The 55,105-nt window shown below is 61.3% G+C and carries 56 protein-coding genes and 1 pseudogene (1 of these 57 cut by a window edge); 37 read left to right on the plus strand and 20 right to left on the minus strand.

Features of this window, described 5'->3' with window-relative positions:
• Window positions 1–514: 514 nt before the first annotated feature.
• Complete coding sequence (locus tag MRBLMC3_RS09500; protein WP_363827947.1) at window positions 515–3,196, plus strand: DUF3857 domain-containing protein; 2,682 nt, start codon at window positions 515–517, stop codon at window positions 3,194–3,196.
• A 656-nt stretch (window positions 3,197–3,852) separates the two neighbouring features.
• On the opposite strand, the gene MRBLMC3_RS09505 is transcribed toward MRBLMC3_RS09500, so the two are convergent.
• Window positions 3,853–4,332 carry a methyltransferase family protein gene (locus tag MRBLMC3_RS09505; RefSeq protein WP_363827949.1) on the minus strand — a complete coding sequence of 160 codons (480 nt, stop codon included), beginning with the start codon at window positions 4,330–4,332 and terminating at the stop codon, window positions 3,853–3,855.
• Between the two features lie 44 nt (window positions 4,333–4,376).
• Here MRBLMC3_RS09505 and MRBLMC3_RS09510 point away from each other — a divergent pair, with 44 nt between their 5' ends.
• Window positions 4,377–4,667, plus strand: a complete 291-nt coding sequence (locus MRBLMC3_RS09510; RefSeq protein ID WP_363827952.1) for a recombinase family protein — start codon at window positions 4,377–4,379, stop codon at window positions 4,665–4,667.
• 19 nt (window positions 4,668–4,686) lie between these two features.
• On the opposite strand, the gene MRBLMC3_RS09515 is transcribed toward MRBLMC3_RS09510, so the two are convergent.
• Window positions 4,687–5,814 (minus strand): MFS transporter, encoded by a 1,128-nt coding sequence (locus tag MRBLMC3_RS09515; RefSeq protein WP_363828082.1) that lies wholly within the window; start codon window positions 5,812–5,814, stop codon window positions 4,687–4,689.
• Window positions 5,815–5,854: 40 nt separating this feature from the next.
• Window positions 5,855–6,828, minus strand: a pseudogene (locus MRBLMC3_RS09520) (aldo/keto reductase).
• Window positions 6,829–6,875: 47 nt separating this feature from the next.
• Here MRBLMC3_RS09520 and MRBLMC3_RS09525 point away from each other — a divergent pair.
• The 3 genes from MRBLMC3_RS09525 (at window position 6,876) to MRBLMC3_RS09535 (ending at window position 9,821) form a co-directional block, all read left to right on the plus strand.
• Entirely contained in the window at window positions 6,876–7,376 is a 501-nt protein-coding gene (locus tag MRBLMC3_RS09525; protein WP_363827955.1) for a LysR family transcriptional regulator, read from the plus strand.
• 772 nt (window positions 7,377–8,148) lie between these two features.
• Entirely contained in the window at window positions 8,149–8,682 is a 534-nt protein-coding gene (locus tag MRBLMC3_RS09530; RefSeq protein ID WP_363827957.1) for a carboxymuconolactone decarboxylase family protein, read from the plus strand.
• Between the two features lie 341 nt (window positions 8,683–9,023).
• Complete coding sequence (locus MRBLMC3_RS09535) at window positions 9,024–9,821, plus strand: SDR family NAD(P)-dependent oxidoreductase (protein WP_363827960.1); 798 nt, start codon at window positions 9,024–9,026, stop codon at window positions 9,819–9,821.
• 675 nt (window positions 9,822–10,496) lie between these two features.
• On the opposite strand, the gene MRBLMC3_RS09540 is transcribed toward MRBLMC3_RS09535, so the two are convergent.
• Window positions 10,497–11,264 (minus strand): AraC family transcriptional regulator, encoded by a 768-nt coding sequence (locus MRBLMC3_RS09540; protein ID WP_363827963.1) that lies wholly within the window; start codon window positions 11,262–11,264, stop codon window positions 10,497–10,499.
• Between the two features lie 171 nt (window positions 11,265–11,435).
• On the opposite strand from MRBLMC3_RS09540, the gene MRBLMC3_RS09545 reads away from it, so the two are divergent.
• From MRBLMC3_RS09545 to MRBLMC3_RS09560, 4 genes are all read left to right on the plus strand, one after another.
• Complete coding sequence (locus MRBLMC3_RS09545) at window positions 11,436–11,807, plus strand: VOC family protein (protein WP_363827966.1); 372 nt, start codon at window positions 11,436–11,438, stop codon at window positions 11,805–11,807.
• Window positions 11,807–12,193: an SRPBCC family protein gene (locus MRBLMC3_RS09550; RefSeq protein WP_133654625.1), complete on the plus strand. Its 387-nt coding sequence runs from the start codon at window positions 11,807–11,809 to the stop codon at window positions 12,191–12,193. The genes MRBLMC3_RS09545 and MRBLMC3_RS09550 overlap by 1 nt, the downstream gene beginning before the upstream one ends.
• A 144-nt stretch (window positions 12,194–12,337) precedes the next feature.
• Complete coding sequence (locus tag MRBLMC3_RS09555; protein ID WP_363827969.1) at window positions 12,338–12,856, plus strand: GFA family protein; 519 nt, start codon at window positions 12,338–12,340, stop codon at window positions 12,854–12,856.
• A gap of 482 nt (window positions 12,857–13,338) precedes the next feature.
• Window positions 13,339–14,099, plus strand: a protein-coding gene (locus MRBLMC3_RS09560; RefSeq protein ID WP_363827972.1) for an IS5 family transposase whose coding sequence is annotated in 2 segments (ribosomal slippage) — window positions 13,339–13,663 and window positions 13,663–14,099 — 762 coding nt in all. Because the reading frame shifts where the segments join, the coding sequence is not laid out codon by codon here.
• Window positions 14,100–14,342: 243 nt separating this feature from the next.
• Here the strand turns inward: MRBLMC3_RS09560 and MRBLMC3_RS09565 are convergent.
• Window positions 14,343–16,961 (minus strand): TonB-dependent receptor plug domain-containing protein, encoded by a 2,619-nt coding sequence (locus MRBLMC3_RS09565; protein ID WP_363827975.1) that lies wholly within the window; start codon window positions 16,959–16,961, stop codon window positions 14,343–14,345.
• A 178-nt stretch (window positions 16,962–17,139) separates the two neighbouring features.
• Here MRBLMC3_RS09565 and MRBLMC3_RS09570 point away from each other — a divergent pair, with 178 nt between their 5' ends.
• From MRBLMC3_RS09570 to MRBLMC3_RS09595, 6 genes are all read left to right on the plus strand, one after another.
• Complete coding sequence (locus MRBLMC3_RS09570; RefSeq protein WP_363827978.1) at window positions 17,140–18,042, plus strand: LysR substrate-binding domain-containing protein; 903 nt, start codon at window positions 17,140–17,142, stop codon at window positions 18,040–18,042.
• A gap of 93 nt (window positions 18,043–18,135) precedes the next feature.
• A complete protein-coding gene (metC, locus tag MRBLMC3_RS09575; protein WP_363827981.1) occupies window positions 18,136–19,326 on the plus strand; it encodes a cystathionine beta-lyase in 1,191 nt (396 codons plus the stop codon).
• 24 nt (window positions 19,327–19,350) lie between these two features.
• A complete protein-coding gene (locus MRBLMC3_RS09580) occupies window positions 19,351–20,385 on the plus strand; it encodes an amino acid ABC transporter substrate-binding protein (RefSeq protein WP_363827983.1) in 1,035 nt (344 codons plus the stop codon).
• Between the two features lie 11 nt (window positions 20,386–20,396).
• The gene (locus MRBLMC3_RS09585) at window positions 20,397–21,380 is read left to right on the plus strand and encodes an amino acid ABC transporter permease (RefSeq protein WP_363827986.1); all 984 of its coding nucleotides are present in this window, start codon (window positions 20,397–20,399) and stop codon (window positions 21,378–21,380) included.
• Window positions 21,381–21,457: 77 nt separating this feature from the next.
• Window positions 21,458–22,489 carry an amino acid ABC transporter permease gene (locus MRBLMC3_RS09590; RefSeq protein WP_363827989.1) on the plus strand — a complete coding sequence of 344 codons (1,032 nt, stop codon included), beginning with the start codon at window positions 21,458–21,460 and terminating at the stop codon, window positions 22,487–22,489.
• 20 nt (window positions 22,490–22,509) lie between these two features.
• The gene (locus MRBLMC3_RS09595) at window positions 22,510–23,235 is read left to right on the plus strand and encodes an amino acid ABC transporter ATP-binding protein (protein ID WP_414714640.1); all 726 of its coding nucleotides are present in this window, start codon (window positions 22,510–22,512) and stop codon (window positions 23,233–23,235) included.
• 324 nt (window positions 23,236–23,559) lie between these two features.
• Here MRBLMC3_RS09595 and MRBLMC3_RS09600 read toward each other — a convergent pair whose 3' ends face one another.
• Complete coding sequence (locus MRBLMC3_RS09600; protein WP_363827996.1) at window positions 23,560–24,351, minus strand: slipin family protein; 792 nt, start codon at window positions 24,349–24,351, stop codon at window positions 23,560–23,562.
• Window positions 24,352–25,737 carry an NfeD family protein gene (locus MRBLMC3_RS09605; protein ID WP_363827999.1) on the minus strand — a complete coding sequence of 462 codons (1,386 nt, stop codon included), beginning with the start codon at window positions 25,735–25,737 and terminating at the stop codon, window positions 24,352–24,354. It abuts the gene before it with no gap.
• 200 nt (window positions 25,738–25,937) lie between these two features.
• Between MRBLMC3_RS09605 and MRBLMC3_RS09610 the strand changes: the two genes are divergently transcribed.
• Complete coding sequence (locus tag MRBLMC3_RS09610) at window positions 25,938–27,119, plus strand: indoleamine 2,3-dioxygenase (RefSeq protein WP_363828002.1); 1,182 nt, start codon at window positions 25,938–25,940, stop codon at window positions 27,117–27,119.
• 387 nt (window positions 27,120–27,506) lie between these two features.
• Here the strand turns inward: MRBLMC3_RS09610 and MRBLMC3_RS09615 are convergent, their stop codons facing one another.
• Together MRBLMC3_RS09615 and MRBLMC3_RS09620 are read right to left on the minus strand one after the other, a co-directional pair.
• The gene (locus tag MRBLMC3_RS09615) at window positions 27,507–28,040 is read right to left on the minus strand and encodes a hypothetical protein (protein ID WP_363828005.1); all 534 of its coding nucleotides are present in this window, start codon (window positions 28,038–28,040) and stop codon (window positions 27,507–27,509) included.
• A gap of 127 nt (window positions 28,041–28,167) precedes the next feature.
• A complete protein-coding gene (locus MRBLMC3_RS09620; protein ID WP_363828007.1) occupies window positions 28,168–28,707 on the minus strand; it encodes a hypothetical protein in 540 nt (179 codons plus the stop codon).
• 552 nt (window positions 28,708–29,259) lie between these two features.
• Here MRBLMC3_RS09620 and MRBLMC3_RS09625 point away from each other — a divergent pair.
• Window positions 29,260–29,820, plus strand: coding sequence for an FCD domain-containing protein (locus tag MRBLMC3_RS09625; RefSeq protein WP_363828010.1), 561 nt, complete (start codon window positions 29,260–29,262; stop codon window positions 29,818–29,820).
• Window positions 29,821–29,925: 105 nt separating this feature from the next.
• Here the strand turns inward: MRBLMC3_RS09625 and MRBLMC3_RS09630 are convergent, their stop codons facing one another.
• Both MRBLMC3_RS09630 and hemN read right to left on the minus strand, forming a co-directional pair.
• Window positions 29,926–30,159: a hypothetical protein gene (locus MRBLMC3_RS09630; protein WP_363828013.1), complete on the minus strand. Its 234-nt coding sequence runs from the start codon at window positions 30,157–30,159 to the stop codon at window positions 29,926–29,928.
• Complete coding sequence (hemN, locus tag MRBLMC3_RS09635; protein WP_363828016.1) at window positions 30,149–31,456, minus strand: oxygen-independent coproporphyrinogen III oxidase; 1,308 nt, start codon at window positions 31,454–31,456, stop codon at window positions 30,149–30,151. The genes MRBLMC3_RS09630 and hemN overlap by 11 nt, the downstream gene beginning before the upstream one ends.
• A 132-nt stretch (window positions 31,457–31,588) precedes the next feature.
• Between hemN and MRBLMC3_RS09640 the strand changes: the two genes are divergently transcribed.
• Window positions 31,589–32,251: an OmpW/AlkL family protein gene (locus MRBLMC3_RS09640; RefSeq protein WP_363735554.1), complete on the plus strand. Its 663-nt coding sequence runs from the start codon at window positions 31,589–31,591 to the stop codon at window positions 32,249–32,251.
• 3 nt (window positions 32,252–32,254) lie between these two features.
• On the opposite strand, the gene MRBLMC3_RS09645 is transcribed toward MRBLMC3_RS09640, so the two are convergent.
• Window positions 32,255–32,617: a hypothetical protein gene (locus MRBLMC3_RS09645; protein WP_363735553.1), complete on the minus strand. Its 363-nt coding sequence runs from the start codon at window positions 32,615–32,617 to the stop codon at window positions 32,255–32,257.
• Window positions 32,618–32,762: 145 nt separating this feature from the next.
• Between MRBLMC3_RS09645 and MRBLMC3_RS09650 the strand changes: the two genes are divergently transcribed.
• The 9 genes from MRBLMC3_RS09650 (at window position 32,763) to ccoS (ending at window position 41,569) form a co-directional block, all read left to right on the plus strand.
• Window positions 32,763–33,530: a Crp/Fnr family transcriptional regulator gene (locus tag MRBLMC3_RS09650; protein WP_363828019.1), complete on the plus strand. Its 768-nt coding sequence runs from the start codon at window positions 32,763–32,765 to the stop codon at window positions 33,528–33,530.
• 272 nt (window positions 33,531–33,802) lie between these two features.
• Window positions 33,803–35,461, plus strand: coding sequence for a cytochrome-c oxidase, cbb3-type subunit I (gene ccoN, locus MRBLMC3_RS09655; RefSeq protein ID WP_363828022.1), 1,659 nt, complete (start codon window positions 33,803–33,805; stop codon window positions 35,459–35,461).
• A 12-nt stretch (window positions 35,462–35,473) separates the two neighbouring features.
• Window positions 35,474–36,220: a cytochrome-c oxidase, cbb3-type subunit II gene (ccoO, locus tag MRBLMC3_RS09660; protein ID WP_363735549.1), complete on the plus strand. Its 747-nt coding sequence runs from the start codon at window positions 35,474–35,476 to the stop codon at window positions 36,218–36,220.
• Window positions 36,217–36,387 (plus strand): cbb3-type cytochrome c oxidase subunit 3, encoded by a 171-nt coding sequence (locus MRBLMC3_RS09665; protein ID WP_363735548.1) that lies wholly within the window; start codon window positions 36,217–36,219, stop codon window positions 36,385–36,387. Before ccoO ends, MRBLMC3_RS09665 begins: the two co-directional genes overlap by 4 nt.
• Entirely contained in the window at window positions 36,380–37,303 is a 924-nt protein-coding gene (gene ccoP, locus MRBLMC3_RS09670) for a cytochrome-c oxidase, cbb3-type subunit III (protein WP_363828024.1), read from the plus strand. The genes MRBLMC3_RS09665 and ccoP overlap by 8 nt, the downstream gene beginning before the upstream one ends.
• 117 nt (window positions 37,304–37,420) lie before the next feature.
• A complete protein-coding gene (ccoG, locus tag MRBLMC3_RS09675; RefSeq protein ID WP_363828027.1) occupies window positions 37,421–38,851 on the plus strand; it encodes a cytochrome c oxidase accessory protein CcoG in 1,431 nt (476 codons plus the stop codon).
• 2 nt (window positions 38,852–38,853) lie between these two features.
• Window positions 38,854–39,300 carry a FixH family protein gene (locus MRBLMC3_RS09680; RefSeq protein WP_363828030.1) on the plus strand — a complete coding sequence of 149 codons (447 nt, stop codon included), beginning with the start codon at window positions 38,854–38,856 and terminating at the stop codon, window positions 39,298–39,300.
• Window positions 39,300–41,432, plus strand: coding sequence for a heavy metal translocating P-type ATPase (locus tag MRBLMC3_RS09685; protein WP_363828033.1), 2,133 nt, complete (start codon window positions 39,300–39,302; stop codon window positions 41,430–41,432). The genes MRBLMC3_RS09680 and MRBLMC3_RS09685 overlap by 1 nt, the downstream gene beginning before the upstream one ends.
• Entirely contained in the window at window positions 41,429–41,569 is a 141-nt protein-coding gene (gene ccoS, locus MRBLMC3_RS09690) for a cbb3-type cytochrome oxidase assembly protein CcoS (protein ID WP_133654545.1), read from the plus strand. Before MRBLMC3_RS09685 ends, ccoS begins: the two co-directional genes overlap by 4 nt.
• A gap of 76 nt (window positions 41,570–41,645) precedes the next feature.
• Here ccoS and MRBLMC3_RS09695 read toward each other — a convergent pair whose 3' ends face one another.
• Together MRBLMC3_RS09695 and MRBLMC3_RS09700 are read right to left on the minus strand one after the other, a co-directional pair.
• A complete protein-coding gene (locus MRBLMC3_RS09695) occupies window positions 41,646–42,029 on the minus strand; it encodes a group II truncated hemoglobin (RefSeq protein ID WP_363828038.1) in 384 nt (127 codons plus the stop codon).
• A 283-nt stretch (window positions 42,030–42,312) separates the two neighbouring features.
• Window positions 42,313–42,633: a dienelactone hydrolase family protein gene (locus tag MRBLMC3_RS09700; protein ID WP_363828084.1), complete on the minus strand. Its 321-nt coding sequence runs from the start codon at window positions 42,631–42,633 to the stop codon at window positions 42,313–42,315.
• Between MRBLMC3_RS09700 and MRBLMC3_RS09705 the strand changes: the two genes are divergently transcribed.
• The 3 genes from MRBLMC3_RS09705 to MRBLMC3_RS09715 all read left to right on the plus strand — a co-directional run bounded on the left by MRBLMC3_RS09705 (window position 42,619) and on the right by MRBLMC3_RS09715 (window position 44,539).
• A complete protein-coding gene (locus tag MRBLMC3_RS09705) occupies window positions 42,619–42,795 on the plus strand; it encodes a hypothetical protein (RefSeq protein WP_363828041.1) in 177 nt (58 codons plus the stop codon). The two genes, MRBLMC3_RS09700 and MRBLMC3_RS09705, sit on opposite strands and share 15 nt — an antisense overlap.
• A gap of 207 nt (window positions 42,796–43,002) precedes the next feature.
• Window positions 43,003–43,767: a cytochrome b/b6 domain-containing protein gene (locus MRBLMC3_RS09710; RefSeq protein WP_363828044.1), complete on the plus strand. Its 765-nt coding sequence runs from the start codon at window positions 43,003–43,005 to the stop codon at window positions 43,765–43,767.
• Between the two features lies 1 nt (window position 43,768).
• On the plus strand, window positions 43,769–44,539 hold the full coding sequence (locus tag MRBLMC3_RS09715) for a molybdopterin-dependent oxidoreductase (RefSeq protein ID WP_363828047.1): 771 nt from the start codon (window positions 43,769–43,771) through the stop codon (window positions 44,537–44,539).
• 143 nt (window positions 44,540–44,682) lie between these two features.
• Here the strand turns inward: MRBLMC3_RS09715 and MRBLMC3_RS09720 are convergent, their stop codons facing one another.
• On the minus strand, window positions 44,683–45,129 hold the full coding sequence (locus tag MRBLMC3_RS09720) for an NfeD family protein (protein WP_363828050.1): 447 nt from the start codon (window positions 45,127–45,129) through the stop codon (window positions 44,683–44,685).
• Window positions 45,126–46,094, minus strand: a complete 969-nt coding sequence (locus tag MRBLMC3_RS09725) for an SPFH domain-containing protein (RefSeq protein ID WP_363828052.1) — start codon at window positions 46,092–46,094, stop codon at window positions 45,126–45,128. Before MRBLMC3_RS09725 ends, MRBLMC3_RS09720 begins: the two co-directional genes overlap by 4 nt.
• A 79-nt stretch (window positions 46,095–46,173) precedes the next feature.
• Between MRBLMC3_RS09725 and MRBLMC3_RS09730 the strand changes: the two genes are divergently transcribed.
• Window positions 46,174–46,989 carry an HpcH/HpaI aldolase/citrate lyase family protein gene (locus MRBLMC3_RS09730; RefSeq protein WP_363735537.1) on the plus strand — a complete coding sequence of 272 codons (816 nt, stop codon included), beginning with the start codon at window positions 46,174–46,176 and terminating at the stop codon, window positions 46,987–46,989.
• Between the two features lie 189 nt (window positions 46,990–47,178).
• The gene (locus MRBLMC3_RS09735) at window positions 47,179–47,916 is read left to right on the plus strand and encodes a hypothetical protein (protein ID WP_363828055.1); all 738 of its coding nucleotides are present in this window, start codon (window positions 47,179–47,181) and stop codon (window positions 47,914–47,916) included.
• A gap of 114 nt (window positions 47,917–48,030) precedes the next feature.
• Here the strand turns inward: MRBLMC3_RS09735 and MRBLMC3_RS09740 are convergent, their stop codons facing one another.
• Genes MRBLMC3_RS09740 through MRBLMC3_RS09750 form a run of 3 tightly spaced genes read right to left on the minus strand, consistent with a single transcriptional unit; the run spans window position 48,031 to window position 49,625 of the window.
• On the minus strand, window positions 48,031–48,624 hold the full coding sequence (locus MRBLMC3_RS09740; protein WP_363828058.1) for a YdeI/OmpD-associated family protein: 594 nt from the start codon (window positions 48,622–48,624) through the stop codon (window positions 48,031–48,033).
• Window positions 48,625–48,627: 3 nt separating this feature from the next.
• Complete coding sequence (gene ubiG, locus MRBLMC3_RS09745) at window positions 48,628–49,365, minus strand: bifunctional 2-polyprenyl-6-hydroxyphenol methylase/3-demethylubiquinol 3-O-methyltransferase UbiG (RefSeq protein ID WP_363828061.1); 738 nt, start codon at window positions 49,363–49,365, stop codon at window positions 48,628–48,630.
• Window positions 49,366–49,397: 32 nt separating this feature from the next.
• Window positions 49,398–49,625 (minus strand): hypothetical protein, encoded by a 228-nt coding sequence (locus MRBLMC3_RS09750; RefSeq protein ID WP_363828063.1) that lies wholly within the window; start codon window positions 49,623–49,625, stop codon window positions 49,398–49,400.
• A 179-nt stretch (window positions 49,626–49,804) separates the two neighbouring features.
• On the opposite strand from MRBLMC3_RS09750, the gene MRBLMC3_RS09755 reads away from it, so the two are divergent.
• From MRBLMC3_RS09755 to MRBLMC3_RS09770, 4 genes are all read left to right on the plus strand, one after another.
• Window positions 49,805–51,070, plus strand: a complete 1,266-nt coding sequence (locus MRBLMC3_RS09755) for an aspartate kinase (RefSeq protein WP_363735528.1) — start codon at window positions 49,805–49,807, stop codon at window positions 51,068–51,070.
• 116 nt (window positions 51,071–51,186) lie between these two features.
• Window positions 51,187–52,197 carry an NAD(P)H-dependent flavin oxidoreductase gene (locus MRBLMC3_RS09760; RefSeq protein ID WP_363828066.1) on the plus strand — a complete coding sequence of 337 codons (1,011 nt, stop codon included), beginning with the start codon at window positions 51,187–51,189 and terminating at the stop codon, window positions 52,195–52,197.
• A 111-nt stretch (window positions 52,198–52,308) separates the two neighbouring features.
• Window positions 52,309–53,142: a hypothetical protein gene (locus MRBLMC3_RS09765; RefSeq protein WP_363828069.1), complete on the plus strand. Its 834-nt coding sequence runs from the start codon at window positions 52,309–52,311 to the stop codon at window positions 53,140–53,142.
• A gap of 239 nt (window positions 53,143–53,381) precedes the next feature.
• On the plus strand, window positions 53,382–54,122 hold the full coding sequence (locus MRBLMC3_RS09770) for an SDR family oxidoreductase (RefSeq protein WP_363828072.1): 741 nt from the start codon (window positions 53,382–53,384) through the stop codon (window positions 54,120–54,122).
• 58 nt (window positions 54,123–54,180) lie between these two features.
• Here the strand turns inward: MRBLMC3_RS09770 and MRBLMC3_RS09775 are convergent, their stop codons facing one another.
• Window positions 54,181–54,855, minus strand: a complete 675-nt coding sequence (locus MRBLMC3_RS09775) for a winged helix-turn-helix transcriptional regulator (RefSeq protein ID WP_363828075.1) — start codon at window positions 54,853–54,855, stop codon at window positions 54,181–54,183.
• 123 nt (window positions 54,856–54,978) lie between these two features.
• Here MRBLMC3_RS09775 and MRBLMC3_RS09780 point away from each other — a divergent pair, with 123 nt between their 5' ends.
• On the plus strand, window positions 54,979–55,105 hold the 5' end (the start) of the coding sequence (locus MRBLMC3_RS09780) for a VOC family protein (protein WP_363735523.1). Its footprint extends 314 nt past the window's final position; only the first 127 of its 441 coding nucleotides appear in the window; it begins with the start codon at window positions 54,979–54,981; its stop codon lies beyond the right edge, outside the window.

Genomic DNA, 55,105 nt, shown 5'->3' on the forward strand with positions numbered 1-55,105 from the left:
AGAAGTCCGCCGATCACCGCCCACTCTTCATCCGACAAATCGCCCCGAAACATCGCTGCCCCAAAAAAGCAGCCTTGAATCAGAACTCAGCCCAAATGAAAACCTCTTTTGTCAACATCGCCTAGCTCCTTGTCGCTGCGAGGAGCCAGGACCTTAGGCTGCGGCGGTCACGCACCAATTATGAACATCGCAAAAGCGGAAGGTCTGCTGCCGGCGATGAAAATTTGGCCACTGGATGGCCGGCATGGGTCGGAAACGGCATAACTTATGCTGCGTTGGGTTGCGTGCAGCCAGTTGGCACCCATACCTGGCTTCCTCCTCTTGAGTCTTCAAGTTGTTATCGATATTTGATTTCCCCGGGCGCACACATACGCCAAATAGGGGGAATTCCGTATTTATGCCAAAGCCACTTCTGGCTATTGCTGCATTGCTTGGGCCTGTAATGGCGGTCCATGCTGGCGAGACCCCGTTGCATCAGCCCGCGCCCGCTTGGGTAAACAAGGCGGCACTTGATTTGACGAAGACGGATGCCGACGCGCCCGCTCTTTTGATCTTCGACAATCAACAGCGTATCGAAGCTGAAAAGCTCTGGACCTATTCCGACACCGCTACGCGCATCGCATCGGCCGAAATGCTGGGCCAGTTCGCGACGATCACCCTGCCATGGATGCCCGACAAGGGCGATCTCATCATCCACGATCTTGCAATCCTGCGGGCGGGACAGGAGATTGACCTTCTGGGGGGCGGCAAGAGCTTCACCGTGTTGCGCCGCGAGCAGGGGCTTGAACAACGGCAGTTGAACGGCCTCCTCTCTGCCACAATGCCGGTCGAAGGCCTGCAGGTGGGCGATATATTGAGGCTGCGCTATTCCGTGACCATGTCGGACCCTGCGCTTGCCGGAAATATCCAGAGCATGAGCCCGCTCATACCTGCGCCGGTGCGGGTGAAATTTGGCAGGGTCAGGGTCCAGTGGGATGCGAAGACCGATGCACGCTGGAAAGTGTTGGCCAGCAACGTTGCAGTAAAACCAACGCGAAGCGGCGGATATACTGAACTTCTCGTTCCGTTGCCGATCGCCAAACAGCCCGACATACCGGACGATTCTCCAGTTCGTTTCCGACATCCGCCCCTGCTGGAACTGTCGACCTTTGCTGATTGGCAGGCCGTATCCAAAGTCATGGCTCCGCTTTATGCCACTGATGGCCTGATCAGGGAGGGTGGCCCACTCAGCCGGCAGCTTGCGGAGGTAAAGGCGCTTCCCTCACCGATGGAACGGGCGCAGCGCGCGCTGCAAATTGTGCAGGAGAATGTTCGCTATCTCGCCCTTGGCATGAATGGCGGCAATTATGTACCGCAGAAGCCTGAGGACAGCTGGACGTTTCGCTATGGCGACTGCAAGGCGAAGTCTCTGCTGCTGCTGGCGCTGCTGCGCGGGGCCGGCATAGAAGCGGAGGCTGTACTGGTGAACAGCCAGATGGGCGATCTGGTCTCTGATCGCCTGCCCAGCGTGGGGGCCTTTGATCATGTCATCGTGCGCGCGGTGATCAACGGCGAAAGCCTTTGGCTGGACGCCACGGGCATGGGCGCCCGGATCGAGGATATGCGGGATACGCCGCCTTTTCGCTATGCCTTGCCGCTCAGGCCAGCGGGCGCTGACCTGATGCCGCTGGTGCAGCGCAAGGTGGCGCGGCCCTCCCTCGACCTGACAATGGATGTGGACGAGAGTGCCAGCGTCGATCTGCCCAGTGCCTTCAGCGCGAAGGCTATCCTGCGCGGGCCGTCCGCTGCGGGCCTGAACCTGATCACGACACAACTCGATCGCAAGCAGCGCGACGAATTCATCGCCCAGTTCTTCAGCCGGCTGATAGGGACCGGGCAATATTCCGACGTATCACTGGCTGTTGATCCGGCTGCGGGAACGACCACGCTTACCGCCAAGGGAGCGACGACGACTCTCTGGTCCTGGCAGGACAGGCATATGAAGCGGCCGGTCATACGGTCGCTCGCTGACATCGTTTTCAATCCCGATCGCGCCAAATCGAGCTGGTCAACCATCGCCGTGGCAACGCCAGACCCGGACGCCATCCGTTATCGGTTGCGGCTTCGCCTGCCGAACGGTGGCGAGGGTTGCACGGTCGAGGGCGAGCAGAATGCTGTGGAACGGGTTGCAGGGCGCGAATTGACGCGCAGCATGAGCATCGACAAGGGCATCGTGACCGTAGATGAGCGGCTCGACACGACGGGCGCGGAAATCGCGGTGGAGGACATTCCCGCCGAACGCGATCGGCTTTCTACTGCGCAAATACGACTTCCGCGGCTGGTCGCTCCCGCGGACACGCGGCGGCGCTGGGAGCTGAAGGGGCGAGACCCGGTCGGCGCGACCCAAGTCGCGGCTATCGAAACGATTTTTGCCCAGGCCATTGCCCAGGCAGATGCGGATGACGCGAGCGGCTATCTTGCGAGGTCCAGCCTGCGGAACGGGATCGGAAACAAGGCCGGGGCACTGGCTGACCTGACCAAAGCCATTTCCATAGCCCCTGATGTGGATACCTATCTTAAGCGCGCTAACGTGCTGAGGGACCTGGGGCGTATGCAGGAAGCGCTGGCAGATGCCGAGAAGGCGCGGTCGCTTGATCCCTCATCGGACCAGGCCAACAGCGCCTTTTCGAGCATGCTTGCCGAAACCGGAAAATTGGATCGCGCCAGAGAATTGCTCGATCAGCGCATAGCGCTCGGAGGCAACGCGCGGGATGGCTATCGTCAGATCAAGGCTGACCTGATCGGAGAATATGGCGATCCGCAGGAGGCACTCAAGCTCCTTGACGGTCTCATTTCGGACAAGCCGGGCAGCCCGTCCCTCCTGAACGCCCGATGCTGGGTGAAGGCAACGCGATCAGTCATGATCGATACCGCGCTGAAGGATTGCACAAGAGCCATTGAACTCAGCACTTCCGCCTATCAGGCACTGGACAGTCGAGCTCTGGTCTGGTTCCGTCTGGCGCGTTATGATGACGCTCTGCAGGATCTTGACGCCGTGTTGAATGATGCCCCCGGCACTGCGCAAAGCCGATATCTCCGGGGCATCGTTCTCAGTCGGATGGGACGGGAGAAGGAAGGAGCCGTGGATCTGACCATTGCCCGGCAGCTCGAACCGCGCATCGATGTGCAATATGGGAAGTTCAATATAAAGCCGTAGGCCGACAGGTTCTGCTCGGGTTAGTCTGACCCCCGGGGAGGAAGATGGGCCTCTGTGCGCTTGGGATGGGTCGAATATCATCAGGGGGCGATCGATGCCTCCGGATCGCGCCGTTTTTTCGCCCGCCGCTCCCGAAGCGCGAAAGTGCGATAACGCCCAGTATGTTCAACTTGACTCTGGTTCGCACAATTACCGGCCGTTTAGCGACGCGATTGGCATCTCCGCAACTACTCGCTCCCCAACATCAGGCGCACCGGCAGAACGACCGGGCTTGGTCGATTGCCGCCGGAAGCGAGCGCCGGATCGTGGGACGAAGCCGTCGTCCCCGAGGCGCCACTTGAACGGCGGCTTTTGAAGAGAGCAGACGCTCCAACCCTGTACGGGTGCCAGCGTCAATTGACCGACGTTGGGTCGGTGGCGACCTGTCCGCCCTTGGTTACGGGTTCGCCAAGAGCAAACGGACGAGAGATACAGAAGCTGTCTTCGGTGTCTCTGGTCTTGGACATGTGCGTTTCCTCAGGCGCCGGGTATACTGCGGGGTCCGCCGGCCAGCCGGTTTTCCGTGACACCGGCCTGCAACCTTCAGAATATGATAGCTCGCGGCAAGGAAGCCCGTGTTGGTTTATCAGAAGGCCCAGGCGGCAGCGGCGGAATGGTTAGAGCCAGCGGCGAACCTCGGCCTTGTAGCGGCGGTAGTCGTCGCCGAACTTTGCTTCGAGATAGCGCTCCTCGCGAGCGATCGCCTGCGTCTGGATCGCGATCAGCACCAACGGGAGCAAGGCCAAGGCGATCGGCCCGTCGAAGCTGATCGCAAGGCCGGCATAAACAAGTGCCATGCCGAGATACATGGGATTGCGGGTCCACCGATAGGGACCGGTCGTCGCGATGAGAGTTGTTGGCTGCGACGGAGGAATATTGGTGCCCAACCGCCGGAACAGCCCCGCCGCCGCAAGCATGATCGTCGCGCCGGCAACGAATAACAGCGCGCCCGTCGCGACCAGCAGCCGCCAGTCGATGCCTAAAGAGCGCAGGGTGACGAACCGCTCCGCCGCCAGCCCCAACAGCAGCGCTCCCAGATAAACGAAGGGCGGAGGGAAGCGCACACCCGCGCTGTCTGGTTCGTCGGCCATGCTCATCCTCCAATCTGCGCTCTCAAACCAGCATCGACTGCTGGGCGAAGATGATGATGCAGATGGTCGGCAGTTTTGCCGAGTTCGAGCGCGCCATGATCCGGGAGCGGACGAAGGCCGGGTTGGATCAGGCGCGCGCCGAAGGCCGTGTCGGTGGCCGACGTCCGAAACTCAATGCCAAACAACGTGCCGAAATTGCCGAGAGTGTGATGTCTGGCCGTAAATCCGCCGCCGAGATGGCTCGCATATTTGGCGTCAGCCAGCCAACAGTGTCGCGGATCGTGGCGATGGTCCGGAGCCTGTCAAAACCATTGGCTGACACATTGGATCAGAGACAATGAATCCGCTGGAGGCTCGCCGTTAAGCGGGTTCGTTGCTCATCGGTTCACGCAGAAGGTGTATGGCCAGCGTCCCCAGGGCGACAAAAAGAGCTGCTGCTAGGAACACAGCGGCCGACGATGCGGAATTCAGCACCGCACCCCCAATCATCGCTCCGAGTCCGATCGCACCATTGAAGAGCGCCACATAGATGGCCGAGGCAGGAAGGGCGTTCGGCCCCGCTTCCTTCAGTATCCACGTCTGAAGCCCGACTAGCACGGCGGCGATGGCGCCGCCCCACACCACGAGTGCAACGCTCGCTTCCCAGATAGTGAGCGAGGCACCACCGATAGCCAGGACGAGCAAAGCCAAGGATGCGGATACCAACGATAGCATCAGGATCGCTTTCAACTGTCGATCGATGAGTGCGCCGGTGAGCGAGTTTGCAAGCAGGCCCGCTGCGCCGAAGGCGAACAGCAATATGGGGACAACGCCTGACGGTATGCGCGTCGTCTCTCCCAAGAACGGCTCGATATAGGTGAAGGCCATGAAATGCGCGGTGATCGAAAGAAGCGTGGCGATGAAAATGCGTTGAAAGCGCCCGTTTGTGAGCACCTTCGTCATGGCCTGGGTACCGACACTTTCCGCTCCACCGATGGGAGGGACCGTCAGCCAGACTGAACCGGCGACAAGAAAGGCGAGACCAGCGGTACAACCGAAGGCTGTGCGCCAGCCCTGAGCGGCTCCGACGAGATTGGCGAGCGGCACGCCCAGTACGCTGGCTGCGGATACGCCGCCGAAGATTATGGAAGTCGCGAGACCAACCTGATGTGGGGGCACGAGCTGTGCGCCCAGCGTGCCGATCATGGCCCAGAAGGCACCATGAGCGACTGCGCCGATGATCCGCGCCGCCATCAATTGGCCGAAGCTATCTGCCACGGCTGCTCCGACACCCGAGAGGGCGAGGAGGAGCATCAGTGCGATGAGCAGGGCGCGCCGCGGCATTCGTCCCATCGCGACCGCCGATACTAGCGCCGCCGCCGCACCGATCCATGCATAGAGCGTCACAATGAGGCCCACCTGCTGGGGAGCCTGGCCCAGATCGTTACCGATCTGCGACAAAAGCCCGATAGGTGCGAGTTCTCCGGTGACGATAGCGAAACTGCCGATGCCGAGCGTGGCGACGGCGGTCCATGCGCGCCAACATTGGTCATGCGTTTAGCCCTTTCATGCCTTCAGCGGTGTAGCGTTCACCTACAACCGGCAGTCCATCGACGGATGCTTCCGGGGTGGCACACTCTTCGTTGGTGAGGATGACGTCCCCTGCGGCGACATTCTCCTCGAGATATTTCAGGCGCTTCGTCCCTGGTATCGGAACGATGTCGTCGCCCTTCGCCAGCAACCACGCGATTGCGAGCTGTGGGGTCGTGCAGCCTTTGTCCTTCGCCATGGCGGATATGACGTTGACGATCCGGTGATTTGTCGTGAAAGCCGCGTCGGAAAACCGCGGAAGCTGGCTGCGGAAATCATCGGGCGCGAAATCCTGGCTGGCTTGATAGCGTCCCGTGAGAAAACCTCGGCCAAGCGGGGAATAAGGGACAAAGCCAATGCCCAGTTCACGGCAGGTGGGCAATATCTCCGCCTCAACATGGCGCGACCAAAGCGAATATTCCGTCTGGACCGCAGCGATGGAATGCACTTTATGCGCTCGGCGCAGGGTTTCCGCACTAACCTCACTCAAGCCAATTGCACCGATCTTGCCCTCCTCTACGAGGCGAGCAAGGCCTCCGATAGTATCCTCGATGGGCTGATCCTATGCACATAATAGAGGTCGATATGATCGACTTTGAGACGCCGCATCGAAGCTATGCACGATTGCCGGGCATAAGCGGCACTATTGTTCAAAGTTCGTTTATATTCCCCTGGCCTCCGGACAATCCCGAATTTGGTAGCGATCTTGATCCTGGCCTTGCTCGCCACAAGAAATGATCCGATCAGTTCTTCATTATGATGGGGGCCGTACATGTCGGCCGTGTCGAAGAAATCAATGCCAAGGTCGACTGCCCGTGCAAGGACATTGCGGGATTCCGCATCATCGCGTGGGCCATAGAACTCGCTCATTCCCATGCAACCCAAGCCCAGGGCCGATACCTGCAATTGGCTACCAAGCATCCGCATCCGCATCGCTAATCTCCTTGTTTTTTCGGATGCCCTGATGCCATATCCGGAAGATGAAAAAACTCGACATTCCCGGCAATCAGATTTCCATTTCTGGAAGACCTGCAAGCTCTAGGATGGTCTGGGATGATGCGCGCGCGCTTTTGGCTGTGGCGCGTTGCGGGACGTTGAGCGCGGCGGCCGACGCGCTTGGCATTGGAGTTGCCACATTGTCGCGGCGGATCGACCGACTTGAGGGCGCGCTCAAGCTTCCGCTTTTTGTGCGCCATCAAAGCGGTTATCAACTTACCGAGGACGGATCGGATCTCATCGAGAAGGCCGAGCTTGTCGAGGCGGCAGCTCTGTCACTTGCCTCGGGTGCAGCGCTCCAGTCGCAAGTGTCGGGGAAAGTCCGGCTAGCGACGGCTGAGAATTTAGCAAACGGGCTTATCCTTCCCAGTCTCGGAACATTCTGCGAGAAGAATCCTGAGCTCGTTACGCTTGAGATTCAAGACAGGCTCTTAGACCAGCCTCTTAGGCGTTGGCGCTCCGGCGAGCGGTCACCGTGCCCGTGAAGCCGAATCCGGCTCCCGTCAGTAGCGTCGGTGAGCCTATTGAGAAGACGTTGATATTGGGCTGTGCCGGCCGATCGACAGCGCCATGGAGTAGGGAAGCGATAGCCGCCGAAACACGCTCGACCGCGGACTGAACCGCCTCATCGAGGTGAACGTAACGGCTCGTATCTACCCGAAGTCGTCGCTCGCCGCTGCGCTCTCGCCTGAGCGCCCGGGGTTTTGCCCCTCTTACCATCCATCGAGCGAGTCATCTGATTTGGAGGGATGAAAAGGTCTGTGACGAGGGGGCGTATACGGCACTTCGAGCGGAACCAGCGATTACATCATCCCAGGCGCCCCGTGCATCATCTCGGGACAGCTTGAGGTGAAGTTCTAGTCTTATGCCCCCCCCCATGAATCGAGGGTGGGTGCTAACGTAATTCTTCGCCGTCAACATCAATGGTACAGGTTTGAGGTTGTGGTTGGGGCTTCGTCGTGGAGATGAAGCCCCAACCCTCCCTGAAAAATCGCTGGCGAAACCTCCGCTTCGCGTAGTCGTGGCTACCTTGCCGCCGGTATCTACCCGATGAAGCTACAGCTCTGTTCAAGTGCATCAATAAACCATCCATTATAATCCTCAGGAGCATTGCCTGCTCGTGGGCGCTTGGCCCCTGCCAACTCCTACGTGGATTATATGCATGGAGCAGTGTAGTACTGGCTTGCTTGGCCGAACCCGGCTGGGAAGCGCCACGCGACGGCGAAGCGGGGCCTGGTTTGGAGAGAGGAGAAATCAATGCGTGTAGCTTTCGAGCAAAAGCCAGGGCAGCCGCTAGGCGATCTCAGTTCCCAGTATTTGCCCGAACTGTTGAAAGCGGCAGGGGGGTTCTCCCATGCCACTTATCAGCACTCCCGTCTGCCGCTGCGGCTATTTGAGGCGGCGCGCATTGCCACTGCGGTGATTAACGGCTGCACCATTTGTATGAACTGGCGCTCGGCGCGCGATGTCCGGCTACTGGGTGTCGAAGGCAGCATCAACAAAACGGGAGATGAGCCCGACGAGAATTTCTACCAGGCGGTCCTGGCGGGCGATCTGTCCATGCTCGACGCTCGTGAGCGCCTCGCCGTACGCTTCGCGCAGAAAATGGGCACCGAACCGCGATCACTCTCCGCCGACGAAGCGTTTTGGGCTGAACTGAAGGCTGCCCTTAGCGACTCAGAGATCGTCGATCTGACCTATTGCTGTGCGGGCTGGATCGGTCTCGGCCGCGCTGCACATGTGCTTGGCATAGATGCAGCCTGTCAAATTCCAGAACTGCAAACGACGTGAGTTCCCGGACGCGCTTGGCCCGCGGCCGGCGTTAACCCCCTCCCCCGAGATTGCCGGAGGCCACAAATCCTGAGATGAGGGCGACGGTGATCGCATTTTGTTGGTGTCCGGCGACACGGACATGATCCCTGCCATGAAGCATTCTCGAAAATTCGGGCTTGCGGTCGGCCTAATTTAATTCAGTTGCCTGCCTCCGCGCGGAGGGCTGGACTATACCCTGAAGGCGCATGCCGATTTCGTCCGACATGTCGGTTGGCCTGAACTGCTCGTTCAAACTGAGATATTAGCGGCTATTCGCATCGCTGAGGTCGGGAAGGACACCGGAGTACGAAAGGCACACCATGTATAAAGAAAAATATGGACCTTGGGCAGTCATCCTTGGTGGTTCCGAAGGAGTGGGCGCTGAATTGGCTCGGGCGCTGGCGCACGACGGCGTCAATCTCTTGCTGGTCGCCCGCAGGACCGAGCCGTTGGAGGCATTGAAACAGAGTATCGTTGACCAGACACCCGTTGAAGTGCGGGAGTTGGCGCTTGATATCACGGTACCGGAAGCGGCCGATCAGGTTGCGGCCGCGGTCACCGACGTCGAGGTCGGGATGCTGATTTGCAACGCTGGATCCGGTGTTGCGTTGGGCGCTTTCATCGCGCAGGATGTTGAAGCACACCTCCGGTTAGTGCAGCTCAACATTACCAGTCAGATCCGGCTGATTCATCACTTCGGCAGGCTCATGGCCGATCGGCAGCGCGGAGCGATAATGCTGGTCGGTTCTGGTTCCGGCGAGGTGGGAACCGGGTACGTGGCGGTTTATTCAGCATCAAAGGCCTTCCAGCGGAATCTTGCCGAAGCGCTATGGTTCGAGCTTGCGCCCCAGGGCGTCGATGTTTCGGTGATGATGCTGGGCGTGACCAAGACGCCCCAGCTTGGACGGAAGGGTTATCCCGTCGATGATCCGAATGCGCCTGGCGCGGACCCTCGCAACGTTGCCTTGGCCTGCCTTGATGCTATCGGCGATGGTCCGGTCGTTCATCTCAACGAGACTGTTGACATCGTGGAAGAACTCAAATCGAAATCACGCAAGGACGTTATACGTGTTCTATCTGAGCGGGCAGGAAAAGTTCTTGGCAATGACATGAAATGAATAAGAGGAGACTTTATATATCTGCTACTTGACGAGCTACAACTAAGATTTGCTGTTTCGCAATTGAGACTTCGGAACATAATTACCATGCAGCTGCGGCGACGGTTACGGCACGTGTCGTATCTGATCGGCGGCGTCACATAAAAGGGGCACAGATATATGCTAAGAGCCTGTGTTTCCCGATCGCTAAGAGTGCCGGAGAGGGGACTTTCGCGACTGTCGGGTTCCGGGTGACGAACTGAGGATCGCGGACATTCGAGGTCCAAACGGTGAATGACCGCTGACGCCAACAAAGGCGACCTTCACGGCGCCTGCGCCGCCTCCTGATACTTTGCCCTCTGTTCATCTCGCAGACGCGTTCTGGGACTTTGCTGTCGTTTCTGGGCCGGCGTCGATAGGACGGCAGTTAGGCGAACACCGGACGTTCGAAAGAGAGCACGCAGCGTCAAGGCAAGGGAAAGGCTGGCCGATTTCGGCCTATCGGATTCGGGTCTATTAACGTAAATTGCTGCCGAAAAGGCATGTCGTAAAACCTTATCTGATAGGGCATGCGACACTTCGCCAATCCGACAGCGATTGTCGTGCATCGCCCCCCGTTCGAAGCTCAAGAAGTTGCGCGCGCGACATGCAACTGGCGGAATTACCTCCACGTGTACGAGAAACATGTGTTTTCCGTCAGCGGCAAATGTTCGATTTGTTACCTCTTATGCCTATCCGAGCCCGATATTCGCCGGGGGTTTCTCCCAGAACGCGACGAAATCTGCGGTTGAATTCAGAAAGGTCGGAAAAGCCGGCCTCTACCGCCGCCTGCAAAACCGAGCCGCCCTGACGCCGCAGGTGGTCGGCGGCACGGCGCATACGGATGGAGATAACGAACTGGTGCGGGGTCATTCCGACCACGCGCTTGAACTCGCGAAGGAAATGAAAGGGACTCATGCACGCCATTCGAGCGAAATCGGCAAGGGTTTGCGGCTCGTGTGCTTCCTGCTCAATCCAATGGACTACTTCTTGGATACGTCGGGTCTTGCTTCCCGTCGATGAAACAGTCGGCCGCTCGTCCAGCAATGCCGTGGCCACGCGCGCAGCAAGTTCGCAGGCAAACTCCTCGGCGATACCCGGCTCTTCGCACACGAGATCCGCGTTCAATAGCAGATCAGCGCCCGCACCATGCGGCGGCAAGGCCGCGCGATTGAAATGAAGACGTGTGACACCGGCGACGTCCGCTGCGATCATCTCATAGAATGCCGGGGTAAAATGGAACGAGAGGCATCGATCACCCACGCTGTGTTGATGCCCGCATTCAAAGCAGTCGCCCGGATTGCCCAGCAGGATCGCACCTGGGGCAAGGACCGCTTTGCCGCGCGATGACCGGTAACCGAACGTTCCCTCCAGGACGATTGCCACACTGACTCGCTCGTGTTGCTCTTCGAAAGCGGCATCCATCGGCCCCGCCTGACATCGTACATCCGATGCCTGCCAGCCATCGCCAATTGCAAGGGTCCGTGCGTTCAATGTCATAGGGGCAACTTAGCAATTTTCCCCAAGTCCGTCCCAGTGTGTTTCCGTTACCGCTCGCGCTCTTCGTGGGATCTTTCCGCCTCAAAAAGGAGAAGCATGGTGATCGACCACATCGGTCTGAAGGTCAAAAACATCGAGTTTAGTGCGTCGTTCTATGACGCCGTGCTCAAACCCTTGGAATGTACGCGCTGCTACGATGACCCGGAGGTCGTGGGGTATGGCCCTGCGGACCAGGCCATGTTCTGGCTACACTGTGCAGAGTCTGCCTCATCCCGCACACATATCGCGTTTACGGCGCCTGATCGGGAGGCGGTGGCGGCGTTCCATATGGCCGGTCTTGCGAACGGCGGCCGTGACAACGGCCTGCCTGGCTTGCGACCGGATTATGGCCCTTCCTATTTTGCCGCGTTCCTGTTCGACCCGGACGGCAATAATATCGAAGCGGTCTGCAATCGGGAGAATGTCTGATGGCTACGATATGGTGGGAGCAACCGATTGCGGCTCCGGCGGCAAAAGCGTGGGCGGCGATTCGACGCGTCGATAAGGCGCAAGAGCTATTTGCTCCTGTCCTAACCGACGGCGTTATGGAGGACGACGTCCGGACCGTCACGTTCGCCAACGGTCTTGTAGTTCGAGAAAGGATCGTTGCGATTGATGAGCAGCGGCAACGGCTTGTCTATTACGTGCTCGGTGACATGTTCGAGCATCATTCGGCATCGATGCAAATTCTGCCGATCGATGATTTGAGTTGCAAGTTCCTCTGGGTCAGCGATTTTCTGCCAGACGAACGCAAGAAAGAGGTGCTGTCATTGGTGGAACAAGGTGCCAGAGCACTCGCAGAAAACATTTCGTAAATGCGATCTGCTTTCTGAGCATGGTTCAGGTCGGACATTTGATGTGCCTGATGTGCGTCCCAATAGAGATGGACGACCAACAGGCAATACCTGCCGTGCGCGATGGGTTTCCCGTCGGCTGCGGTTGGACAACGGAACGGATGCATGGCAAATAGTTCCGAACATATTCGTGCGGATTCAAACATTCCGATGTCTCTTTCAGGAAGCTGCGACTGCGGCGCGGTCACCTACACAATGAAGGTTTGCTCTCTACAAGTTTATGCTTGTCACTGCCTGAACTGTCAGACCAGGAGCGGTTGCACATTCGCCGAACATGCAATGGTCCATGCATCCGCTTTTGTCTGCGAGGGCGAAGTCGAAGCATATTGCCGTGAAGCAAACGATATCCATTTTGAGGAGGTCGTTTGCAGAAATTGTTATACCCGGCTATTCAACCGCAACAGTTTGCTTCCCGGCACGATCTTTCTTCGGGCAGGAACGCTTTTTGAGAGTGAACGACTTGAACCGATAGCCCACATTTGGGTGAAGCGGAAGCAGCGATGGGTGCTTCTTGCGGATGGCGTTCCCCTGTTTGCGGAATCTCCGACACCAGAGGAGTTTGGAGCTGCCATCGCATTGGCCGATGCCCGTGGAAAAGATCAACGACCACAGAGTTCCGCATAACCACGCCGGATAACTACGGTTTCCTGTCATCCGCCGCTGGTTCATCGAATGTGCGATAAACAGGTGTTTTCCGACAATGCTGGTTACGGACCGTCGCCTCTGGCTACGGAACGACTGACATGGCGCGTATCTGCTCGACCGCTGTTTGGCCCCACCATGACCGGTTCCGGCGTAAGCCGACACTGCTGGAGCTTCACCGGGACGGCCGAAGCTGGTCGACATCTGTCGATTCAGGGGTCGCACTACATCTCGTCCGGAGTCGCCAACAAAGCCGTCGCTCGTTGGCCCAGGTTAGCTCGTCGAAATCTGCCCTACGTACATGCCTATTCAAAGGCTGCAACGGGGCCGTGTCCGGACAGGCAACTTCCGTGACCCCATATAAAGCTGTCGCTCATCCAGTCTCGTATGCGGCGGAACCTTAGGGTCAGGACCCATTGATATGCCCGGCTCGATCTGATTCAGGCTCCGCGAGGAGATTGAAGATGAGCGACCTGTATTGGCTGACGGACGAGCAGATGGCTCGGCTTGAGCCCTACTTTCCCAAGAGCCATGGCAAACCGCGTGTTGACGATCGCCGGGTGTTGAGCGGGATCATTTTCGTCAACCGGAATGGGTTGCGCTGGCGGGATGCGCCGAAGGATTATGGCCCACACAAGACGCTTTACAACCGCTGGAAGCGGTGGGGTGGCAAGGGCGTTTTCCTTCGGATGATGGAAGGTCTGGCAGCGCCTCAGGCTTCCGAACGCTGGACGGTGATGATCGACGCGACATATCTCAAGGCCCACCGCACGGCATCGAGCCTTGCGGTAAAAAAGGGGGCGCGGGACGCCTGATCGGACGCACGAAAGGCGGCATGAACACCAAGCTCCATGCCGTTACCGATGCGAACGGCCGCCCAATCAGTTTCTTCATGACCGCAGGGCAGGTCAGCGATTATATCGGTGCCGCCGCCCTGTTGGACGAACTTCCCAAAGCCCAATGGTTGCTCGCTGATCGTGGCTATGATGCCGACTGGTTCCGCGATGCTTTGCAGGAAAAGGGCATCACCCCCTGCATCCCCGGTCGCAAATCCCGGAACAAGGCCGTCAAACACGACAAGCGCCGCTACAAACGGCGCAACCGCATCGAGATCATGTTCGGCCGCCTCAAGGACTGGCGACGGGTCGCGACGCGCTACGACCGGTGCCCCAACGCATTCTTCTCAGCCATCGCCCTCGCTGCCACCGTTATCTTCTGGCTTTGATCAGTGAGTCCTGAGCCTAGTGTTGACGAACGCCGCTGTTGAGCGGGCAACGCTGTTGAGCGGAGAAACGATGAAGATCGCTACCGCAACTGCTGCCGCGCTGGCGATGGCCGTGCCTGTCGAGGCTCAGGATCGTCCCTCGGTTGCACCCAAGAATATGCAGGCACGCCAGAACGCCGATCGGACGGCGGCGCGGACATGGTTGAGCGATCATGGTGACAAGCCCTCGTTGCGCTGGTTTCTTCAGAAACGGAATGATGCTTTGACATAAACGAACCGGCCCGACGTGCCGTACGGAGCGATATAGGCGTACGGGAAGATGCCGTTATTATCGGCACCGTTCGTTCCTGCGGCGACCGAGGTGACTGTCGAGGCGATCTGCCGGTCGGGAAGCCGATCGAGCAGGTTGTTTGCTCCCACGGCCAGTCGAATCCCTTCACGCAGGTCGTATGAGACCTCGAGGTCGGTGACGATATCCGCCCCGAAAGTCTGGATAATGTCGTAGTTCGAACCGTTTGGTACGAGCCTGACGTGATAGCCCGGTGTCAGTACGGCAACCTGCGCCGCCGTCTTGTTGGTGAGCGCGACCTGGGAGACCTTGCCATAACGCGTATTGATCAGGCTCATCCGGAACGGGCCATGCGTCCAGCTCAGATCGAGCGAGATCTTGTTCTCGGGGGCGCTCTGGGTCAGGCGCACCTGATTGGTGAGATCCTCGAGTGGCGTCGTGATGCCGAGGGCGGCGAGCGGTGCCGGCGTGCCGGATATGCGATCGATGCGGCTGGTGTTGAAATTGGCGGCCAGTGTCATGTTCAATTGATCGTCAGGGCTCAATCGCCGCCGGTAGGAAGCTGTCACGTCGACGCCGCGCGTCGTCGTGTCAACGCCGTTGGTGACGAACGAGACGGATCGAATTCCAGCGAAACCGCTGGCTGCAAGATAATTGGTGAGCGCCGCACTCGAGAAAGCCGAGGATAGAGCGAGCCGATTGTTCAATTCCAGCCGATACCAATCGACCGATGCCGAGAAGGCGCCTGAGTTGAATACGCCGCCGACCGTCAGATCGCGCGCTTTTTCCGGCCGAAGCGGTGGCGCACCCACCAGCGGCGCGATGGGATCATTAGTCGAGATGAGGCGGATGGTGACCGGCTGACCATTGAAGAAATTGGTCGTCGACGAATTGTAGATGATCTGCGCGAGCGCCGGTGCGCGAAACCCGGTGCCATAGGACGCGCGGATCGCAAAGGGCTTGGCAAGTTGGAAGCGCCCGGCGATCTTGTAGTTGGTGGTCGATCCAAAATCCGAATAATTCTCATGGCGTATCGCCGCGTCGAGAAGCAGCCGGCCGAAGAAGGTCTTCTCGATTTCGGCATAAGCGGCCTTGGAATTGCGCGTTCCCCTGGCCGCATTTGCTGGCGAAATACCCCCGGAAGGCTGTGAACCCACCGCCGCCACGTTGCCGGCGTTGGGCCCGTCGAGGATGGGCATGCCCCCATTGACGTAACTTGCACGGTCACCAGCGACGAGGTGGAACCATTCCCGCCGATATTCCGCGCCGAAGGCGATCTTTATCGGTTCTCCGTCCGCCATCGGAATCTCGCGGGTGATATCGAGGTTGGTCGTCCATTGCCCAAAGCGTTCCGCACCTCGAAAGAAGTCGAGAGGACTGGCGGCGCCGAGCGACACGTTGTTCGAATTGAGATCGGACTGCCGGGAGGAACTATAACCGTATACCGTGGAAAGGTCCCAGCCGAAGCCGGCCAGATCATCTCCTTTGATGCCGGCTGCACCCGATGCGTTTTCGAGCTGGACCAGGTTGATCGGCAGATAGCCGTTGGGATGGAGGGCGCGCACCGTTTCGTCCTGCCCCGCGCGCCGGAGGAAATTGTAGGAATAGCCTTTGAGATTATTGTAGCCGCCAAACGCATAGAGCGTCACCGAAGGCGATAGCGGAAGCGAGAGATTCCCGAAAATCGTGCGGTTCTTATAGTCAGGCTCGCCGAAGATCCAGTTGCCGCGATCGACGGTCGCTTCGCGCTGATCGAGGCTTCCGTTCGATGGAGTCAGGCCGATCCCGGACCCATAATTGCCCGATGGTAAGGTCGTCCCGCCCGATCCGAAATATTGCTGGCGGGTGTCGGGCAGCGCACGGTCGGTATGGTGGTGATCGATATACTGGGCGGTGATGCGGAGTCGGCCGCTGTCGCCCAACGCAAAGCCCGCCCCCAGATCGATTTGATAATGTGCGCCATCCCCGTGCGTCGTCTGCCCGAACTGACCCTGGGCAAGATAGCCCAGGCTGTCATCGAGCACGATGTTGGTTACGCCCGCGATCGCATCGGAGCCATATTGTGCGGCGGCACCGTCACGAAGCACTTCGATGCGTTTTATCGCTGACGCCGGGATGGCCGAGAAATCATAGGCGACATCGCCACGCCCAATCTGATTGTTGGTGTTGAGATCGCTGTTGGTGTGACGACGTTTGCCATTGAGCAGCAGCAGCAGATCGCCGGTCGAAAGGCCGCGCATCGTGGGGGATTGCAGAAAATCCGACACGCCCGCCGCGGAGGGCCGGGGAATGCTGAAGGTCGGCATAGCAACCTTCAACATCGATTGCAGATCGGTCGCGCCACTCCGCGCCAGCTGGTCCGCGCCGATTGAATCGATCGGCGTCGGGGAATCGGTGGCGGTTCTTTGCCCGAAGCGCGAACCGGTGACGACGATTTCGGAGGTTGGTGTCGCCGAAGCATTGCTACTGTCGGCGGGCAACGCCTGAGCATAGGTCGGCGTTGCACTCAGCGCGACGGAAAGTACCGATGCAGATGTGAAGAGACGAATTTTCTGTGTAGTGGCAGGAAACATCGCTTGGCCCCCCTGTGGCGCGTTGGTTTCGCAAATCTCCCGAGAACTCATCCACAGCCGCTTCCGGGCTGCTGGCCTGGCGCTGATCATCGACCGCAAGAATAGAAATTCAATTGACGATCATGCACGATTCTATACCTAAACCTTATATATTATCCGACAGGAGCAGCGTCGCACCGTGAATTTTCGACAGCTTGAGATCTTTCGCGCCGTGATGGTCAGCGGCTCCGCCTCGCGTGCTGCGGAGCTACTGGGCATCACCCAGCCGGCCGTCAGTCGCGCCGTCGCAGAACTTGAGCAGCGCACCGGTTTCGATCTTTTCGACCGGGTGAAGGGGCGGCTCATTCCAACGCCCGAAGGCCAACTCTTCTTCCGCGACGTGACGACCAGCTTTGTCGGGCTCGACAGCCTCCGTGCGGCGGCGGCCCGCATCCGGGATTTCGGATCAGGCACGGTTCGCATTGCCAGTCTGGCCGCGCTGGGTTCAACCTTGGTCCCGCGCGCCATTCGCATATTCCGGATCAACAATCCGCAGATCGCGATCACGCTTCAGATCGCGTCCTCGGCTGCCGTGCGTGATCTGGTCATCAACGGCCAATTCGATATCGGCCTGGCGGCCGATGAGGTGGACCTGTCGGGCGTCGATCACAGTGCTTTCGCCAGCTTTCGCGCGGTCTGCGTCATCCCGGCGGATCATCCGCTCGCCGATCGGCCAAATATCCATGCGCGGGATCTGGATGGCATGGCGTTCCTGGCGCTCGCACCCGAAGATCGCGCCCGGGCGCGAATGACCGAGGCCTTTGAAGCCGCGAATGTGCGTCCGCAGATCGTGGTCGAAACCCCCAATTCGGCCACGATCTGCGCTCTGGCTTTGGCGGGCACCGGGATCGGACTTGTTAATCCGGCCGCGGCCGATGGCTTTCAGGAACGCGGGCTGATCCTGCGACCGTTCGAGCCCCCGGTCTATTTTAAGGCCCATATATTATATCGGCCGGATGCCCAGCGAGCGCGGCTCGTGCGCGAATTCACACGGGCGCTCAACGAGGCGGCCCGATCTGGCGGCGCAGCTGCGGCTCCTTAGGCTATAACATTCAGGCATCGAGTTGTACAAATTACTCAATTGAACTTCTAGATCGGCCGCGACAGGGTGCCGGTCGTTCAAAGGGAGTTTTCAATGAAGGATCGTTCGCGTGTCGTGCACCATCCTGTGGTTTCACGGGAAGGCTTCCATAGCCTTGCGGTGCCGACATATCGTGCCTCCACGATCGTGTTCGATGATGCCCGCGCGTACGCCGCGCGCAAGTGTCGCGGCCCCGACGGCTATAGCTACGGTCTTCACGGAACACCGACCACCCGTACGCTCGAGGCGCAGCTATCGGCCCTCGAGGGGGCGGAGCGCACGGTCATCACGCCGTCCGGCCAATGCGCGATCACGATCGTCTTCATGACGGTCCTCCGCCCCGGTGACAAAGTCCTGATCCCCGACACGGCCTACCCACCGGTTCGCGGATTCTGCGCGAACTATCTCGCAGAACGCGGAATCGATCATGACGTGTATGACCCGCTGATTGGCGCGGACATCGCGGGACTGATCGACGATCATACGCGGCTGATCTGGATGGAATCGCCCGGATCGACGACGATGGAGTTCCAGGATATCCCGGCGATCACGGTGGCTGCCAGGGCGCGTGGGGTATTGACCGGATGCGATAATACCTGGGCCACGCCGCTGCTCTTCAAGCCGCTTGCTCACGGTGTCGATTTCTCGATGGATGCCCTTACCAAATATGTCGGCGGCCATTCGGACCTGTTGCTTGGATCGGTATCGGTGGCCGATATCGCACTCCACCGACGCCTCAAGGATACAATGCGGATGATCGGCATCGGGGTTTCGCCGGACGATTGCCAGCTTGCCTTGCGCGGCATCGAGACGATGGGCGTGCGCATGGCGCATATCGGTCGGGTCGCCGCCGATTTTGCGCAGCGGATCGCCGGGCTGCCGGGGGTCGAGCGGGTGCTTCATCCTGCACTGTCCACATGCCCTGGCCGTGAATTCTGGCAGCGGGATTTCGCGGGCGCGAGCGGTGTGTTCAGCGTCGTTCTGGCCCCGGAAACCGCAGCCTTGCTCGAAGCCGCGCTCTCATCGATGCGGATCTTTGCAATCGGCGCGTCCTGGGGCGGTACGCACAGTCTCGTCGCACCGATGTCGGTCAAGAACGACCGCGTGGTGGCGCCGTGGACCGAAAGTGGCACCATCCTTCGGTTCAGCATCGGGCTGGAGGATCCGGACGATCTGTGGGCCGATCTCGAAGGGTTGTTCGCCGCACTCGCGCCGACGCCCAAAAACGTGGCAAGCCTGGCCTGACAGCCAATTTGGGAGAATGCTCGAATGGCCCGCCTGTTTCTTGCCAGCACAGCCATCCTCGCGCTGCTCGGTGGATGCAGCCAGGCACCCGCGCCGGCGGCCCGCTTCGGTGGCACGCTCGAGGCCGTTCGCATGCGGGGGTATGTGCGCTGCGGTGCGAGCGGGAACACGGTCGGCTTCAGCACACCCGATGACAAAGGATATTGGGGAGGGCTGGATGTCGATACCTGCCGTGCGATTGCCGCGGCTGTCCTGGGTGACAAGGAAAAGGTGCGGTTCGTGCCGCTCAACGGCCAGCAGCGCCTGACCGCACTCCAGACCGGCGAGATCGACGTTCTGCCACGGGCCACCACCTGGACGCTCGCGCGCGACGCGAACGGGATCAATTTCACGGTCCCGAATTTCTTCGACTATACCGGCTTCATGGTTCGGAAGGCTTCTGGCGCCGTCCGTGCGCAGGATCTGAAGGGGGCGTCGGTGTGTATCCAGACGGGGTCGGTAACCGAGGTTACGTTCGCGAATGTATCGCGTCGCTATGCGCTGAACCTGCACCCCGTGGTATTCGATACGACGCAGGCAAGCCGACAGGCTTTCTTTTCCGGCCGTTGCGACGCCTTGATCACGGACGCATCGGCGCTGGCCTCGGTCAAGGTGACGATGACCACGAATCCAGACGATTATCGGATCTTTCCGGCGGATGACGTCATCACGGCACTCACGCCGGCTGTCCGGCACGGCGACGATCGATGGTTCGACATTGTGAAGGCCTCGATCGATGCCATGCTGATGGGGGAGCAGCTGGGACTCACCCGGCAAAACATCGATGAACAGCGAAGCTCCGGCAATCCCGATATACGGAGCTTCGTGGGCAAAGAACCAGGCGTGGGCGCCGCCCTGGGCCTGCATGAGGATTGGGCTTACCAAATCATCCGCCAGGTCGGAAATTACGGTGAGCTCTATGAACGTAACGTCGGCTCGGCGAGTAAGCTCAAGATCCCTCGCGGCCTGAACCGACTGCAACGCGACGGGGGCATCATGGTGCCCATTCCGTTCAACTGAGGCCTCCCGCAATGTCGCGCTCCAGCCGCCGGTACTTTGCCAGATCATTCGTGCTGCAACTCGTGGCCCTGGCCGCTGTGATCGCTCTCGTCATATGGCTGGCGACGAACGCCGTACACAATCTGGCGAGTCGGGGGATAGCGACAGGCTTCGACTTCCTCGACCGTGCAGCCCGTTTTCCGATCTCGGAAAGTCTGCTGCCTTATACGCCCTCCGATAGCTTTGCCTGGGCGCTCGCGGTTGGGCTGGGCAATACGATCTTGCTGTCTATGCTGGTCGCAATCCTCTCGACGGCCTTCGGCCTGCTTCTCGCACAAGCGCGGCGATCGCATAATCCACTCGCGTCCGGATTGACGGCAATCTTCGTCGAATCCGTCCGCAACACGCCACTCATTGTCCAACTTCTGTTTTTTTACTCAGCGCTGATCTTCAGCCTGCCTGGACCGCATGCGGCCTTGAATCCGGCGCCTGGCGTCTTCCTTACCAATCGTGGCCTCTATCTGCCGTGGCCGATGTTCGATCACGGCAGATGGCTGCTGAGCAGCCCCATCACCGGACATTTCAATTTTGAGGGCGGCCTTGTCCTGTCGCCGGAATTCGTCGCGATCGTTGTCGGGCTCACGCTATATTCGACATCTTATGCCGCCGAGATCATCCGCAGCGGGATAGAGGCGGTGCCGCTGGGCCAATGGGAGGCGGCGCGCGCGCTGGGCCTGCCGGAACGGCGGCTGTTCCGGCTCGTGATCATGCCGCAGGCGCTGCGCGTGATCGTTCCGCCGATGACGAGTCAGTATATCAATATCGTCAAGAACTCGACGCTGGCACTCGTGGTCGGTTATCCCGACATCAGCTTCGTCACGGCGACGACGATCAACCAGACCGGACAAGCGATCGAAGGCGTGGCGATCCTGGTGCTGATCTTTCTTGTGATCAACTTTGCCGCGTCGGCAGTCCTCAACGCCTTCAACCGGCGTCTGGCATCGAGGGTCCGATGATCGCAGCAACCGGCCCGGTCGAAGCCTTTGTGCAATCCGCGCCGCTCCCCCCGCGCCCTGCGCCAGCCGCGCCTAGGATGGCTTGGCATGAAGGGCTCTTTGCCGGTCTCGCCAGCAGTGCGGCAACCGTGACCATTGCCCTGCTGCTGACGATGGCCGCGCCGCACCTGCTGTCGTGGGCCGTCGTCAACGGAATATGGCATGGCGGGCCGGCGGCCTGCCGTGCGGGCGAGGGCGCCTGCTGGGCGTTCCTGACGGCCAAGGGGCCGCAGATCCTCTTCGGCATCTATCCGCCCGGCGAACGCTGGCGGGCAATCGCGGTAGTCGTGGCGCTGACCGCGCTGGCGCTCTGGACGCTGCCACCCGCGCACTGGACACGAAGGACATTGATCGCGTGGATCGTTGGAATCCTGCTGTCGTTGCTTGTCATGGGCGGAGCGTGGCTGGGCCTCGAACCGGTCCCAACGAGCGCGTGGGGTGGATTGCCGATCACGCTGCTGCTCACGGTGCTGTCGCTCGCCATCGGCTTTCCCGCTGCGATCATGCTGGCGCTCTGCCGGCGGTCGCCCGCGCCGATCCTGCGCTGGATGTCGATAGGCTTCATCGAGATCGTGCGCGGGCTGCCGCTCCTGAGCATGCTGTTCATCGCGGCGGTGCTACTGCCGATCATGCTTCCTGAGGGCTTCACGATCGATAATTTCACCCGCGCTCTTGCGGCTTTATGCTGTTATTCGGCGGCCTATCTGGCCGAAGTGCTGCGCGGTGGACTCCAGGCCATTCCGCCAGGCCAGGCGGAGGCGGCCGCTGCGCTCGGATTACAGCGCTGGCAGACGTTGCGCTTCATCGTTCTGCCGCAAGCGATCGGCAAGGTCTTGCCCGCGCTGACCAATACGGTGGTCGTGATCATCAAGAACACGGGTCTGGTCCTCGTTGTAGGCCTGTTCGATCTGTTGAGTTCGGCAAGGGCGGCCTTGACGGATCCCGACTGGCCAGCGCCTTTCGCCGAAACGTTCGCATTCGTGGCACTGATATATTTCGCGATCTGCTTCGGCATCTCGCGCTACTCGCTGTTCCTGGAGACAAGGATGAACATGGGGCACCGGCGATGAACGTTACGCCACGCAAGCCGATCATCACACTGTCGGGCGTCGACAAATGGTATGGCGAATATCACGCGCTACGGGCGATCGATCTCAGCGTTTTCAAGGGCGAACGCATCGTTATCTGTGGCCCTTCCGGTTCTGGAAAGTCGACCCTTATCCGCTGCATCAACGGCCTTGAAACGCATGATGGCGGGGAAATCGCGATCGACGGCGCCGCGCTGGGCACAGACGCAAGGGCGGTCGAGGCGATCCGACGGCGTGTCGGGATGGTGTTCCAGGGCTTCAACCTGTTCCCGCATCTCTCCATCCTGGAAAATTGCACGCTTGCACCGATCCAGGCGCTGCGGCTGCCGCGCGCAGAAGCGGAAGGCCGCGCCCGTCATTTCCTCGAGCGTGTCCACATTCCAGAGCAGGCGGGCAAATATCCGGGCCAGCTTTCCGGCGGACAACAGCAACGTGTCGCGATTGCGCGTGCGCTGTGTATGCAGCCGGATGTGATGTTGTTCGATGAACCCACCTCGGCGCTCGACGCCGAGATGGTAAAGGAAGTGCTCGACATAATGACCAGCCTCGCCGAGGATGGCATGACGATGATCTGCGTAACCCACGAGATGGGCTTCGCCCGGCAGGTCGCCGACCGGATCGTCTTCATGGACGCCGGTCAGATCATCGAGATCAACGCGCCTGGGGCGTTTTTTCATGCCCCGCAACACGAACGGACCCGGGGCTTTCTCAGCCAGATCATGCACTGAACTACCTCGGCTTCGCCGGGGGCTCTTACTCCAGAGTTCGCGTAGACCCACGCAGCTACAATGTCCGCCTTCCCCAGGTCCAGCCCTTCCCAGATGGCGGGCGGAACGGCCGAAGCTGGTCGACACCTGCCGGATAGCGGACCTTCCGCACCTGGGACGAAAAAATAGAGTGCTGAGAGTCCGACAAGGGTCGATTGCATCGGGTTCCCATTTTGAGAGCAAAATTCGCGAGTGCTTGTAGGCGCCACACAGAATGTTAGTGCATCTGGACGAGATAATCGACGATAGGACAATATGGCAGTAGCTGCGGGGTCATTAGCCTCTCTAGCGCTCATTGTGGCGGCTGGATCTGCCAATTTCAGAATTGGGCGCGTCCTTAAGCCATTGAACGAATTCTATGGGAAATGGAAAAACAATGGTCGAGTTCTTGTCACCGGCGATGAAGTTGAGCGAACCGAGATAGCGTAACTGCATCGCTTCCGGCCGTTGCCCAAGGATGGTGGCCGCCTCCAGCAGTTGCTGCGCGGCCTGGCGTTCGCCTTCGGCATTGATGATCTTGGCTCGTCGCTCGCGCTCCGCTTCGGCCTGCCGTGCAATGGCGCGGATCATGGTTTCGGTGATATCGACCTGCTTGATCTCGACATTGGCGACCTTGATGCCCCAGGCCGCGATCTGGCTGTCGAGAATTTCCTGAACGTCATTGTTGAGCTTGTCCCGTTCGGCGAGCATCTCGTCGAGCTCATGCTTACCGAGGACCGATCGCAAGGTCGTCTGGGCAAGCTGGCTTGTGGCGGTGAGGAAGTCCTCCACCTGGATGATCGCGCGTTCCGGGTCGATGATGCGAAAGTAGATCACGGCGTTGACCCGAACCGAAACATTGTCGCGGGAAATCACGTCCTGCGGGGGTACGTCGAGCACAGTCATGCGCAGATCGGTGCGGACCATCTGCTGGATGAATGGTATGAGGAGGATCAGCCCCGGTCCCTTGATGCCGGTAAAGCGGCCCAGCGTGAATATGACGCCGCGCTCATATTCGCGCAGTATCCGTATCGCTGCCGACAGGAACAGCAACAGCACAATGATCGGCGGGAGATAGAAGGCGAGATCCGTGAGCATTTAAACCTCCTTGGCCGCGTCGCTGGTCACTTCGACCGTGAGCCCCGCAATTCTGACGATCCGGACCAGTTGGCCCTGAGAGAACGCCTCCTGGCCGGCCGCTGCCCAACGCTCGCCATGGACGAACACATGGCCCTTGCCGCCGCTCCAATCCTGTACGACGCCGATGGCGCCGGTCATCTCTTCCGCGCCGCTTACGATCCTGCGTTTTCGCGCGCGCAGCGCCGTGCGGACAACCAGAAGGACGAAAGCGGCAGTCGCCAGGGACAGTCCCGCGATCAACGGCCAGGAGATGCGAAAAGCCGGTGTGTCGGTGTCGATTAGCATCGCCGCGCCGAGCGCAAAGGCCACGCATCCGCCAATGCCCAGAACGCCGTGGGAAAAGAGATAGCCTTCCGCAACCACCAGGCCGATACCAAGGACAATCAGGGCAACACCCGCAAAATTCACCGGCAGGGCGGCGAAGGCGTAAAGTCCGGTGAGCAGGCAGATTGCGCCCAGCGTTCCGGGCAGGAAGGACCCCGGATTCATGAATTCGAAGACCAATCCGTAAACGCCTAGGGTCATCAGGATCAGCGCGACGTTGGGATCGGTGATCGTCGCCAGCAGTCGCGTTCGCCAGTCCGGTGCGATCTCCTCGATAGTGCGGTGGGCGACGTCGATCTTCACGGCACCAGCGCTGACCTTGACGATCCTGCCATCCAGCTTGCGCAGCAGGTCGGCTACATCTCGTGCCTCCATATCGATGACATGCGTGCTCAAGGCGGTCGAAGCCGGAAGGCTGGCGGCTTCGCGGACGGCCTTTTCCGCCCAGCTGGCATTACGGCCGCGAAGCTCCGCCAGGGACCTGATGAAGGCAGCGGCGTCGTTGACCGTCTTTGTTTCCATGGGATTGGGAGGGTTGTTCTTTTGATCGTTGTCCCCTGCCGGCGCAATGCCGCCGATATGAACGGGGGTGGCGGCACCCATGTTGGTGCCGGGCGCCATCGCCGCAACATGGCTGGCATAGAGGATGAACGTCCCGGCGCTCGCTGCCCTCGCTCCGCTAGGGGAGACGTAGGAAGCGACGGGAACGGGCGAGGCGAGAATCGCCCGGATGATGAGGCGCATGGATGTGTCAAGGCCGCCGGGCGTATCCATTCTCAGGATGACAAGCGGCGCCTTGCGCGCGGCAGCGGTCCGGAGACCCTTGCGGACATAATCGGCCGTCGCCGGGCCCACCACGCCGTCGAGATTGAGGATGATGACAGGCGCAGGCGCAGGCGCAGCGGCGCCCGATGGCCCGGATTGCGTGACGCAAAGGCACAGCAGGATGACGCTGCCCAATTGGGCAAGAAGGCGGCTGATGCCGCACCGGAAGAGGATCGTCCAATGCCTCACGGGCATTCCACCTTACCATCCCTTCGCCAATGGCTTGATGCCTGGCGAGACGGCAGGTTTTCCTTATAGCACGAACCCGCGGCGAAAGCAGCGGGATCGATCGGTGAGGCGGAGGCGGAGGCGGTGCTGCTGCCCGCCATGGCCCTTGTCTTGTCCCATTTCGTGCCCAGATAGGGTGTGGGCCGCCGAACGGAGGGAGGCAGTCTATGACGCCGAGCCTCGACATCGCCGATCACGCCATCAGCAGACAGCGCGGCTTCTTGTGTGCCTATGATATGGCTGACGTTTCGCTGTCAGGCGATCTGGCTCCGATTGCCGAAGCGGCGCATGATCTGCCACGCCTGTTGCCCACCGGCCGCATCCGGTCTCATCTTGAGCAACTTCCCCTGCTGGAACTGACGTCCTTCTGCGCGGACGCGCCGGAACATCAGATCCGCACCGCCTTCGTGCGCTATGCCTTTCTGGTTCAGGCTTATGTGTGGGGCGAAGAGGTGGCCCCCGCCTCGCTTCCCGCGCCGCTGGCGGTGCCCATATGGGCGCTCGCCCGGCGGCTCGAACAGAAGCCACTGCTCACTTATTCGGCCTATGTGTTGGACAATTGGGACCGGCTGGACCGATCAGGCCCCATCGCGTTGGGCAATCTTTATATGGTCCAGCATTTTCTTGGCGGCCAGGACGAAGCGTGGTTCGTGATGGTTCATGTCGCGATCGAGGCGCGTGCAGGCGCGATGCTTGCAGAAATCCCCGCTCTCATGGAAGCGGTGGCCCAGGGCGATGCAGGAGCGGCTGAGCGCGGCCTGACAATGATCAGTGCGGGCTGGGATGATATCAACAGGATATTCGATCGCATGCCGGAGCGGTGCGATCCATACATCTACTTCCATCGTGTCCGGCCCTATATTCACGGCTGGCAAGACAATCCGGCCCTTGGCGGCGGCCTGATCTATGAGGGCGTTGCCGAAGCTGGCGGCGTGCCGCAGCTGTTTCGCGGCCAGACGGGAGCCCAAAGTTCGATCGTGCCTGCCATGGACGCCCTGCTCGGCATTCAGCATGCGCAGGATCCGCTTCGCTCTTTCCTGGACGAATTGCACGCCTATCGCCCGCCGCTGCACCGCGCCTTCATCGATCGTGTGCGAAAGGCGAGTGGGCTGCGTGATTTTGTCGCCGCGTCAGAGCGGCCCGATCTGCGCGAAGCCTATAACCGCTGCGTTGCTGGTCTCGGCCGTTTCCGTACCCGCCACCTCGAATATGCAGCAAGCTATATCCACCGGCAGGCGAAAGACGCCTTGGGCAACAGTAGCGCGGTGGGGACTGGAGGCACGCCATTCATGGCATATCTACGGAAGCATCGAGATGAAACGCAGCGGCACTTTTTGAAGAACGTATGAAGCTCAAAATAGTGGAGAAGTTCTGCTCATTGGGCATCTGTCGGATGGCTGAGAAAAGAATAACTTGGTTGGAGCGAGTGCATGGCCAAAAATAGTGCGGGTCGCCGCAGCGGCGAGCACCCTCTTCCGCAGTCGATAAGATCTGGCACGTAGAATGGAAAAACCGGACAGTCCGGCCCTAGAAATAAAAAAAAGGGCAGCTGAATGGCAAAAAAGGGTCGAAGGTGGCAGCGATGGGCCACTTTTCGCCGTTCGGAGGCTCATTCTCATTTCCAGGAAGCGGTCATTCCTCCAGGGATGAGCAGTCGATCTGACAGCGGAAAAGCTGCCGGTCGGCCGCCGACCAATTTCCGTCATTAGTGTCCTGTTCGCGCGCCCCGAAAGCGGTCAGTTGCTCATGCTTTGTATTTCATATGCCTCAAGCAGCGGCCACAAAATCTCTGCGTTTATACCCTGTTGTTCGACCGCATTTCGAAGAGCATAAAATTCGTCATCGGTCTTTATCCGGCCCCGGCGAACCACCCGCTGCACGACCTTCGAAAAGCGCGCTCTCACCTCGGTCAGCGTTGGTAAGCCCTTCTCCGAAAGCTCGCTGTTGCACTTCGCCACATCGGGAGCAGCCCAATCATCCGTGTATTCCACCATATCCCCTATTGCCATGCCGAGGCCACTTCTTGCCTTGGCAGGGGACTTTGCCGCCATCAGATCAAGCACGGCGATTGGGTGGATTTCAGGATTTAGCAGTTCAGCAGCGAAAACCTTCGGCACCATATGGCCCAACCAAGATCGCATGCATTCATATTCGGTAGCTTCAATCCGCATAAATCCCACGCTGACAACATTGAGGAGCCAAGACAACAGGCAGCTATTACGGTGCCACATATGGAAATCGGCCAGTCCGCTGTCCACCCGCATCGTCATTCCAGCCCTGCGAATCGCCTCGCGTCACCGGTAACCTGCCGGTCCGGTTCGCTTTGGGGAAGCGGCCGGCGGCACGCGACCATTCTCGGTCATCCAAGGTTGGCTGTACGCTCGCTCTAAGCGGTTATCAGACAATCTGTCCGGTCGGAGACATTCTTGGGATGTGAAGGGTAGGATCGGGGTCTTGTCGCCAGCGCAGCAGAAAGTCCCATGCGAACCGGTCATGAGGATGGGCAAGCCAACCGAGAGGTTCGCGGTTGCGGCGATATTGGTCAATGAGGTCATCCAGCCGCGAAGGAAGCTGGTCTAGCTGATCCATTACTAACCCGGCCCACAAATCGGCGGGCACGGGAGTGTCGATTAGCGATCTGAACTCGCCAAGCACGCTATCGTTGGCGATATTGTAGCCAACGAAGCAACCTTGGAAAATGCCGCTTTCTTGGTTGGGCTTGTGCTGCTCAAGCCACGTCCGAAGCTCCGGGATTTCAATCCCGAGGATACCCGAGAGGAGAAAACCCCAAGGTCGCCTATATGCGAGGGGTTGGAAGAACCGGATCACCTCCGCATCAGGCAACGACCAAACCTTCTGGCCTACTAGCCTCCGCTCGACAAAACCCTGAGCGCGAAAAGCCACGTCTGTTAAGGCTCGAAACTCACGGATGTTCATACCCGACCTGACTCCATTGTTTGGACCAGATAGCATGGCTGGAAAGGTCAGCTATCCTCAAAGTCGAGCCTGAAACCCGACTGTCGGAAAACCACCCATTAGCGTCGTTCTGGCGTTGGATTGCATGCGGATACAAACCGGACCGGCAGCACTGGCGCGACCCGCCACGCCTTTGACCCGGCCAAATCGCCGGGATGGGTGGAGAGCGGGACCGCCGCTTTTGGATAGGATCGCGCGAAAGCGGACTGACCTATTTACTCAGCGTCGAGGCGGCCTCGCTAACGATTTCCGCCTCCAAGTCTTCTGTATTCGTATTGGGGTAGGCCTCCGTCCTCCACCGCCCATCGAGATAATGCCGACCTACCGGCTTGCTCAGAAATCCGACAATTTCGGCGAGTTCGGCTTCCGTGAATTCCCAGTTGAGGTGATCTTCATAAGCCTGCTGATAAATGACCCGTCGCTTTGCATATGCGGCTTTGAGCGCCTCGGAGCGGATTTTAAATCCTTCGCCGAGTAGTTCTGTCAGGTTTTCGCCCGATTTGGCTTTCCACAGTGGGCCGCCGGACCCTGCGCAAGCGGTTCAACACGGCCAGCAGCCCCGTTCGGGAAGCGCTCAACCGGCTTCTTTCAGAAGGCTTCGTCGCGCTCGAGGAGCAGAAGGGCTTTCGTGTCGCGCCGGTGAGCGCCGAGGAGCTGAAGGAACTCGTCAAGACGCGCTGCTGGATCGATGGCCTGGCCATTCGTGAATCGATCGATCGGTTCGACCTGGCATGGGAGGAGAATCTCATACTCGCGCTCCATCATCTGTCGCGAACCCATCGCGGGGAGACGGGCCAGGGCGAAAGTTCCGAATGGGAAAGCCGGCACAAGGACTTCCACCTTGCTCTCATCGGCGGGTGCGGCAGCCGGTGGATCAAGCGGATCAGCGGCCAGTTGTTCGACGCCGCGGAACGCTACCGTCTTCTCGCGCTGGAGCAGGTCCTGGAACGCAATGAGCTGCAGGAACATCGGGATCTGGTCGATGCATGCATCAATCGCGACGCCGATCGCGCGATCACCCTGCTCCAGCATCACTACACCCAGACCTTCGAAGCGATTACGAACACGCCCTGAACGGCTGAAAGGATGCGGATGGCGGGAGGCATCGGCGCCGCTGATCCGATCTGCGCACGGCCTCATATTGGCTCCTCTGCCTGCGCCGGTAGAACAACTCCCTTGTCAGTCGGCCAGCCGTTTCGCCCGCTTCCCTAAGGGACGACTGCGTCCGCCGATCAACGCGTGACAGGCGCTGATGTTTCTATCCTGGTCCTGTCGCCTGTGCTGCCCCGGCGGCGTCCAGCCGAGGGGAGCAATGCCGCAGAAATAGGACGAGCGCACGGCATAATAGGGCACTTGCCCGGCCGAGAGATTGGCGAAGGCGAGGGCGGCGAGCGCAGCCGCGCTATACCGCATGGCTGAACCGCATTTCCGCCGGCCGTAGATAGCTGTCGAAGGCGGCGGCAATGCTGCGGGCATAGGGGAGGGCGTCGGGCGTCAGTCGCACATCGGCTCCATCTACCCTGACAAGGCCCAGCCGTTCGAAGCGCTTCAGGTCTGGCATTGGCGTGATTGCGTCTACATGCGCTTCGCCGTGGCAGAGGATCGCCTCTATGATCCGGCCGCGACGGCGATCATCAGCGGTGCACAGCGTGCCGCGCGTGGCGGTCAGCGAGCCACGTTCCACGCGTTCGCGCCAGGGCCCCGCCTGCTTTTCATTCTGGACGATGAGGTCCGGGAACTGGCTGATCGCGCTGGCGCCAAGACCCAGGAGGATTTCGGCGGGATCATCGGTGAAGCCCTGGAAATTGCGGCGAAGACGGCCCTCGCGGGCAGCGCGGGCGGTGCTGTCGTCCGGCAAGGCGAAATGATCGAAGCCGATCGCATCATAGCCAGCTTCGGTGAGGAGGCGATGACCCTGCGCCGCCATCTCGAAGCGGGTGGCGAGATCGGGCAGGGCACGGCCGTCTATGCGGCGCTGGCGCGGCAAGAGCTGGGGCATATGGGCGTAGCCGAACAGGGCGATGCGGGCGGGCCGCATCGTGATGCTGGCCTCCAGCGTCGCCGCAAGATCATCGAGGCTCTGGCCCGGCAGGCCGTACATGAGGTCGAAGCCAGTCGCGATTCCGGCCGACCGAAGCTGATCTGCGGTCCTTTCCACCATGTCCAGCGGCTGGATGCGGCCGATGGCGGACTGAACATGCGGGGTGAAGGTCTGCACGCCAAGGTTGACGCGGCCGATCCCCATCGCCGCCATGGTGGCGATCCATTGTATATCGAGGCGCCGCGGGTCGAGTTCGACGGAAATCTCCGGCTGATGCGCATCAAAACAGAGAAGCAGCTGTTGGAGCAGGCGGACGAAATCGACGAGTGGCAGCGAATTGGGACTGCCGCCGCCAAATGCGATGCGCGCCACCCGGCCACGTCCGCGCAGATGTGCCGCGACAAGGGCGATCTCCCGCTCCAGGGCCTCGACATAAGCGGTCAGGCGGTGCGCGCGGTTCGCCGCGCCGGTGTTGCAGCCGCAATACCAGCATATGTCGTGGCAATAGGGGATGTGGACATAGAGGGAGAGGGGAGCGTTCGCATCGACCCCATCGAGCCGGGCGGCAAGATCCGCCGCGCCCACTTCAGTCGTGAACTGAGCGGCAGTCGGATAGCTGGTGTAGCGCGGCACCGGCTGGGCCAGCAGGTCGGGGTGATAGGTCCACATGGCAGAGCGGATCGCATGGACTGCCCCCTGACACATTGAGGCAGGTCAAATTGCTGGTTGCGCAGGATCAATGCCGCATGCCGTCCGCCGGGGCAGAGCAGGGCCACCGACAACAGGGACGGAGACAATCTGATGACCATCAAGACTATCCTGCTGGGCGCGGCCGCCGTTGGCGCTGCGATTTCGGCACCAGTTCAGGCCGCGCAGGGCGATGTGCTGGTGCGGGTGCGCGGCATCATGGTCGCGCCCAACGAACGCAGTGGAAGCGTGCTGCCCGGCTTCCCTGGCGAGAAGGTCAAGGTCGACAACAGCGTGATGCCGGAGGTCGACCTGACCTATATGGCGAGCGACCATATCGGGTTTGAACTGATCGCCGCGACCACCAAGCATAGCGCCAGCGGGCGTAGCGGCACGACGGGCGCGATCGGCCGTCTCGCTTCGACCTGGGTGCTGCCGCCGACGCTGACGGCGCAATATCATTTCCTGCCCGATGGCAAGGTCCGGCCCTATGTCGGCGCGGGCGTCAACTATACGCTGTTCTACAATGAAAAGGCATCCGATGCGTTGAAAGGCGCGGTGGGCCCGACCAGGGTTCATATGTCGGATAGCTTCGGCTGGGCGGCGCAGGCCGGGGTCGACCTGGACCTGACGGACAAGATCTTCCTCAACCTCGACGTCAAATATATCGACATGGATACGACGGCGCGGCTGTCCACCACGGCGGCGGGTGTGCAGACGGTGCGCGTGCACCTTGACCCGCTGGTGTTCGGCGTCGGCATCGGCATGAAGCTCTGAACTTCAGGCCGCGGCGAGTGCCTTCACGATGAAGGGCAGGCGCTCGCCATCTGGCTCTGTCAGGGTCAGATAGCTGCCGGGCTTGATGCTGTGCGCGTCGAGACGAAAGAGGATTTCGTCATCCTCTTCCCCCGGCTGGTAGGACAGCGCCCAACCGTCGGCCGTTCGCAGCAGGCATCCATGCCGGTCGGGTTCATTGGGCCAGAAGCGGCGTACCGTCGCCAATTCGGGATGGTGGCGATATTCCTGCTCATCGATCAGCCCGTCACCGCCAAGCGGCAGGCGCATCACATAGCTGCGCGCCGCCGATCCATTGGGGAAATCGGCGGTCCGGGCAAGTTCGAGGCGTATGGTTGTCCATGTCATGCCATCCAGATCGGATCTTTCTGCTCGCAAGAATATAAGGACTATTCCGGACCGTGGTGGCCGGCGCGGTTCAATGTGCTGACGGATAGGGCCCTAGGGACAATTACGGATAGGTCCGGAACCCGCACGGCGGCATGCAGCGGGCATGGATATGCAATTTGATCTGGCGCAAAAGGCGTCTGGCGGGCCCGAGATGGCGGCGATGATGACTCCGGTCTCCGGAGGCTGCGCGGCTGGTTATTGCGATCGGTGCGAGGTGCGCGATCAGGCGATCTGCGCCGACCTTGATCCGGAGGAGCGGGCGGCGCTCAACCGGATCGGCCGGCGCGTGACGGTGCAGGCCGGGCAGACGGTGATGTGGGAGGGCGACGACAGCATGGTCGTCGCCAATGTGATCGAAGGCACGTTGAAGCTCGCGACATCGACAGGCGACGGACGCGAGCAGATCGTCGGCGTGGTCTATGCGTCGGATTTCATCGGGCGACCCTTTGGCGCGCGGACGCCGCATAGCGTCACGGCGCTGACCGATGCGCGGCTGTGCCTTTACCCACGCGGCGCTTTCGATGGCTTTGCGCGCCGGCACCCGCAATTGGAGCATCGGCTGCTGCAGCGGACCTTGGACGATCTTGACCGGACACGCGGCTGGATGCTGTTGCTCGGGCGCAAGAATGCGCGGGAGAAGGTTGCATCCTTCTTGCTGGACATGAGCCGGCGGCTGCGCGCGGACCCGAGCGGCGCGATCGACCTGCCTCTGTCGCGCCAGCAGATCGCGGATATTTTGGGGCTGACGATAGAGACGGTCTCGCGCCAGTTCAGCGACATGAAGCGGCTGGGCGTGATCGCGCTCGCCGGGCGGCGGGGCGTCCGGATCTGTGCTGCCGATCGGCTGGAGAGCATGGCCGAGGGGGAGTGAACCCCGGTTTTAGAGCGCCTGTGACGTCAAGCCGTTCTGCCGTCTTCCGTCCGCTTCGAGCAAGGTCGAGAAACGGTTAGCCCTGTCAGCGTTTCTCAAGCTGGTGCCGGCTTTCTCCAGGGCGGGTGGACCCAGGCCCTGGGGAAGGGGTGGCGACAGTCCGTCTACGGACATTCCCCTACATACCTGCCGCCCCGCCTTTGACAGAGGTTGGTTCACGAAGACGGGCCCTGCGGAAGGGCGCCGCAGACAAGTTTTCGCGGGGGGATCCGATGGATCAACTATTATTGAAATCGGGCGGCTGGTTCGCGCTGGCCGTCATCGCCTTTCTGGCGTCGCTGATGGCCGTGGACAACGGATTTGCCGTCCATATGGGCATTGCCTGCGCGGCGGCGCTGCTGATGGCGGTGGTGACGATCGGCGGCGCCGATTACGCAAGCATCGCGCGTGGTCTGGTGAAGATGCCCAGCGATCAGGGGAAATATGATGACGATCCGATCCGCTGGGGCGTGATCGCGACCGTATTCTGGGGATTGGCGGGGTTTCTCGCGGGGCTCTACATCGCCTTGCAGCTCGCCTTTCCCGCCCTGAACCTTGGCATCGAATATACGAGCTTCGGGCGATTGCGGCCGCTGCATACTTCAGCCGTGATCTTTGCCTTTGGCGGCAACGCGCTGATCGCGACCAGCTTCTATGTGGTGCAGCGCACCTGTCGGGCGCGGCTTGCCTTCCCCTCGCTCGCGCGGTTCGTGTTCTGGGGATATCAATTGTTCATCGTGCTGGCCGCCACCGGCTATGTCATGGGTATTACCGAAGGACGCGAATATGCCGAGCCGGAATGGTATGTCGATATCTGGCTGACGATCGTCTGGGTCGCTTACCTGATCGTCTTTGGCGGCACGATCCTGCGCCGCAGCGAGCCGCATATCTATGTGGCGAACTGGTTTTACTTGAGTTTCATCCTGACGATCGCAATGCTGCACATCGTCAACAACCTGTCGATGCCGATCAGCCTGCTTGGTTCCAAGAGCTACAGTGCTTTCGCGGGGGTGCAGGATGCGCTGACGCAATGGTGGTACGGGCATAATGCGGTCGGTTTCTTCCTGACCGCCGGTTTCCTGGCCATGATGTATTATTTCGTGCCCAAGCAGGCGGAACGGCCGGTCTACAGCTATCGGCTATCCATTATCCACTTCTGGTCTCTGATCTTCCTCTATATTTGGGCAGGTCCGCACCATCTTCATTACACGGCCCTGCCCGATTGGGCGCAGACCCTGGGCATGGTGTTTTCGGTCATGCTGTGGATGCCGAGCTGGGGCGGGATGATCAATGGCCTGATGACGCTGAACGGCGCGTGGGACCGCATCCGCACCGATCCGATCATCCGCATGATGGTGATGGCGCTGGCCTTCTACGGCATGAGCACCTTCGAAGGGCCTATGATGTCGGTGAAGGCCGTGAACAGCCTGTCGCACTATACCGACTGGACGATCGGCCATGTCCATTCGGGCGCGCTGGGGTGGAACGGCCTCATCACCTTCGCCTGCCTCTATTATCTGACGCCGCGTCTGTGGAAGCGGGACCGGCTTTACAGCCTGCGCCTCGTCAACTGGCACTTCTGGCTCGCGACGCTGGGCATCGTCCTCTACGCTTCGTCAATGTGGGTGGCGGGCATCATGCAGGGGCTGATGTGGCGCGAATATGGCAGCGACGGCTACCTCGTCTATGCCTTTTCCGAAGTCGTGAGCGCCATGTTCCCGATGTATCTGATCCGCGCGGCGGGAGGCCTCATGTACCTCGCCGGGGCGATCATCATGGCCTGGAATATCGGCAAGACCATCGCGGGCAGCCCACTGCGCGCGGAGAAGCCGATGAGTGACGTGGCTTATGATCCGGCGGTGGATCGGCCGCTTGTTGCCCAGCCGGCTTAAGGACCAAAAGACATGACGAGCAAGACCAAGAGCAAGTTCTGGGATCATGGCAGACTGGAGCGCAACGTCTCTTTGCTGGGCATCGCGTCTCTGATCGTAGTCGCCATCGGCGGAATTGTAGAGATCGCGCCGCTATTCTGGATCGACAACACGATCGAGAAGGTAGACGGGATGCGCCCTTATACGCCATTGGAATTGACAGGGCGGAACATCTACATCCGCGAAGGCTGCTATAATTGTCACAGCCAGATGGTCCGTCCCTTCCGGGATGAGACGGAACGCTATGGCCATTACAGCCTGGCGGCCGAGAGCATGTACGACCATCCCTTCCAATGGGGTTCCAAGCGCACCGGGCCGGACCTGGCCCGCGTGGGCGGCAAATATTCCGATGAGTGGCATGTCCAGCATCTGAAGGACCCGCGCGCGGTGGTGCCGGAGTCGATCATGCCGGGCTATGCATTCCTGGCCGAGCGGGAATTGAAGCCAGCGGACATGCGCAAGGACCTGACCGCGCTGACCGACGTCGGCGTGCCCTACAGCAAGGATGACATCGTCAAGGCCAATGACGACCTGAAGGCGCAGGCCGATCCCGACGCCGACGCCAAGGACATGATCAAGCGCTATCCCAAGGCGCAGGCGCGCGATTTCGATGGTGACCCCGGCAAGGTGACGGAGATGGATGCACTGGTCGCCTATCTCCAGATGCTGGGCACGCTGGTCGATGTGGAAAGCGCCAGGCCGCAGGAGGTCGAACGATGAGCTACGACGCCTTGCGGCATTTCGCCGACAGCTGGGGACTGGTCTTCATGGGGGCGAGCTATGCCGTGCTGATCGGCTGGCATTTCCGGCCCAAGGGACGCGAGCATAGCAGGGAAGCCGCGCTCGCCATTTTCGAGACTGATCATGCGGAGGCCGATCATGGCTGATGACAAGCGGATCGACGCCGCCACCGGCACGGAAATAAAGCATCATGAATGGGACGGCATCCAGGAACTGGACACGCCCCTGCCGCGATGGTGGCTGTGGACATTCTATGCGACGATCCTGTTCGCGATTGGCTATGTGATCGCCTATCCGGCGTTGCCAATGCTGCATCGGGCGACCGCCGGCGTTCTGGGCTGGTCCAGCCGGGGCGCACTGGACAAGGAACTGGCGGCGCGGGAAGCGCAGATCGCGCCGGTGCGGCAGGCGATCGCCGACACGTCCATAGAGGTGCTGCCGACGCGGCCGCAGCTGATGCAGGCGGCAGTGGAAGGCGGGCGCGCGGCCTTTCGCGTGCATTGCGTGCAATGCCACGGATCGGGCGCGGCGGGGTCGAAGGGCTATCCCAACCTGAATGACGACGACTGGTTGTGGGGCGGTGATCTTCCCATGATCGAGAAGACCATCACGGATGGCGTCCGCAATCCCGACCATGCCACGACCCGCCAGTCGCTGATGCCAGCCTTCGGCAAGGACCAGTTGCTGACGGCGGCACAGGTCGATGACGTGGTTGCGCATGTGCGAGTGATCAGCGGGCAGGACCGCCCCGGCCCTGCGTCACAGCGTGGGGCCAAGGTCTTCGCCGACAATTGCGCGGTGTGCCATGGTCCGGCGGGGAAGGGGACTCGCAAGGTCGGTGCGCCGAACCTGACGGACGCGATCTGGCTCTATGGCGGTGACGCGGACACCATCCATGAAACCGTGTGGAACAGCCGCCATGGCGTGATGCCGCGCTGGGACGACAAGCTGGACAAGGCGACGATCCGGATGCTGGCGGTCTATGTGCACAGCCTGGGTGGCGGCGAGACCGCACCGGTGAAGGTTGCTGCGGATAAGGTGCAGGGCGATGCCGGACGATAGCAGGCGACGCCTCTTCGTCACCCCGGACTTGATGCGGGGTTCCGCTGCCTTTGATGATGGGTGCGAAGGAGAAGCGGGATCCGGGACCAAGCCTGGGACGGCGGCCGGGACGCGGTCATGCTGACGTCCGGCTCGCCGTCGCTCTACGAAAAGCGCCAGGGCGTCTATCCCAAGGCCGTGGATGGGTTTTACCGCCGTCTTAAGTGGGCGATCATGGCGGTGACGCTCGGCATTTACTGGGTGACGCCGTGGCTGCGGTGGGATCGTGGCTCCTATGCACCCGATCAGGCGGTGCTGGTCGACCTCGCCCATCGGCGTTTCTACATGTTCTCGATCGAGATCTGGCCTCATGAATTTTATTATGTGGCAGGGTTGCTCATCATGGCGGGGATCGGCCTGTTTCTCGTCACCTCCGCCGTGGGCCGCGCCTGGTGCGGCTATGCCTGCCCGCAGACAGTGTGGACCGATCTGTACCAGCATGTCGAACGCTTCATCGATGGCGACCGCAATGCGCAGTTGAAGCTGGCAAAGGCGCCGTGGAGCCTGGCCAAGCTGGCCCGGCGGCTTGTCAAATGGTCCGTGTGGCTGGCGATTGCATTCATTACCGGGGGTGCATGGATTTTCTACTTCGCCGATGCGCCGACTTTGCAGCAGCAGTTCTGGAGCGGCACGGCAGCGCCGGTCGCCTACGGGACAGTAGCGGTGCTGACCGCCACCACCTTCATCCTGGGCGGCTTCATGCGCGAGCAGGTGTGCATCTATATGTGCCCATGGCCGCGTATCCAGACGGCGATGCTCGATGAAAAATCGCTGGTCGTCACCTACAAGGCCTGGCGCGGCGAGCAGCGCGGCAGCCTGAAGAAGGCGCAGGCGCATCCCGGCGAATTTGGCGACTGCATCGATTGCAACCAGTGCGTCGCGGTCTGCCCCACCGGCATCGACATTCGCGAAGGGCCGCAGATCGGCTGTATCACCTGTGCCCTGTGCATCGATGCGTGCGACAAGGTGATGACGCAGGTCGGCCGCCCGCGCGGCCTGATCGATTATTGCACGGAAGAGGATGCGGAGGCGGAGAAGAAGGGTGAGCCGCCCCGGTCGGTGCTGAGGACCCTGTTCCGCCCGCGCACCATCGCCTATTTCGCGATCTGGGCGAGCATTGGCGCGGCGATGCTGTTCGCGCTGGGTGCGCGCACGCGGCTGGACATCAGCGCGCAGCAGGATCGCAACCCGATTTTCGTGCGCCTGTCGGACGGCGCGATCCGCAACGCCTATACGGTGAAGCTGCGCAATATGGAAACGCGCCGGCGCGACGTGGAAGTGCGCGTAGCTGGTCTGCCCGGCGCGAAAATCTGGACCGACGCCGGATCGCGGGCAAAGGCGAGCGACGCCGTGCGTGCGGCCGTCGCTGCCGACAGCGTGACGAAGCTGCGCCTCTTCCTGATCCTGCCTGCCGCAGGTCCGGCGCGGCAGGATTTCCGTTTCACCGTACGCGCTCTCGACCGTGAAGGCGGCGGCGACAGCGAAGATGCTCGTTTCGAAAGGCCATGAACATGAAGCACGCCCGTCCATTCACCGGCTGGTACATGACCGCGATACTCGTCGCCGGCTTTTCCGTCGTTATCGCCGTGAACATGCTGATGGCGACGATCGCGGTGCGGTCCTTCGGCGGGGTAGTGGTGGAGAACAGCTATGTCGCCAGCCAGAAGTTCAATGGCTGGCTGGCGCAGGCGCGCGCGCAGGAGAAGCTGGGTTGGCGCGACCGGGTGGAGCTGGACGCCGCGCGCCATGTGCGGATGGAGCTGAACGTGCGCGGTGCGCAGATGCAGGCGGTGGCGCAACATCCGCTGGGACGCGCGCCGGATATCATGTTGCGCCTGCGTGAGGCCGCACCGGGACTTTATGTGAGCGACCACGCCTTGCCCGCCGGGCGGTGGCAGTTGCGCTTCGACATTCGCCACGGCGGCGGGGAAGAACATCTGCTGCGGGAGATCGACTGATGGCAAGCCAGCCTGCTCTTGTTGAGGCCCCTCCGGTTGAAGCGAAGGAAAGCCTGTTCGCGGTGCCCGGCATTCACTGCGCCGGGTGCATCTCGAAGATCGAGAATGGCTTGCCGCAGACCCCCGGCATCCGCTCCGCGCGCGTGAACATGAGCGCAAAGCGGGTCGCGATCAGCCACGATCCCGCGCTGACTCCGCCGGAACTGAAGGCAGCCATCGTCGCGCTGGGTTTCGATGCGGAGCCGCTTGCCGATCCGGGCCAGGACGTCGCGGCCGCAGAGGCCAGGGCGCTCGTCCGCGCGCTCGCCGTGGCGGGCTTCGCGGCGATGAACATCATGCTGCTGTCGGTGTCCATCTGGTCCGGGGCCGAAGGGGCCACGCGGACGATGTTCCATTGGCTTTCGGCGCTGATCGCATTGCCGGCCGTTGCTTATGCGGGTCGTCCCTTCTTCCGTTCGGCTTGGGCGGCATTGCGGCAGGGGCGGACGAACATGGACGTGCCAATCAGCATCGGCGTTCTGCTGACGACCGCCATGAGCCTGTTCGAAACCCTAAGGGGCGGCGAACATGCCTGGTTCGACGGAGCGGTGATGCTGCTCTTCTTCCTGTTGGCGGGGCGCTGCCTCGACAGCATGATGCGGGCGCGCGCACGCGCTGGCGTGGCGGCGTTGCTGAAGCAGACGGCGCCGGGGGCGTTGGTGCTGGACGCAGGCGGCCGCAGCGGGTGGACGGCGGCGAGTGCGCTGCGTCCAGGCATGCGCATGATCGTCGCGGCGGGTGAGAGGCTGGCCGCGGATGGGCGCGTGGTCGAGGGAGAAAGCGGCATCGACCTCGCTTTCCTGACCGGCGAAAGCGCACCCGTCCGCGTGCGCGCCGGCGACGTTGTGCAGGCGGGGGCGATGAATGTCGAAGGGCCAATCACGGTGGAGGTGACGGCGGCCGGGGCCGACACGGTGATCGCCGACATCGCGCGCCTGATGGAGGAAGCGGGGCAGGGGAAGTCCCGCCATGTCCAGATCGCAGACCGGGCCGCGCGCTATTATGCGCCCTGCGTCCATCTGCTTGCCGCGCTGTCCTTTGCGGGGTGGATGATTGCGGGTGCGGGCGCGCATCAGGCGCTGCTGATCGCGGTGGCCGTCCTGCTGATCACCTGTCCTTGCGCGCTGGGCCTTGCCGTGCCAGCGGCGCAGATCGTCGCATGCGGCGCGCTGATGCGGCGCGGCGTACTGGTGAAGGACGGCTCGGCGCTGGAGCGGCTGGCGGAGGTGAGTGAAGCGCTGTTCGACAAGACCGGAACGTTGACGCTTGGCCGCCCGGTGCCGCAAGGGCTCGACCGCCTGGGGCGTGAGGATCAATCGATCCTGCTGGCGCTGGCAAGGGTCTCTCGTCATCCATTGAGCGACGCCCTGCGGCAGGGGTTGGAGGCTCGGCAAGTCGCTCCGGCATCCCTCGACCGGATTCGCGAAATTCCGGGTGAGGGCGTCTTCGCCGATCATGATGGCGTGGCGGTGTCGCTGGCCCGGCCACGCAGCGTCGTCAGCCTGTTCGGCCTTGCGAGCGAATATCGGTCCGGGGAACGTGCGGTGCTGCTGCACTTCACCGACGCCCTGCGCCCGGATGCGGTCGAAACGCTGAGAGAGCTGCGCTCCATCGGCCTCAAGACGCTGATCGCCAGCGGGGATCGTCCCGAAGCGCTCGAAGAGATCGCCCGCGCAACGGGCACGACTGCGGTCGGCCATCTGCGCCCGGCGGACAAGCTGGCGCTGGTCGGGCGATTACAGGCGCGAGGCGAAAAGGTGCTGATGGTGGGCGACGGACTGAATGATGGTCCGGCGCTGGCGGCGGGCCATGCCAGCATGGCTCCGGCCTCTGCCAGCGATGCGAGCCAGTTGACGGCCGATGCCGTGTTCCTGGGCGACAGGCTGGCGCCCGTGGCTGTGACGGTTCGGGCGGCGCGCCGGACGATTGCCGTGGTGAAGCAGAATTTCGCGCTGGCGATCGGCTATAATGTGCTGGCGGTGCCGCTGGCCGTGGCGGGCAAGGTCACGCCGCTGGTCGCCGCGATCGCCATGTCGACATCCTCGCTGATCGTGATCGCCAATGCGCTGCGTTTGAAGGGAGCCGCGAAATGACGGGTCTTGGGCTGTTGATCCCGATCGCATTATTCCTCGGGCTGCTCGGCCTCGCCGCCTTTTTCTGGGCGCTGCGGGATGGGCAGTTCGATGACAGCGAAGGCGCCGCGGCGCGGATATTGATCGACGAGGAATAGGGAAGCGCCCGATGGGAAATCGGACGGGTCAACCGGACAGGTCAAATCGGGTGGGCTCGCCAGCGTGGCGGATATGTCATGCGCGAACCATGGCGGAGGCCATTGCGCCCAGCGCCGTGTTGATGCGCGACGCGGTTTGTATTTCGACGCCGCAATCTTCCATCGCCTGCCGCATGGCCGACGTCCATTGATCGGCGACAGCGGCATTGATCGGGAAGCCGGCGTGCAGCGACATCATGCATTTGCCGGGGTTGGCCGCGAACCAATCCGTGTCTCCGCCCAGCCATCCGCAAAGGAAGCCGCTGAGCGAGGTTCGCATGGGCGCAAGATCCTGGGCGTGCATCGCGCGCAGATCGCTGTAGGCGGGGCTGCTGTCCATCAGATCATAGAAGCGGTCGACGATGCCGTGAACGCCGTCACGCCCGCCGACCGCAAGAAAGGGCGACTGTCCGGTACTCAATTGCCCCGACCGCGCAGCGCGTCCTGGAGGCTGAGCCCGCCCAGCACCAGCATGAACATGAGCATCAGGGTAGCGACCATATGCGGGAAATATTGGCTGATTAAATGATCCATTGCGCGTCTCCTTTGCAGAGACGATAGCCTCGCTTCGATGCCGGCAAATTGACGCCCGTCAAAATCCAGAGGCAGATTCCTTGATGACGAGGTGTCCGCGATGCCATGGCGCATCAGGCGCGAAGTCCGGGCAATTCGACATGGAGGCGGAACTGGGCCCTGGCCCGTTCTCATTCACCGTCCTGAAGGACGCCTATCTCACGCAGAAAGGACAGTGCGACTTGCCATGAATTACTATCGGCGGTCGCGTCATAATTAACGTGAGAGATATTCAGAGCATCCGCTTCCGGATTGGTGAAGCTATGTCCTGCTCGGCCAAAAATCATGCAACGCCAATCGACACCAGCAGCGTTCATTTCGTCTTCAAAGGCTCTGCGCTGTTCAGCCGGTGTGATCTCGTCGAGACCCCCGAGAAACATCAGGACTGGCGCATTGATTCTTGCTGATTCCGCCGGTCGTGTTTTCGCAAGCCCAGGATGAAACCCGATCAGCGCGGCGAGCGAAAATCAATTCGTTTGAAAATTGAAAGCTGTGGCTGGGCGGCGTGGACAAATTCCGCAGCGGTGACCGCGGCATTGCCGGTCCCGGATTTGCGCCCCGGAGGCTTGATGAAAATTTCGTTCGAAACGGCATTCATGAAAAAATATCGCTGATCGTCGCGATATGGATGATATATCGATTTATCTTGCGGTGGCAGGTACAGCCCGATAACAACTGTGACAGCCCGGCCCGTCGGTATCCGTGGACGACAAGGAGGGGAATGCTGCCAGCAGCGACCTGCGTCATGTCAGCGCGCAGGATATGAAGGAAGTCCAGCAATATGGACAATTCTCGATAGCTTTCTCACCTTGGGAGGTTGGATGACAGGGGGAATCGAAGCCGAGGCGAATGCCGGGTCGCGTGGCCACCGATTGTGGGTGCGGCTGACACATTGGTTGATCGCTGCTGCGGTTCTGACGCTGATCTATTCCGGGGTCACCATTTTGATGGCGCATCCGCGCTTCTATTGGGGCGATGTCGGCAATGATCTCATCCAGCCGCTGTTCGAGGTGCCGCTCGGCCCCAATTATCACAATATCCGCTACTCTGCCGCGACGCCCTTTTTCGCCTCGCCCGACGGGCCGGTGACTGCCGACCTGCTAATGGCGCCGTGGAACCAGAATTCCTGGGCGCGCAGCCTGCATTTCCTGGCCGCATGGTGCTTTTTGGCAGGGCTGTTCGCCTATCTCTGCTTTGCCTTTATCACCGGCCATGTCCGTCGCGTCTTGTGGCCGCGCCGGGATGAACTTGGGCGGCAGAACCTGTGGCGGGATGTCCGGGCGCACTTGCGTCTGCCGATGCCCGCAGCCGAACCGGGTCCACCCTACGCCATCCTGCAGAAGTTGGCTTATACGGCGGTGGTGCTGGTCGCCCTGCCGCTGATGTTCCTGACCGGAATCACCATGTCTCCCGCCATAACGGCGAACTATCCGATCTTGCTCGCTATTTTCGGCGGTGCGCAATCGGCTCGCACAATCCATTTCTTCACCTTCGCATTCCTTGCGATCTTCCTGCTCATCCACCTCGTGATGATCCTCCTGACCGGACCGCTGCGGCAAGTGCGCGGAATGATTTTGGGAAAGTGACATGACCGACAGGCCCCTCCAACTCTCGCGCCGCGCACTTATTGGAGGCATCGCCTCCAGCGGCGGTCTGCTGCTCTCCGGTTGCAGTGACCAGCAGCCGCCGACCTATGGCAATATTTTGAGGATGGGAGACAATCTGACCTATAACGCCCAGCGTCTCCTGCTGTCGCGGAGCGCGCTGGTGACCGAATATGACCGGTTGCAGATCAGTTCGATGCCGGCGATCGGTACGATCGACCCTGCGCGCCCGGATGTGGGTCTGCATGATCCAAAAGGCGGCGAAGCCTATGCTGCGCTTCGACACGGCGATTTCGCCGACTGGCGACTCAAGGTCGAAGGCAGCGTGAACAATCCCAGAAGTTTTTCACTTGCCGAACTCAAGAAAATGCAATCGCGGACGCAGATCACGCGGCATACATGCGAACAAGGCTGGACGGCGATAGCAGAATGGACCGGCGTGCCGCTGCGTTCGGTGCTCGCGGCGGTGGGTGTCCGCCCCTCTGCGCGCTTCGTCCAGTTCTACACTTTTGACCTGATGGCGGACGGGATCGACATGGTCGATGCGCTTCACCCGCAAACGATCCTTGCCTATGGGATGAACGGGCGAGAACTGCCGATCGGCCATGGCGCACCGCTGCGCCTGAGGATTGAACGGCAGATGGGCTTCAAGAGCCTGAAGTTCCTGCGACGGATCGTCGTCACCGACAAGTTCGACGACCTGGGTCGCGCTGGGACGATCCAGAACGGCTGGTCATGGTATAATGGCATTTAACAGGGGTTCCTCACAGCCCAGATGCCGTATCGTCTCGTGGCGTCGCCGAGGTCGCTGACGGCTTGATCATCCATTACCTGTGGGAGCAGGGTCGCCAGATGCCGGGGCACTGCTCCCCCGTCCCGATCTACCGAGCAGTCCCGTTACGCCGGTTCGACCGTCAGCACCGACGCTCTGGCGCCTGTCACCCTGACGATGGCGCCGGCCGGCGCATCCGGCCCGCTGCAGGACCAGACGCTGTCCCCCACCTTGACCCGGCCGTGGCCATTGTTGATCGCTTCGACCACGGTGACGACCTCTCCCACCAGCCGGGCGGTTCGGTCGTTGAGAAGCGGATCCTGCGAGTCCACGGGATTGGCGGTGTACCAGCGCCGTCCGCCCCAGACCGACAGCAGGCACAGCCCCGCAAACAGCAGCAATTGCAAAGGCACCGAGATCGGCAGCACGAGGGCGACGAGGCCCGTCGCCGCAGCGGCCAGTGCGACCCAGATCAGGAATATCCCCGGTATCGCCACCTCGCCCATGCCGAGCAGCGCGGCGAAGACGAGCCAGCCCCAATGATCGTCCAGCATGGCGAGCCAGCCGGTCATGCCGGCCCCTGTCCAAACGGCCCGCGGCGGGGCGGGGCAAGGGGTGGCGGCGCTGTCGGCTCACCCAGTGCTTCCTTCGCCAGCGCGCCTATGCCGCCCAAAGTGCCGATCAATTGTGTCGCCTCGACCGGGAAGAGGATGGTCTTGGCGTTGGGAGAGGTGGCGAACTGGCTCACCGCTTCCACATATTTCTGGGCGATGAAATAGTTGATCGCCTGCGCATTGCCGCTGGCAATGGCCTCGGACACCATCTGTGTCGCCTTTGCTTCGGCCTCCGCCTCGCGTTCGCGCGCTTCGGCATCGCGAAAGGCGGCTTCGCGGCGACCCTCGGCCTCCAATATCTGGCTCTGCTTCTGTCCCTCCGCCTTCAGGATTTCCGAAGCGCGCAGGCCTTCCGATTCCAGGATCAGGGCGCGCTTCTCGCGTTCCGCCTTCATCTGGCGGCCCATGGCGTTGACGATGTCGGCGGGCGGGCGGATGTCCTTCAGTTCGACGCGGGTGATCTTGATCCCCCAGGCATTGGTCGCATGGTCGACCACCGAAAGCAGGCGGGCGTTGATCTCATCGCGCTTGGACAGGGTTTCGTCCAGGTCCATCGATCCCATCACCGTGCGCAGGTTGGTGGTCGCAAGCTGCATGATCGCGACATAGAGTTCCGACACCTCATAGGCAGCCTTGGCCGCGTCCAGCACCTGGAAGAAGACCACGCCGTCGACCGACACCATGGCATTGTCCTTGGTGATGATCTCCTGCCCAGGGATGTCGACCACCTGTTCCATCATGTTGATCTTCCGCCCGACGGCATAGAAGAAGGCAGGGTAGAAGTTGAGGCCGGGGCGCGCGACCTCCGTAAAACGGCCGAAGCGTTCGATGGTATATTGATAGCCCTGGCGCACGACCTTGACGCTGACCGCCAGGTAAAACAGCACCAGCAAGGTCACCGTCAGCGCGAATGTCGTCAACATGCCTGCTCCCCCCTGAAATCTGCTTGGACTATGGCGCGAAATCATGAATGGGGGAAGACAAAGTGACAGGAGGTTCCCCATGTTGTTGCGTCATGCCCGATCGCTGCTGTTCCTGCCCGCGTCCAACACGCGCGCCATCGTCAAGGCGCGGACGCTGTCCTGCGACATGGTCATACTGGACCTGGAGGATGCAGTACCGCCCGATCGCAAGGAAGAGGCATTGGCCAATGCGGTCGCAGCGGTTGCGGAGGGTTTTGGCAGCCGTCTCTCCGCGGTGCGCATCAATGTGGAAGGCACGCCCTCCCACGGGCGGGAGATGGTGACGCTCAAGACGTCAGCCGCTGATTATGTGGTTATCCCCAAAGTGGAAAATCCTCGTCAGGTGAAGGATGTGTTCAGCGTTTGCCAGAAGCCCGTGATCGCGATGATAGAGAGTGCGGCCGGCGTGCTCATGGCGCAGGCGATTGCCGCGGCGGAGGGGTGCGCGGGGCTGTTCATGGGGAATAACGATCTGAGGCAGGACCTCGGGATACCGCCCTTGGCCGGACGGGAGGGTCTGACCCTCTCCATGCAGTCCGTCATACTCGCGGCGCGGGCGGCGCGGATCGCCGTGTTCGATGGCGTGTTCAACCGGCTGGACGATGAGGCCGGGTTTGAGGGCGAGTGTGCGGCGGGCCATGCGCTGGGTTTTGACGGCAAGACGCTGATCCATCCCAGTCAGGTCCCCGTCGCCAACCAGGTGTTCGGCCCGGATCCGCAGTCGGTCGCCGATGCGCGGCGGCTGATCGAAGCGGCGACGGGCGGCGCCGAGCGGTTCGAGGGACGCATGATCGAGAGCATGCATGTCGAGGAAGCGAAGGCGCTGATCGCGCGGGCGGATGCCATAGTGTCATAGTTCCGCCCAAAGATTGACACTATTTGGCATGGGCAATCTGGCCGCCTGGCCCGTGTGAACGAAGAAATCGCGTAAATCCGGGATGTTTCCGGATGCGTCATAAATGTCACTGTCAAATAAATTAATGGCATTTTTACGGCAAAATGGTAGGATTTAATATGCGGGGTCTGAGATTCTGCGAGGTCCATCATGTCCAGGTTGAGGATGGCGGCCTGTGCCGCCAGTGGTATCGTTGCGCTCTTTTTCGGCGGGGTTGCCTCCGCCGAGGCGGCGCGATGTTGGCAGCCTTATGAAATCGAGGCGGCGCGCGTCAGGGATTTGCAGATCATGTTGATGCTGGGATCGCTGAAATGTCGTTCAACAAACAGTGAAATCATGGCGAAATATGACAAATTTCGTGAAAAAATGGGAAGTGCGGACAATTACAACAATGCGTTGAAGCTTCGGTTCATGCGCGAGAATGGCATTGCCGGTGGACAGCGCGCCTATGATGATTTCATCACGAAAATGGCGAACAGTCATACCGATGGCGTGCAGTCGGCGGGTTTCTGCGAGATGGCTGATACGCTGCTGACGTTGGCGATGAATGCCGGTCAGAATGAATTGCCGACGCTGGCGCGGAATTTTTCGGAAAAGCCGGCCGGGGTGGGCGACATGTGTGACGTGACGGCGGTCGCGGCCACGCCTCCGCCCGTGGCGCTGGCGGGGGATGCGGCGGCGCCGGTCGCCGTGGCGGAAGCGGCACCGCCTGCAGTTACGCCCCAATCCGCGGCGGCTGCGCTGGAGGCAGCCGCTGTCGCGCTGCAATCGGCTGCGGCTAGCCTCAAGGCTCCACCTGCCGATGTGGGGGTCAAGGATGCCGGAGCCAAGGATGCCGCTCCGGCCGCCCAGCCGCAGTTGGTGGCCGTTGCCAAGCCGGTCAGTTGAGAGTGCCATGGGTGCCGCGCCTTGGGGAGCGCGGCTGGGGGAATGCGAGCCCCGGAACGCTTTTTTCAGAGCCCCGCTGCGTTCCGCCTGTTTCGCTATCGGTCTCGTAGCCCTTCAGCGCTTTTCATATTTCCAGTTGCGGCCCTTGCCTGCCGCGATCCATTCGACGGCTTGTCCGATGCGCCTGTCGCGGGTTGCGTCGGTTCGGGCATCGTTGATCCACTCGCAATAGTCGCGAACCTTGCCAGGCGGGAAATCAGCCCAATTCGCGGCTGCGGCAGGATTGGCGTCGAGAGCGGCCGCGAAGGCGGGGTGCAGCGGCAGCGGAGCACGCGGCGTCTTCGCGCCCCTGCGCGCTTCGTCGCCGGCGTCGATCAGCGCCACGGCCTTCTTCAGCAAAACCGCGATTTCCGCGTCGTTGGGCAGATCGTCCCGGCTTTCAATCCGTCCGAATTGCCCCATGGCTTCGCTCCGCGCTTCGCCAGACGCAACCTTGTCATGCCAGAAGCCGAAGGCGACATGCCGCTTGAACCCTGCGATGTGGCAGAGATTGCGGTCCCGATAGGTAAAGAAAGGCATGCCCCATTTGACTGCCTCGTCAATGTCGGGAGAGGCCGCGTGGATGAGGTCGCGCAAATGGCTGAGGATCGGTCGGGCGAAGTCGGCCTGTCGCGCGATATAGGCGTCGATGCGGGGATCGACCGGCATGGATCAGCTGCGCCGGTGGCGCGCGGTCAACAGATAGTTGATCGCCTTGTTGGGCGAGAGGATGAAGCCTCTGGCAGGTGAGAAGCTGAGCCCACTGCTGTCGATCACTTCCAGGCCCGCATTGTCGAGCAGCCTCGCAAGTTCTTCCGGATTGAGGAATTTACGCCAGTCATGCGTGCCCTTGGGAATGCCGCCGATGCTTTCGCCGATGGTGATCATGGCGAGGCGGGAGAGGGGCGTGCGGTTGGGCGTCGAGAGGATCAGCAGGCCCTCGGGCGCCAGCCTGTCGGTCAGCGCGCCGACGAAGGCGGCGGGGTCCGCGACATGTTCGATCACCTCCATGCAGGTGATGAGGTCAAAGTCGCCTTCCTCCAGCCGTTCCACAGGGGTAGCGCGATAGTCGATGGCGAGTCCCTGGCCGGCGGCATGGTTGCGCGCCACGGCGATATTCTCTTCCGCTGCATCGAGGGCAGTCAGGCTTGCCCCCAGGCGCGCCAGCGGTTCGGCCAGCAGCCCGGCTCCACAACCCACGTCCAGGGCGCGGCGGCCGGCGAGAGGGTGGAAGCCATCACCCTGTTCCGGCCAATGCCGGTCGACCGCATCACGAATATAACGCAGTCGGACAGGATTAAGCTTGTGCAGCATGGCGCTGCTGCCGTTGGGATCCCACCAGTCGGCGGCCATGGTGCCGAAATGGGCGGCCTCGCGTGGATCGATGGTGCTGGACGCTATGTTCTCCATGGCATCCTGCTACCAGCGTCGGGGATTGCAGGCTATGGCTGTTTTTCGCACTGTCTCGCATTGGCTGGCGACGCTGATCCGAATTCCCGCGCCTTGTCGTCCTTGTCGAGGCGGCGGTAAGGGTCGTGCGTCGCCTCCTCCGTGCGGCGCATTTCTTTCGGTGTGCGGTGCCTGCGGTTGCTGAGCATCACGAAGATCAGCACGACGCCGGGCAGGATCGATCCGCCGATCGTCACTATCGCCCATAAGCTGCTTTCCATCGCATCCTCCGTTGCCTGGCCCCGAACAGCCAATGAACGACAGGTTGCCGGTTCCCCGCTGCGTCCGGGCAATGGTATCGCTTTGCTTGCCATATTCGCCGCTGCTGCTAATAGGAGCGCCGTTTTTGCGCCCTTCGGGGATATTTCATTTCTTTTCAGCAGGCGGGTTCGACAGGCAAATGGCGCGCATCGTGATGAAATTCGGCGGCACCTCCATGGCGGGGATGGAGCGAATTCGCAACGTGGCCGCGCGAGTCAAACATGTCGTCGAACAGGGGCATGAGGTCGCCGTCGTCGTGTCCGCCATGGCGGGCGAGACCGATCGGCTGGTGGGTTTCTGCAAGGAAGCCTCGCCGCTCTACGACCCGGCGGAATATGACGTTGTCGTTGCTTCGGGCGAACAGGTGACGAGCGGCCTGCTGGCCATGACCCTGAAGGCGATGGGCGTGGACGCGCGGAGCTGGCTCGGCTGGCAGCTTCCGATCCGCACCAACGAAGCTCATGCCAAGGCGCGCATCGGGGACATCGACACGATCGACCTGCTGGCGTCGATGCGGTCGGGTACGGTGGCGGTCATCCCCGGCTTCCAGGGCATGATGGAGGATGGCCGCATCTCCACCCTCGGTCGCGGCGGGTCCGATACATCGGCGGTGGCCGTGGCCGCCGCGCTCAAGGCCGACCGCTGCGACATCTATACCGACGTCGATGGCGTCTACACCACCGATCCCCGCATCGTCGCGCGGGCGCGCAAGCTGGACCTCGTCACCTATGAGGAGATGCTGGAACTGGCTTCGGTCGGCGCCAAGGTGCTCCAGACCCGCTCGGTCGGCCTCGCCATGAAGGAAGGCGTGGTCGTGCAGGTGCTTTCCTCCTTCGATGATCCCAACCAGGACGACCTCCCCGGCACGCTGATCGTCAGCGAGGAGGAACTGGAAGCCAAGCTCAAGGAAGACAAGATGGAACGTCAGCTCATCACCGGCATCGCCCATGACAAGAATGAGGCGAAGATCACCCTGACCCGCGTGCCGGATCGTCCGGGCGCGGTGGCGCACATCTTTGGCCCGCTGGCGGACAGCGCGATCAATGTGGACATGATCATCCAGAATGTCGGCCGCGACAAGGGCGAGACGGACGTCACCTTCACCGTGCCGGGCGCTGACCTGGCCCGCGCGCTGGACGTGCTGGAGAGCCAGAAGGACGTGATCGGCTTCAATCGGGTGATCCCGGATACGAAGGTGGCGAAGGTGTCGGTCGTCGGCGTCGGCATGAAGAGCCATGCGGGCGTGGCGTCCACCATGTTCAAGTCGCTGGCCGATCGCGGGATCAACATCCTTGCCATCTCCACCAGCGAGATCAAGGTGTCGGTGCTGATCGACGAGGATGAAACCGAACTGGCCGTGCGCGTGCTGCATACGGCCTACGGCCTCGACGCGCCGGTCGCCTGAGCTAAGCTCTTTACTAAAGTCGCCATTCCCGCAAAGGCGGGACTCCATTTCCCGGCCTTTCGTCTGGGGATGGGATGGGAGATGAATCCCCGCCTTCAGGGGATGACGGAGTTATTATGACCAACGCCAAACTCGCTTCCCTGATGGCTCGCGGCGCTGATTTTCTCGGCTGCGAGGTCGCGATTCTCTGCGGGGCGATGAGCTGGGTGTCGGAGCGCAATCTGGTCGCCGCGATCTCCAATGCGGGGGGCTTCGGCGTGATCGCCTGCGGGGCGATGACACCCGAATTGCTCGACAAGGAGATTGCGGCGACCAAGGCGCTGACCTCCAGGCCGTTCGGCGTCAACCTGATCACCATGCATCCGCAGCTTTTCGAGCTGATCGACGTCTGCGCGAAGCACCATGTCGGCCATGTCGTGCTGGCCGGCGGGCTGCCGCCCAAGGGGAGCATTGAGGCGATCAAGGAGAAAGGCGCGAAGCTGATCTGCTTCGCCCCGGCGCTGGCGCTGGCCAAGAAGCTGGCGCGTTCCGGCGTTGATGCGCTGGTGATTGAGGGCATGGAGGCCGGTGGCCATATCGGGCCCGTGTCCACCAGCGTGCTGGCGCAGGAAATCCTGCCGGAAATGGCGTCGCAGCTTCCGGTCTTCGTCGCGGGCGGCATCGGCCGGGGCGAGTTGATCGCCGGTTATCTGGAAATGGGTGCGGCGGGTGTGCAGCTTGGCACCCGCTTCGCCTGCGCGACCGAGAGCATCGCCCATCCGAGCTTCAAGAAGGCCTTCTTTCGCGCATCCGCCCGTGATGCGATCACCAGCGTGCAGATCGACCCGCGCCTGCCGGTCATTCCCGTGCGTGCGCTTAAAAATGCGGGGACCGAGGCCTTCACGGCCAAGCAGAGGGAAGTCGCCAATCTGCTGGACAGCGGCGCGGTCGATATGGGGGAGGCGCAGCTCCAGATCGAACATTATTGGGCCGGCGCCTTGCGCCGCGCGGTGATCGACGGCGATGTCGAGGGCGGCTCGCTGATGGCGGGCCAGTCGGTCGGCATGGTGTCGAAGGAGGAGCCGGTGGCCGAGATCATCGCCCAGTTGCTGGACGAAGCGGCGGTGGCGCTCGAGCGGCGGGCCTGAAACCGGACGAAGCGAATCTATCGCCCGATGGACTGAGCGTTGACCTGTCGTCAGGAACGCTTGGCTTTGCGATGAGTTGTGCTGTCCGGATCATGTTCTAAGGGATGACAGGTGCCGCCCCGTGCCGCTTTTCGCCGTTTCTGCCAGCTAAGCTCTCTTGCCGCCCTTGCCTGGGTGGCGGGATGTTCCACGCCCGAGAAAGCGCCGCCCACGCCGCCACCGCCGGTGGTGCCGACCATAAAGCCGCTGCCGCCAATGGGTGCGGTAGAGGAAATGAGCATTCCCGAAGTCGGGGATGACGGAAAATATCTCACGCCCAATCGTGGTGTGACGGCCAACACCGCTCTTTGGCATGTGCGCATGGCGCTCAATGTCGCGGCGCTTTCCTGCTATGGCGTCAACGAACCGGCGCGCATCCAGTATAACCAGATTTTGCATGTGCATGAGCGGGTGTTGAGAGAGGCGAATGCCGCGGTCGACCGCAATTATCTTGCCGCTTACGGCACGGGCGGCCTTAGGGCGCGCGAGCTGCTCAATACGGTGGTCTACAATTTCTTCGCCCTGCCGCCGGTGACGAAGAGCTTCTGCCCCGTCGCGATAGAGGTGGGTGCGAAGATACTGGCGATGCCGTCCAACCAGCTTCTCGCCTATGCCCCCGAAGCGCTCACCCAGTTGGAAAAGCCGTTCCAGGAATTTTACGCCGCCTATGCCGATTATCTGCGGCGGCTGGCCGAATGGCAGTCGCGCTTTGGCGGGACGGTGAGCGTGGTCGTATCGCCCACGCCGCTGCCGCCGCCGCCCACCCCGCCCAAGGAGGTCACGGCCGGCTTCGTGGCCCAATCCTCGATCCCGCCATCGGCCAGGGTGCCCGGCGCCCCGGTGCGGGTGGAGGTGCCGACATTTCCGCTGACGCCGATGCGGGAAACCTACATCCCCATGCAATAGAACGGCTTCCAGGTGACCGGGGCCGATCCCTTGCCAGGAAACAGGGGAGGCACGGATGCCGAGCGCCGATCTGTTTCATCCCGATCGAAACTGCCTTTGGGGAGCGCGGCGTAAGGCCAGGCGGAGGTCACGCTCCAGCTTATTACCATTGCATTGTTTCAATCGGAAAAGCGGTTCCTACATTTCCGCACGATGCTCTAGATGGCCCATCACATCATCCTTCGAAAGGGGAACGACCTATGCAGAAAAGCGGAAACACTGTCCTGATCACCGGCGGCGGTTCGGGCATTGGCGCGGCGCTGGCGCACGAATTCCATGCCGCGGGCAATCAGGTCATCATCGCGGGACGGCGGCAGGCGGCGCTGGACGCCGTGGTGTCGAACCATCCCGGCATGGCCTCACTGACCATCGACATGGAGGATCCCGCAGCAATTGCGACCTTTGCGGCGAAGCTGGTCACGGAATTTCCGGCACTCAACGTCGTGATCCATAATGCCGGAATCATGGTGGCAGAGGAGCAGGTCGACCTTGCCATAGCGGAGGCGACGGTGGCGACCAACCTGCTGGGGCCGATCCGGCTGACCCATGCGCTGCTGCCGCACCTGCTGGCGCAGAAGGCCGCGACGCTGATGACGGTGACGTCGGGCCTTGCCTTCGTCCCGCTGGCCGCGACGCCGACCTATTGCGCGACCAAGGCGGCGATGCATAGCTGGTCGCAGTCGATGCGCGAACAGCTCAAGGGCACGAGTGTCGAACTGATCGAACTGGTACCGCCGGGCGTGCAGACCGACCTGATGCCGGGCCATGCCGAAAATCCGCAGATGATGCCGCTCGACCAATTCATTGCGGAGGTCATGGCATTGCTGGGGCAGGAGCCGGCGTTGGAGGAGATCTGCGTGGAGGGCGTGAAGATGCTGCGCGAGGCGGAGCAGCGCGGCGCGTTCGGCCAGGTGTTCGCGATGCTGAACGGCGCGCACTGAGGAAAGAGGTCAAGTCCTCCCCCTCATGCGAGGGGGAGGCAAGTCTGCCTGCCTTGGCTCATCCCGAAGAGGGCGTTGCCGTTGCGGGCGCTTTGGGTGGCAGGGGGAAGAGACGGACAAAGCGTTCTGCCAGGGCCCTGTTCCCGTCCACCTGAAGCGCAGCGGCGACATCCTCAAACGCCAGGCCACCATAGATCAGGCCGGCCAACGCATTCGGGTCGCCCGAAAAGATGACGTCGGCGCCGGCTGCTTCGCCCCGGCCGGCGGTGAAATCACCCCCTTTGATGACCAGGCGGAACTCTTCGTCCCCCAGACGCAGGCCGATCGTGGCGTTCATGTCCCCAATGCGGCTGCGGTCGATCATTGTGCGCATCGACAGGATCACCGATGCATTGCTCATCGGCATGCCCGGCTGCATCGTGGGGGATCGGCACGCCCAGCGGCCAAGCACCTGGAACAATATCTCCGACTCGCGACCCCATTCCGTCAGCTCATAGATCTGGCTGGCTGCCGGCGGCGGCAGGCGCCGGCGAACAAGAATGCTGGCGGCTTCCAGTTCTTCGAGCCTTTGCGTCAGCACGTTGGCGCTGATTCCGGGCAGGCTGCCGCGCAAATCAGTGAAGCGCTTGGGGCCAAGTATCAATTCCCGCATGATCAGCATGGCCCAGCGATCACCGATCAGATCCAGTGCATGGGCTGTCGCACACCCGTCTTGATAAGCCCGTTTCTTCACAGTGCAATCCATTGGTTATTTTTTATAACTTGATAGTTGTTAAATATAATATAGAAGTTCATAAAGTTCAAGCCGATGAGTCGGCGCGGCCATCAGGCAAAATGATCCCCAAGGAGAAGTGTGATGCCTAACACCCCCGCTCCAAAGATGATTTTCGTCAACCTGCCGGTAAAGGACCTGGCTGCCTCAATCGCATTTTACGAAGCGGTCGGCGCGGTCCGGAACAATGATTTTGCCGACGACAGCGCGC

The sequence above is a fragment of the Sphingobium sp. LMC3-1-1.1 genome (assembly GCF_040676285.1).
In the GTDB taxonomy this organism is placed as follows: Bacteria; Pseudomonadota; Alphaproteobacteria; order Sphingomonadales; family Sphingomonadaceae; genus Sphingobium.

What these genes read in the sequence shown, in the direction of transcription:
- MRBLMC3_RS09505 (WP_363827949.1), bottom strand. Translation starts at nt 4,332, where the DNA reads ATGAGCATGGCCGACGAACCAGACAGCGCGGGTGTGCGCTTCCCTCCG.
- MRBLMC3_RS09510 (WP_363827952.1), top strand. Translation starts at nt 4,377, where the DNA reads ATGATGATGCAGATGGTCGGCAGTTTTGCCGAGTTCGAGCGCGCCATG.
- MRBLMC3_RS09525 (WP_363827955.1), top strand. Translation starts at nt 6,876, where the DNA reads ATGAAAAAACTCGACATTCCCGGCAATCAGATTTCCATTTCTGGAAGA.
- MRBLMC3_RS09530 (WP_363827957.1), top strand. Translation starts at nt 8,149, where the DNA reads ATGCGTGTAGCTTTCGAGCAAAAGCCAGGGCAGCCGCTAGGCGATCTC.
- MRBLMC3_RS09535 (WP_363827960.1), top strand. Translation starts at nt 9,024, where the DNA reads ATGTATAAAGAAAAATATGGACCTTGGGCAGTCATCCTTGGTGGTTCC.
- MRBLMC3_RS09540 (WP_363827963.1), bottom strand. Translation starts at nt 11,264, where the DNA reads ATGGATGCCGCTTTCGAAGAGCAACACGAGCGAGTCAGTGTGGCAATC.
- MRBLMC3_RS09545 (WP_363827966.1), top strand. Translation starts at nt 11,436, where the DNA reads ATGGTGATCGACCACATCGGTCTGAAGGTCAAAAACATCGAGTTTAGT.
- MRBLMC3_RS09550 (WP_133654625.1), top strand. Translation starts at nt 11,807, where the DNA reads ATGGCTACGATATGGTGGGAGCAACCGATTGCGGCTCCGGCGGCAAAA.
- MRBLMC3_RS09555 (WP_363827969.1), top strand. Translation starts at nt 12,338, where the DNA reads ATGGCAAATAGTTCCGAACATATTCGTGCGGATTCAAACATTCCGATG.
- MRBLMC3_RS09565 (WP_363827975.1), bottom strand. Translation starts at nt 16,961, where the DNA reads ATGTTTCCTGCCACTACACAGAAAATTCGTCTCTTCACATCTGCATCG.
- metC (WP_363827981.1), top strand. Translation starts at nt 18,136, where the DNA reads ATGAAGGATCGTTCGCGTGTCGTGCACCATCCTGTGGTTTCACGGGAA.
- MRBLMC3_RS09580 (WP_363827983.1), top strand. Translation starts at nt 19,351, where the DNA reads ATGGCCCGCCTGTTTCTTGCCAGCACAGCCATCCTCGCGCTGCTCGGT.
- MRBLMC3_RS09585 (WP_363827986.1), top strand. Translation starts at nt 20,397, where the DNA reads ATGTCGCGCTCCAGCCGCCGGTACTTTGCCAGATCATTCGTGCTGCAA.
- MRBLMC3_RS09590 (WP_363827989.1), top strand. Translation starts at nt 21,458, where the DNA reads ATGGCTTGGCATGAAGGGCTCTTTGCCGGTCTCGCCAGCAGTGCGGCA.
- MRBLMC3_RS09600 (WP_363827996.1), bottom strand. Translation starts at nt 24,351, where the DNA reads ATGCTCACGGATCTCGCCTTCTATCTCCCGCCGATCATTGTGCTGTTG.
- MRBLMC3_RS09605 (WP_363827999.1), bottom strand. Translation starts at nt 25,737, where the DNA reads ATGCCCGTGAGGCATTGGACGATCCTCTTCCGGTGCGGCATCAGCCGC.
- MRBLMC3_RS09610 (WP_363828002.1), top strand. Translation starts at nt 25,938, where the DNA reads ATGACGCCGAGCCTCGACATCGCCGATCACGCCATCAGCAGACAGCGC.
- MRBLMC3_RS09615 (WP_363828005.1), bottom strand. Translation starts at nt 28,040, where the DNA reads ATGACGATGCGGGTGGACAGCGGACTGGCCGATTTCCATATGTGGCAC.
- MRBLMC3_RS09620 (WP_363828007.1), bottom strand. Translation starts at nt 28,707, where the DNA reads ATGAACATCCGTGAGTTTCGAGCCTTAACAGACGTGGCTTTTCGCGCT.
- MRBLMC3_RS09630 (WP_363828013.1), bottom strand. Translation starts at nt 30,159, where the DNA reads ATGCGGTATAGCGCGGCTGCGCTCGCCGCCCTCGCCTTCGCCAATCTC.
- hemN (WP_363828016.1), bottom strand. Translation starts at nt 31,456, where the DNA reads ATGTGGACCTATCACCCCGACCTGCTGGCCCAGCCGGTGCCGCGCTAC.
- MRBLMC3_RS09640 (WP_363735554.1), top strand. Translation starts at nt 31,589, where the DNA reads ATGACCATCAAGACTATCCTGCTGGGCGCGGCCGCCGTTGGCGCTGCG.
- MRBLMC3_RS09645 (WP_363735553.1), bottom strand. Translation starts at nt 32,617, where the DNA reads ATGACATGGACAACCATACGCCTCGAACTTGCCCGGACCGCCGATTTC.
- MRBLMC3_RS09650 (WP_363828019.1), top strand. Translation starts at nt 32,763, where the DNA reads ATGGATATGCAATTTGATCTGGCGCAAAAGGCGTCTGGCGGGCCCGAG.
- ccoN (WP_363828022.1), top strand. Translation starts at nt 33,803, where the DNA reads ATGGATCAACTATTATTGAAATCGGGCGGCTGGTTCGCGCTGGCCGTC.
- ccoO (WP_363735549.1), top strand. Translation starts at nt 35,474, where the DNA reads ATGACGAGCAAGACCAAGAGCAAGTTCTGGGATCATGGCAGACTGGAG.
- MRBLMC3_RS09665 (WP_363735548.1), top strand. Translation starts at nt 36,217, where the DNA reads ATGAGCTACGACGCCTTGCGGCATTTCGCCGACAGCTGGGGACTGGTC.
- ccoP (WP_363828024.1), top strand. Translation starts at nt 36,380, where the DNA reads ATGGCTGATGACAAGCGGATCGACGCCGCCACCGGCACGGAAATAAAG.
- ccoG (WP_363828027.1), top strand. Translation starts at nt 37,421, where the DNA reads ATGCTGACGTCCGGCTCGCCGTCGCTCTACGAAAAGCGCCAGGGCGTC.
- MRBLMC3_RS09680 (WP_363828030.1), top strand. Translation starts at nt 38,854, where the DNA reads ATGAAGCACGCCCGTCCATTCACCGGCTGGTACATGACCGCGATACTC.
- MRBLMC3_RS09685 (WP_363828033.1), top strand. Translation starts at nt 39,300, where the DNA reads ATGGCAAGCCAGCCTGCTCTTGTTGAGGCCCCTCCGGTTGAAGCGAAG.
- ccoS (WP_133654545.1), top strand. Translation starts at nt 41,429, where the DNA reads ATGACGGGTCTTGGGCTGTTGATCCCGATCGCATTATTCCTCGGGCTG.
- MRBLMC3_RS09705 (WP_363828041.1), top strand. Translation starts at nt 42,619, where the DNA reads ATGAAACCCGATCAGCGCGGCGAGCGAAAATCAATTCGTTTGAAAATT.
- MRBLMC3_RS09710 (WP_363828044.1), top strand. Translation starts at nt 43,003, where the DNA reads ATGACAGGGGGAATCGAAGCCGAGGCGAATGCCGGGTCGCGTGGCCAC.
- MRBLMC3_RS09715 (WP_363828047.1), top strand. Translation starts at nt 43,769, where the DNA reads ATGACCGACAGGCCCCTCCAACTCTCGCGCCGCGCACTTATTGGAGGC.
- MRBLMC3_RS09720 (WP_363828050.1), bottom strand. Translation starts at nt 45,129, where the DNA reads ATGACCGGCTGGCTCGCCATGCTGGACGATCATTGGGGCTGGCTCGTC.
- MRBLMC3_RS09725 (WP_363828052.1), bottom strand. Translation starts at nt 46,094, where the DNA reads ATGTTGACGACATTCGCGCTGACGGTGACCTTGCTGGTGCTGTTTTAC.
- MRBLMC3_RS09730 (WP_363735537.1), top strand. Translation starts at nt 46,174, where the DNA reads ATGTTGTTGCGTCATGCCCGATCGCTGCTGTTCCTGCCCGCGTCCAAC.
- MRBLMC3_RS09735 (WP_363828055.1), top strand. Translation starts at nt 47,179, where the DNA reads ATGTCCAGGTTGAGGATGGCGGCCTGTGCCGCCAGTGGTATCGTTGCG.
- MRBLMC3_RS09740 (WP_363828058.1), bottom strand. Translation starts at nt 48,624, where the DNA reads ATGCCGGTCGATCCCCGCATCGACGCCTATATCGCGCGACAGGCCGAC.
- ubiG (WP_363828061.1), bottom strand. Translation starts at nt 49,365, where the DNA reads ATGGAGAACATAGCGTCCAGCACCATCGATCCACGCGAGGCCGCCCAT.
- MRBLMC3_RS09750 (WP_363828063.1), bottom strand. Translation starts at nt 49,625, where the DNA reads ATGGAAAGCAGCTTATGGGCGATAGTGACGATCGGCGGATCGATCCTG.
- MRBLMC3_RS09755 (WP_363735528.1), top strand. Translation starts at nt 49,805, where the DNA reads ATGGCGCGCATCGTGATGAAATTCGGCGGCACCTCCATGGCGGGGATG.
- MRBLMC3_RS09760 (WP_363828066.1), top strand. Translation starts at nt 51,187, where the DNA reads ATGACCAACGCCAAACTCGCTTCCCTGATGGCTCGCGGCGCTGATTTT.
- MRBLMC3_RS09770 (WP_363828072.1), top strand. Translation starts at nt 53,382, where the DNA reads ATGCAGAAAAGCGGAAACACTGTCCTGATCACCGGCGGCGGTTCGGGC.